The following is a 57,671-nucleotide window of genomic DNA, read 5'->3' on the forward strand; positions in this document are numbered from 1 at the left end:
TTCCGAACCCGGAAGCTAAGACCCACAGCGCCGATGGTACTGCACCCGGGAGGGTGTGGGAGAGTAGGTCACCGCCGGAACATCATTACAGGTCGAGAGCCCCCCAACCACCAGGTTGGGGGGGCACTCCCTTTTAACCACCACCCCCGGCACCCCGGCAGTGAAATTCGACACTCCACCCCGGCACCCCACCGAACACACGGCACCCACCACACCGCCGCCGTCGTGCATCACACAAACCCCGGCACCCGAAGTGGCAGAGCGTTCGGCTGAATGTCGCACGAACTCAGAGAGCACCCAGCGGAGCACTGCAGGAACTGCGAGAGCGTCCGCTGAGGGCGCAATTCCCCCGCAATTCCCCGGAAAACCGGTGATTTTAGTCAAAAAATGGCGGAAACACGCGGAATTTGCGGACCTCGCGGGCCCAAGCTGGTAAGTTTTCGAACAGTGGCTTGCACGCATGCCGCGTTCAGGCTCCAGAAATCGTGACCGTCCAGGAGGACATCAATGGCTAAGAACCGTAGTGAACTTGTTTCAGAGGTAGCAGGCAAGGCCGGCACCAGCCAGGCAGCCGTCAACTCCGTCCTCGATGCACTGTTCGAGGTATTCGAGACTTCCGTCGCCGCCGGCGAGAAGATCACCATCCCGGGCTGGCTCGCAGTTGAGCGCACCGACCGTGCAGCACGCACCGGCCGCAACCCGCAGACCGGCGAGACCATCCAGATCGCGGCAGGCCACAGCGTCAAGCTGACCGCCGGCTCCAAGCTGAAGGCTGCAGTCGCCAAGAAGAAGTAGTCTTCTTCAGCAACAGCAGCAAAGGAGCGGCAACCTCAGGGTTGCCGCTCCTTTGCTTTAAGCCGATTCTGCTTTAATCCGATTCGCCGCGCGGGCACCCGTAGCGGACAATGGATAGGTGCCTTCTGCAGCAAAATCCCGTCCCGCAGCACCCCAGCCAGGCCCCGACAGGGGCGCCCCGGCCAGGGCTGGCGGCGTCGTGGGGATTTCCCGGCCGTGGCAGCTCGCGGGCCTTGCAGCCCTCTTCCTGGGACTGACGGCGGCACTCCTTTTCTCCGGCGCCGCCGCGGCCCGTGAGGTCTCTGACCCGGGGGCACTGGTCCGCTGGGGGCTTCCGGTCAGCAAGGCCATCCACAACGTGGCACTGGCGACGGTGATCGGCGGACTGATCTTCGCCGTCGGCATCCTCCCCAGAACTGCGGGTCCCCGGTCCCGGACCCACCCCGGCGACGCTCCGGAACATCCGGCGTTCGCCCGTGCCCTGGCCATTGCTGCCGCTGCGGGTGCTGCCTGGACGCTGTCGGCGGTGGCCGTGCTGGTCCTCACCTACTCGGACGTTGCGGGCCAGGCCGTCGGCGGGGACGCCGAGTTCACCCGCGCCCTGGTGTACTTCATGACGGACATCGATACCGGCCGGGCATGGTTGAGTGTGACCATCATCGCGGCCGTGGTGACCACGGCGCTGTTCGGTGTCAGATCCCTGGGCGGACTTGCCCTCACGCTGATCCTGGCGCTGGCCGGGCTGGTTCCCGCCGCCCTGATCGGCCACTCCTCAAGCTCGTCGGACCACGAAGGCGCCATCAACTCCCTGGGCCTGCACCTCGTGGGCGTCAGCGCGTGGGTTGGCGGCATCATCGTCCTGGCGCTGCTCTCCGGAATCCTGACCGGCTCGAAGCCCGGGACCGCCGGCGACATCACCGAACCGACGCTGCGGCGGTTCTCTTCGCTGGCTGGCTTTGCGTTTGTGCTCGTCTTTGCCTCCGGCGTCATCAATGCCAGCATCCGCATCACCAACTGGGGTGACCTTCTTGGTTCCCCCTACGGCCAGCTGATCCTCGCGAAATCGGCAGCCACCCTGGTCCTTGGCGGCATCGGTTTGATGCACCGGCAATGGGTCATCCCCCAGCTTGGCCGCAAAGGCTCGGCCATGTCCTCACGCCGTGTGCTGTGGCAGCTGGTGCTTGTGGAACTCCTGGTTATGGGAGCCACCTCCGGCATCGCCGTGGCCTTGAGCCGGTCGGCACCGCCGCAGCCCACCACGTTTGCACCGGACGCGTCGCCGGCCTTCATCCTCACGGGCTACGAGCTGCCGCCTGAACTGACGCCGGAACGCTGGCTGACGGAGTGGCGTTTTGACTGGCTCTGGGTGGCCGTGGTGCTCTTCGGGCTGGTGGCGTACTTCCTGGGCGTCGCCAAGGTGCTTCGACGCGGCGACACGTGGCAGTGGTTCCGCGCCGTGAACTGGGTAATCGGCCTCCTGGTGCTGACCTTCATCACGTCAGGGCCGCCGTCGGTCTATGGCAGGATCCTCTTCTCCGCACACATGGTGGACCACATGGCGCTGACCATGGTGGCCCCCATCTTCCTGGTGCTCGGCGCCCCGGTGACGCTGGCCCTGCGGGCGTTGCCTGCCCGCGGCGACGGCACCCGGGGGGCGCGCGAGTGGCTGCTCGTGTTTATCCACTCCAAGTTCTCCCAACTGGTCACGCACCCAATCTTCGCGGCTGCCAATTTCGCGGGCTCCATCGTGCTGTTCTACTACTCGGACGCGTTCGGCTTTGCCATGCGGGACCACGTGGGCCACGAACTGATGATCCTGCACTTCACGCTTACGGGTTACATCTTCATCCTGACCATGATCGGCACCGACCCGCTGCCCCGCCGCGCACCGTATCCCATGCGCCTGCTCCTGCTGCTGGCGACCATGGGCTTCCACGCGTTCTTCGGCGTCGCGATCATGGGCGGCACCAGCCTGCTGGCGGCCGACTACTTCGGCAACCTTGGCCGGGCCTGGGGGCCGTCCGCCCTCCTGGACCAGCAAATGGGCGGGGCCGTGGCCTGGGGCATCGGCGAAGTGCCCACCCTCCTGGTGGCCATCGGCGTCGCCATCATGTGGTCCCGGTCCGATGCCCGGGAGTCCAAGCGCACCGATCGGGCAGCGGACAGGAATAACGACGCCGATCTCACTGCTTACAACGATATGTTTGCCAAATTGGCTGAACGCGATGCCAGACTGGCTGAACGCAACTCAAAGCTGGAAGGACGCTGATGAGCGAAACCGTACGCACCCAACACCGGGTCCGCGCCTCCGAACTGGTGGGCCGCAACTGGCTCAACACCGGCGGCAAATCGCTGGACCTCGAAGCCCTGCGCGGCAAGATCGTGCTGCTCGACTTCTGGACTTTCTGCTGCATCAACTGCCTGCACGTCCTCGATGAACTGCGTCCGCTCGAGGAACAGTTCTCCGACGTACTGGTCACCGTGGGCGTCCACTCGCCCAAGTTTGAGCACGAAGCAGATCCCGTGGCCCTGGCCGCCGCCGTGGAACGCTACGAGATCCACCACCCCGTCCTGGACGACCCCGAGCTGGAGACCTGGAAGGCGTACACGGCGCGTGCCTGGCCCACCCTGGTGGTCATCGACCCCGAGGGCTACATCGTGGCGCACCTGTCCGGTGAAGGCCACGCCGACGGCCTGGCCGTGCTTATCCCCGAACTGATCGCCGAGCACGAGGCCAAAGGCACGCTGCACCGCGGTTCCGGCCCGTACGTGGCGCCGGAAGCCACCTCGGGCACGCTGCGCTTCCCCGGGAAGGCTCTGTTCCTGCCCGCCGGGCGCGGTTCCGCCGGGCGCGGTTCCGCCGGGCGCGGTTCCGCCGGACCCGGTTCCACCCGGCCCGGTTCAGGCGCCCAAGGTTCAGGCGCGCAGGGAACGTCCGACGGCGGGACTCCCGCCGCCGCTGATACAGCCACCGACGGTTCCTGGCTGGTAACCGACACCGGGCACCACCGCCTCGTGGAACTGGGCAACGACTTCCAGACGGTGCTGCGCACCTACGGCTCCGGGACCCGAGGCCACGCTGACGGCCCGGCCGCCGCCGTGGACTCCGTCGAGCCCACCGCACGGTTCAACGAGCCGCAGGGCCTTGTGCTGCTTCCGGAAGACGTGGCAGCGAAGGCGGGCTACGACGTCGTCATTGCAGACTCGGTCAACCACCGCCTCCGGGGACTCTCGCTCACGGACGGCAAGGCCACAACGATTGTTGGCAACGGCGTGCAGCGCCTCCTGGAAACCGGCCCCGCCCGCGTGGACGAGGACGCGGCTGGTTTCACGGGTCAGCTCAGCGAGCACCCGCTGGAGGTGTCCCTCAGCTCGCCGTGGGACGTCGTCTGGTCCACCAAGCTCAACGCCGTGGTGATCGCCATGGCCGGCACGCACCAGATCTTCAGCTTCGACCCCGTCACCGGCGCCGTGGCAATTATTGCCGGCAACGGTCTTGAGGGTCTCCTGGACGGGCCCGCCCACGAGGCCTGGTTCGCTCAGCCGTCCGGCCTGGCCGAGGACGCCGACGGCAACATCTGGGTGGCGGACTCCGAAACCTCCGCCATCCGCAAGCTGGTCATTGACGCCGGCGGCACGGTCACCGTGGTGACTGCTGTGGGCAAGGGCCTGTTCGACTTCGGCTTCCGCGACGGCCCCGGATCCGAGGCACGCCTCCAGCACCCCCTCGGCGTCACGGTCCTGCCCGACGGCTCCGTTGCCATCGCCGACACCTACAACGGTGCTGTGCGGCGCTACGACCCCGCCACCGGGACCGTATCCACGCTCGCCCGCGGACTCTCGGAACCCTCCGACGTGATTGTGGACCACACGCACGCCGCAGGCTCCGAGCCGCTGCTCGTAGTGGTTGAGGCCAACCAGCACCAGCTGGTCTACGTACCCATCCCCAAGGAAGCCCAGCAGGTGGACGAGGGCGCCTCGCAGACCCACCGGCCCAAGAGCCCCGTAGCCCCCGGACTGCTCGAGCTCACCGTGCGCTTCACCGCGCCCACCGGGCAGAAGCTCGACGACCGCTGGGGCGACCCCACGCAGATGAAGATCTCCTCTACTCCGCCGGAGCTGCTTGTGGCCGGTGGAGGAACCTCTGTGGGCCTGCTGCGGACGCTGGAACTCGCTTCCGACATTCCGGAGGGCATCCTTCACATCACCGCCCGGGCCGCGGCCTGTGACGGCCCGGAGGATGCGGACGGCGAGATCCCGGACCACGCCGCCTGCCACCTGTACCAGCAGGACTGGGGCATCCCCGTGTTGCTGACGGACGACGGCGACACCGAGTTGGTCCTGGACCTGCGCGGAATGGACTGATCACCGCCGCCGCGGTAACCAGGCGCTGAACTGGCCCGGCTTTCGACCCTTGGTGGTTGGGAACCGGGCCAGTTCTGTCACTGCTGGGCGCAAAACTGGGCCAGCGTGCGTGCCCGTCCAGGGCTGTCTTGTCCACATAGCCCGTTTCGGCCCTGTCGGCAGGCTTGGGCGGCCGACATGGTGGACTTATGGACGCAACGGAGATCCTACGGTCGGCCGGAGGAGTGCTGCTCACCCGGGATGTGCTGGCCGCAGGTGCAACGCAAACAAGCATCCGGAGGGCGGTACGGAGCGGGGATGTGGACCGTCTGGAGCGAGGGCTTCTGTCCGTCCCGGGCGCTGATCCGGAGTTGGTGGCCGCAGGACGCGCCCGCGGGCTCCTGACATGCGTGTCGGCGGCCCCAATGTTCGGGCTCTGGCAGCTTCGTCCCCCCGCGCGGCCTCACTATTGGCAAAGCAACGGTAGAAACGCCGCCCGGTGTGTCAGCCATCGTCTTGCGCTGACGCAACCACCCCACCACGGGACTCTTGCAGCACTCCCGGATGTACTGCTGCATGCGCTGCTGTGCCTGCCGGAACTCGAATCCTTGGTCATGGTGGAATGTGCCTACAACCGGGGTGACATCGACCCCGCCTTTCTTCTCCGCCACCTGACCGGCAACCGTTCAGGCAAGGCGCGGCACGTGCTGTCCAAGGTTGACCGGGGCGCCGATTCACTCCTTGAGTCCTTGGCCAGAGTGCTGTTCAGAGACGCAGGCATTTCCACTGAGACCCAGGTCTGGATTGACGGCATTGGGCGGGTGGACTTCCTCTTGGAGGGTTTCCTCATTGTGGAAATTGACGGGCTCGCCTTCCACCTCGGAACGCGGCAATTTAAGAAGGACCGTCGCAGGGACAACTCGGCAACACTTCAGGGACTGCCCGTGCTCAGGTTCTTCTACGATGATGTGGTCCACGCGCCCGAAACGGTCCTAGTGCAGGTCCGGGAGGTGCTGGCGAGGGGTTCGCTGCGATGGCCACAACCGAACCAGCCCAGTTTTCAACGCAACCATGTCCGGAGCGGCTGGTGATGCAACAACCTCCCAGCCAAAAATGGGCCAGTGCGGCCAGCGGACGGAGCCCGCGGGCCGGGGGAGGGAGTTAGTAACTCAGGAGCGGGGTGACCCTGATGGTGTCGCCGGCGACGTCCAGGCGGGTGGTGAAGCTGAAGTCCACCTCTGCGTTGAGCGGGGACCAGGCGCCCGTGAAGGAACTCTGCTGGACGGCCTCCACCTTGGCCTTCCCGTCGAGGGGAGCAACCACCCAGCGGCCGCCAAAGGGCTCGATGGATATCTCCGGGTACTCCGTGATGGTCCACTTGATGGTGCCGTCGTCCACATTGTTGGTGCTGGCGAAGTAGAACGGGCAGTCCGGCTGCAGCTTTTGCTGCTTCACGGCTTCGGCGGCGCAGGTGTCCAGAAATTCCTTGACCTTCGCGCCCACATCCTTCTGCAGCTGGTCGGTGGCCTCGGTCAGCAGGTTCAACGGAGCCGCCGGGACATCACGGGATGTGACCGTGGCACGTGTGGCGGGCGCGGCAAAGTATTCACCGTTAAGGGATGCTTCGTATTCGCCCGGATAGAACACGGCGAACGAATTCCTGCCTTGGGGCATGTTCACCGGCACGCCGTTGAGGTTGGCTTCGCTGGCATTCACCACTGTCACGCCCACCGTGGGCAGCTGCGACGGCACAAACGCCCACGTGTTAAAGAACAGCCATTCGGTGCCGGTCTTCTCCAGCAGGAACTCGGTGCGAAGCCTGCTGCCATCGATCGTGTACTGCACGGGCACCATGACCTGGTTGCCGGAGCGTTCCTCGGCATCGCCGATGCTGACGTTCGCCAGCCGGGAAGAGGCCGTCTGCAGTGCTGTGCCATCGAGCATGGCGGCGTTGCTGGGCGGCACGGTGGCCCGCAACAGACCCAGCGCCTTGCCGCCGTCGCCCTCGTGGAGGGCGTCCAGATACTCCCGGACAGGCTGCTGTGGACTCGCCACCGTATTGTTCACCACGTTGACCCCAACGACGGCCGCGGCCACGGCAAGCATGAGGCCAAGCAGCCACCCTGCTGCCATCCTCACCAACGCCTGACTCATCTGCACTTCACTTACGTTACCTGCAAGCCCGCTGAATACAGGTGTCGCCGCCGCCCCGTGTAGCGGGGCGCGGCGGCTTTCCTGATGCCCGACGGCGGGAAGCCCAGGGCGGGACATCGTCCGGTTTTTGCCTACCGGCGGCGCCGGGACGAGGTGCCGAAGACGCCGCGGAGCAGTTCCCGGCCGAGCTGCGTGCCCATGGAACGGACCATGCTCTTCAGCCCGCCGCCCAGTGCGCCGCCGAGTGCTCCGGTGAGGTCGCCCACCATCCCGCCGCCGGCCGGGGCGGCAGGTTCCGGTGCACGTCGCGACGGCGTATCAGTACCGGCACGATCCGGCGCGGGCGCAGGACGGCTGCTGGGCCGGCCCAGGATCTCCTCCTCGATCCTGCGGGCCTCGGCGTCGACGTCGGCCTGCCCCGAACCTGAGTGAACTGAACCTGGTTGCCCGGAAGCCCCCGGAACCGGCGGCTCACCCGGGGCGGCTCCGCCGGTGGGCGCCGCGCCCTTGCCGGTGAGCTTCTCGTAGGCGGACACGTTGTCCACGGCGGTCCCGTACTTGGGCAGCAACGCGGACCCGCCCACGGTGCTCTTGATGAGCTCCTCAGTGCTGGGGCCCATGACGGATTCCGGGGCGCGCAGGCGGGTGTGGGCAACCGGCGTCGGGGCGCCCTTCTCATTCATGACCGTAATGACGGCCTCGCCGATCCCCGCGGACGTGAGGGTCTCCTCGAGGTCATAATCGCTCATCGGGAACGTGGACACGGTGGCTTTCAGGGCCTTGGCGTCCTCCGGAGTGAAGGCGCGGAGGGCGTGCTGGATGCGGTTGGCCAGCTGGCCCAGGACGTCGGCGGGGACGTCCTTGGGGGTCTGGGTGACGAAGAAGATCCCCACACCCTTGGAACGGATCAGCCGAACCGTGGTGGTGATGGCGTTCAGGAAGGCCTTGGACGCGCCGTTGAACAGCAGGTGGGCCTCATCGAGGAAGAACACCAGCTTGGGCTTGTCCAGGTCGCCGGCTTCGGGGAGGTCCTCGAACAGGTCCGCCAGCAGCCACATCAGGAAGGTCGAGAACAGCATCGGCTTGGTCTGCAGCGTGGGCAGCTCCAGGCAGGTGATAACGCCGCGCCCGTCCGGGGCCGTCCGGAGCAGCTCGGCGGTGTCGAACTCAGGCTCGCCGAAAAACCGTTCCAGGCCCTGCGCTTCGAGGTTCACCAGTTCGCGGAGGATGACGCCGGCGGTGGCCTTGGACAGGCCGCCCAGTTCCTCCAGCTCGTCCTTGCCCTCGTCCGAGGTGAGGAACTGGATGACCGCGCGGAGGTCCTTGAGGTCGATCAGCTCGAGGTTGTTTTTGTCCGCAAAGTGGAAGACCAGCTGCAGGCTGGATTCCTGGGTGTCGTTGAGCTCCATCACGCGCGAGAGCAGGATGGGGCCGAACGACGTGATGGTGGCACGGACGGGAATGCCGTTGCCGTCGCCGCCCAGGGCCAGGAACTCCACCGGGAACGTCTTACCGGCCCACGCCTGGCCGATGCTGTCGGTGCGCGCCTTCAGCTTCTCACTGCCGGCCGCCGCCGTGGCCAGGCCGGACAGGTCACCCTTGATGTCCGCGAGGAACACGGGAACCCCGGCCGCGCACAGCTGCTCGGCCATCATGTGCAGCGTGACGGTCTTGCCGGTGCCGGTGGCGCCGGCCACCAGGCCGTGCCTGTTCATCATGGCCAGCGGCAGCCGGACCTGGGCTTCCTTGTGAAGTTCTCCGTCCACAATGGCGGCACCCAGCTCGATGGTGGCACCTTCCAGGGTGTAGCCCTTCTGGATGGTGGCAAGCTTTTCTGCAGTGGTTTTGTTGGCCATGCCGCTAGCTTAGCGGGGCCGCCGGGAAGTTCTTGGTGAACGCCGGTGGACTGGAAATGCCCGTGCGTACTGCTGAGGACGCCGTTGAAGCGGTCCGCGCGTTATGAGCGCGGACCGCCCGGCGGGTGGCTGCGTCCCTGGTTCCGTAACCTACGCTGCAGCCTCCTTGGAGGGGCCGACGAAGGGAGAGCGCCGTCTAGCGTATTGTGGCGTCCGCTACGGTGGCTTCGGCGGATGCTTCCTGGCGGGCGGAGCCCGACGACGGATGGGCTGCGACGGCCACGGCGTGCTCGGGCAGCACGCCCGTCTGATGGCGGATCTTCAGGCGGTACAGCAGGGCCCCGCCGCCGGCGACCGCTGCCACGAAGAGCACTCCGCCCCACTGCAGGTACCACTCGAACGGCGGCACCGAGTTGTAGATCTCCTGGCGCGGCCACACCAGGTTCACCGTCATGGCACCGCCCCACAGGACCGCGAGGATGTTCACGGGCAGTCCCCACGTGCCCAGGCTGAAGCCGGGCTCGGAGCCGTCGTCGGCAAGCGGCCACTTCTTCAGGAGCCGGTTGCGCAGCAAGGGAACAGTGACCAGCAGGTAGGACAGATAGATCAGGACGATGCTGATGCTGGACATGATGGTGAAGATTGCCGGCTGCATCACGTTGACCAGCAGCGGGATGACGGCCATAACGCCGATCACGATGGCAGCGACGGTGGGAGTCCGCCGGACCGGATCCACCTTGCCGAGCTGCCGGCTGAACGGCAGGTTGTTGTCCCGTGCCATGGCGAACATCATACGGATCGCGGCGGCGTGGACGGCGAGCGTGCAGACCACCACGGCCACCACGATGCAGGCGAGGAATGCCTTGCCGAAGGGCCCCCCAAGGACGGAGAGCACCAGGTACTGCAGCCCGCCGTCGGCCGCCCCGAGCTTGGGGTCGGCCAGGTCCGGAGCGGCGAGGATGCCAAAGAGCAGGATCAGCCCGCCCAGCACGAAGGATGCCGTGATGGCACGCAGGATGGCTTTGGGCGCCGTGCGTTTGGGGTCCTTCGTTTCTTCACCCAGGGAGCTGGCGGTGTCGAAGCCATACATCACGTAGCCGGAGGCCATGGCCCCGATAAGGAACACACCGAAGAAGCCGAGGTCGTGGCCTTCCCCGAAGCCGGCAGTGTCGAAGAAGACCTCAGGCCCCCGCACAACGTGCCACCCCAGCGCCAGGATCAGCAGCACGGCCGCGGTCAGTTCAACGAAGACGCCGATGCTGTTGATCCTCGTCATCAGCTTCACGCCGAAGGCGTTGATGAGGGTGGAGATGGAAATCATGATGCTCGCCAGCAGCACGCCGTTGAGGGCGAAGTCGTAGGTGCCCGTTCCGTCGCCGATGATCTGGAAGCCTGACCAGAGCTGCGGAAGGGTGAGCTGCAGGGCCAGGGCCACGGCGCCGAGCGCCACGATGGACGAGATGAGCAGCAGCCAGCCCGCCAGCCAGGACCAGGTCCCGGAGGTGAGCCGCTTAGCCCAGTTGTAGACCGATCCGGCCACCGGGTAGCGGCCCGCCAGTTCGGCGAAACACAGGGCCACCATCAGCTGGCCTGCGAAGACGAGGGGCCAGGACCACGCGTACGCCGGGCCGGCCATGGAAAAGCCAAAGTAGAACAGTTGAAAAACACCAGTGAGGATGGAGATGTAGCTGACACCTGCCGCGAAGCTGGCAAACTTGCCGATGCTCCGGTCCAGGGTCTGCGTATAACCAAACTCGTCCATGCCGCTTGAATCAATACTCTTGCTGGGTTCCGCCATGTGGACTCCTAAATCAGAAAAGCACGATAGTGATGACCGGCCGGCCGTGGCGCATGGAAGGTCGATGCCCTGCCGCCGGGACCTTGCCGCTTAGGCGAGGGACGCGGTGAGCTCCATTTCTCCTGAGGTCATGGTTTCGCCGGACCGGCTGCCGCGGATGAGGTCCGCGCAGCGCTCGCCGATCATCATGACGGTGATGTTGGGGTTGACGGTGATGTGTTCCGGCATGACCGACGCGTCGGCCACGCGCAAGCCGGTGACGCCTTTGACCCGCAGCTCGGGATCCAGCGGTGACATGTCGTCGTCGGAAGGGCCCATCCGGACGGTGCCCACCGGGTGGTAGACGGTGTTGTGGGTCTTGCGGATGTACTCCCGCAGCTCCTCGTCGGTCTGTGCCTCGATGCCGGGCGAGAGTTCCCTGCCGGTCCATTCCGCCATGGCGGGCTGACCGGCGATCTCACGGGCCTTGCGGATGCCGGCCACCATGACGCGCATGTCGTGGCCGTCGGGGTCCGTGAAGTAGCGCGGATCCACCATCGGCTTGTCCCGGAAGTCGCGGCTGCGCAGCCGGACGGTGCCGCGGGAACGGGCGTGCGTGACGTTCGGGGTGAGGCTGAAGCCGTTCTCCGTGGTGGGGTAGCCGTGCCGCAGGGTGTTCATGTCGAACGGGACGGAACCGTAGTGCATCATCAGGTCCGGGCGGTCCAGGCCATCCTCGGTGGGGGTGAAGATGCCGATCTCCCACCACTGCGTGGACGTCTGCACCATCGGCTGTTTGGCCTCGAACTGCACGACGCCTTCGGGGTGGTCCTGCAGGTGCTCACCCACGCCGGGGGAGTCCACCAGGACCTCGATCCCGTGCTGGGCGAGGTGCGCTGCCGGGCCGATGCCGGAGAGCATCAGCAGCTTGGGCGAATCGATGGCGCCGGTGGACAGGATGACCTCGCGGTGCGCGGAGAGCCGGTGGGTCCGGCCGAAGGCCGAGTCCACCACGTCCACGCCGGTGCAGCGCTTGTCCGCGTCGAACACCAGCTGGCGGGCGCGCAGGCCGGTCAGCAGGGTGAAGTTTTCGCGCTCCATGATGGGGTGGATATAGGAGACGGAGCTGGAGGAGCGGGTGCCGTCCGCCCTGCGGTTGATCTGGAAAAAGTTGGCGCCGTTGACCACGGTGGTCCCGGTGTTGAATTCGGCGCGGGGAATGCCAGCCTGTTCGCAGGCATCGAGGAGCGCGACGCCGGCGGGATCCACCGGGGGCACGTTCATCAGGTGCACGGGGCCTGAGTCCCCGTGGTGGGACGCGTCCGGCCCGGCGTCCTCGTTGGTTTCCAGCCGCTGGTAGAGCGGCCAGGCGGCCTCGGCATTCCAGCCGGTGGCGCCGTACTTGGACTCCCACTCGTCCAGGTCCTCGCGCGGGGCCCAGAAAGCGATGCAGGAGTTGTGGCTGGAGCAGCCGCCCATGACTTTGGCACGGGCATGGCGCATGGAGGAGTTGCCGTTCTCCTGCGGTTCCACCGGGTAGTCCCAGTCGTAGCCGGATTCGAGCAGCTCCATCCAGCGGTCCAGCTGCAGGATCTCGGGGATGTTGCGGTCGTCCGGGCCGGCCTCCACGAGGGCCACGGTCACGTCCGGATCCTCGCTCAGCCGGGCGGCCACAGCGGCTCCGGCGGATCCGCCGCCGATGACGACATAGTCGAACCCGCGCTCGGTGACGTCGTCGATATTGCCGTAATGCATCTAGTTCTCCTTGCCGTGGTCAGCAAACCAGCCGGTGACCTGGGGGCTGGTGTTCTGGTAGATGTGCTTGGCTTCCTGGTACTCCGCGAGGCCGGTGGGGCCCAGCTCGCGGCCGACGCCGGACTGGCCGAAACCGCCCCACTCGGCCTGGGGGAGATAGGGGTGGTAGTCGTTGATCCAGACCGTGCCGTGCCGCAGCCGTGATGCCACACGCTGCGCCTTGCCGGCATCCTGGGTCCAGACCGCGCCGGCCAGGCCGTAGATGGTGTCGTTGGCAGTGGCCACGGCCTCGTCCTCGGTGCGGAACGTCTCCACGGTCACTACCGGGCCGAACGCTTCGTCGATGACCACGGACATTCCCCTTTGGACGCGGTCCAAGACTGTCGGCTGGTAGTAGAAGCCGGCGTCGAACCTTTCCCCAACAGGTGCCGCGCCACCGCACCGCAGCCGCGCCCCCTCCTGGATGCCGCGCTGGACATACGCGTCGACTTTGGCGCGGTGGGCCGCGGAAATGAGAGGCCCGGTTTCTGCAGCCTCGTCGAACGGGCCGCCAAGCTTGATGTCCTGTGCGCGCCGGACCAGCTCGTCCACGAAGCGATCCGCGATGGATTCCTCCACCACCAGCCGCGCCCCGGCGGAGCAGACCTGCCCGGAGTGGACGAAGGCGCCGTTCAGGGCATTGTCGACGGCGGCATCGAAGTCCGCGTCCGCGAACACCACGTTGGGGTTCTTGCCGCCAAGCTCCAGCGCAACCTTCTTGACGGTGCCGGCGGCGGCGGCCGCGATCCGCTTGCCGGTTTCCAGCCCGCCGGTGAAGGAAACGAGGTCGACGGCGGGGTGTTCCGAGAGCGGCGCCCCGGCCTCCGCGCCGGCTCCGGTCACGAGGTTGGCGACGCCGTCCGGCAGGCCGAGGTCCTGCAGCAGCTGCATGGCCAGGATGGCGGTGGACGGGGTCAGTTCGGAGGGCTTAAGCACGAAGGTGCAGCCCGCGGCCAGAGCGGGTGCGATCTTCCACGCAGCCTGGAGCAGGGGGTAGTTCCACGGCGTGATGAGGCCGCAGACGCCCACGGGTTCGTAGACGATTTTGCTGACGACGGCGGGGTTCCCGGCGTCGACCATGCGGCCCGCCTGCTGCCCGGCCAGCCTGCCGAAGTACTCGAAGCAGGCAGCGATGTCGTCCATGTCGATGCGGCTTTCGGCGATCCGCTTGCCGGTGTCCAGCGACTCGGCGCGGGCGAACTTTTCCCGGCGTTGGCGCAGTTCGGAGGCGACCTTGAGCAGGAAAGTGCCGCGCTCGGGTGCCGGTACCGAAGCCCAGACGCCGGAGTCGAAGGCCGCCCGGGCTGCGGCGATGGCACGCTCGGCATCTTGCCGGCCGGCCTCTGACACGGTGGCGGCCAGCTCTCCGTCAGCGGGATTGTGGATGTGGCGCACCGCGCCGGAAGCGGCCGGCTCCCACGAGCCGTTGATGAAGAGGGTGGATGCTGTCACGTCATGAGGCGTTGTGGCGTAAGTCATACGGAGGACAGTAATTGAAGTTGAACGAGTGTTCAATAGTTTCTTGAACACTCGTTCAAGTGTGACGCGTGCTACTGCATCGCCGTGCGGCGTGTGTTTTAGAGTTCCCTGAGTACTGCGTCCCCGCTGGTACTCCTGCGGCTCGGGGCGAAGGCGATCTCCTCCGTGCGGGCGATGCTGCGCTGAATGGAGGCGTTGTCCACGCCCAGCAGCGACGTCAGCCACATGCCGTTCTGTATGACGACGATGTCCGCTGCCCGCTCCCGGCATTCCTCCCATGCGAGCTCGGGTTTGGCGTTGGATACCAGTGCGGCAACGCCGTCGAGGTACCGGTCGAAGGCTGCGGCGTTGATCTCGGCATAGCCTTCATCGGCTTGGGCGAGGGCCCACAGGTGCAGGCGCAGGGACAGGTACCGGGTGGTCAGCAGCTCGGCGCCGGCAACCCGCCGCAGGGCCTCGCGGAGCTGTTCGTCCGGCGTTAGCGATGGGTCCTGGGCCACCAGTTGGAGGTCCTGCTCGTCCACGCGGTGCAGGGCCGCACGGATGAGGCTCGTTTTATCGTCGTAGTAGTAGTTCACCAGGCCCAGTGCGACGCCGGCTTCGCGCGCCACGGCACGCATGCTCACGCCGGAGATGCCGTGGCGCGACAGCAGATCGAGCGCAGCCTCGAGAATGCGCGACTGCCTGTCAACCTGTTCGCCGGAGTTCACGGTCTTTGTCCCCATCTGGCCAGACTATTGCCAAACCCGCTACGAGTGCACTTCCGGGACGGGCGGACGACATCGTCAACCACCTGGTCCCGGAACTCCAGGAACGCGGCATCTACCCCAAGGAGCACTCGATGTTAAGGGACCGGTGCCACCATGAACACATCCACTGGGTCCTGGTGTTCCAGGACAAAACCGTGCCGCTCATACAGCCGCCGAGCGGCACTGCCCTGGAGGACGTTCAGGCGGAAGGGCCGGTGGTCCCGGGACCCGTCCATGGCCTGCCGGAGCACGGCGCCGCCGAGGCCCTTTCCCTGGTGCTCCGGGGCCAGGTAAAAGTGTTCGATCCACTGTGCGTCGGGCTCCGGGCGGACAGCAATCACGCCCGCAGTCTGCCCCGCCACCTCGACGACGAAGGTGTGCTCCGGCTGGAACCCGTTGAGGAAGCGCTCGCGCACGCGAACCGGGTCAAAGCGGCCCAGCCGCTCAAGGTCCGGACGCATCACGACGGCGCGGAGCTCGGCGATCCACGGGCCGTCAGTATCGAGGCTGGGACGGAGCTGATACGAGTTGGGCATTCCACTATTCAATGGGGCGGGTCAGGGCGTCGCAAATTTTCGTGGCGCCGGACATTTGCGGACACGAAAGAATCCTTGATGAGAGTGTTCAGGGCAGCAGGGCAGCAGGGCAGCAACGGCCAGGCCATTGCCCTTCTGTGTTGGCGTCCGGGACCAGCGCGGCAGCTTTCGCGGCCACGGCCACTTTGACGCGGTTCTGCTCCGGGGCCAGGTTGAACGTCTTGCCCGCCGCGCTCGCCGTAGAGCGCGACGACGGTGCTGTCGCCGCCGTCGCGCCCGGGTCCGAGCAGGCGGCAAGCGCCAGAAGTGTGGTGATTGCGACGGCTGCGCCGGCAGCCTGCCTTGCCCTGAATTTCGCCATGAGTACCCCTCAAAAATTGCTGAATTGCCGAACAGAACGGTGTTCTTGGCAGCAACCATTCGGGACCGCTGGTGCGGGATCAAAGGCCGCCGAACCGGGGATGCAGGGCGTAACGGCCGTTAACCGTGCGTCCGCGGCGGTCACAAACGGGGTTGTGGTCCATCCCACCGCGGCCGCCAGAAATAACCCGGGTGCCGCCGTCGTTGTCCAGAGTGTGCCCGCCGCGACCCGGCCGGCCACCCTACGCAACGCATTGAAAGGCCGGCACCGACGTGACGCTTCCCCTCTCCATCCTTGACCTGGCAACTATCGGCAAAGGCCAGACGGCGGCGGAAAGTTTCGCGGGCAGTGTGGCCATGGCACAGCGCGCAGAGGAACTTGGCTACCGACGGATCTGGTACGCCGAGCACCACAACATGTCCGCCATCGCGTCATCGGCCACCAGCGTGCTGATCGCCCACGTGGCCGCCCATACCAAGACCATCAGGCTCGGCGCCGGCGGCGTCATGCTGCCCAACCACTCGCCGCTGACCATCGCCGAGCAGTTCGGCACCCTGGAAACGCTGCACCCGGGCCGGATCGACCTTGGCCTGGGCCGCGCGCCCGGCAGCGACCAGAACACCATGCGCGCGCTGCGCCGGGACCCCCTGTCCGCCGACACTTTCCCCCAGGACGTCCTGGAGCTGCAGGGCTACCTGACCGGTCCCACTCGGATCCAGGGCGTGGAGGCCACACCCGGCAAGGGCACCAACGTCCCGCTGTACATCCTCGGATCGTCGCTGTTCGGCGCCCGCCTTGCAGCCCAACTGGGCCTGCCGTACGCCTTCGCCTCGCACTTCGCCCCCAATGCCCTGCATGATGCCGTGGCGCTCTACCGCAACGAATTCCAGCCGTCGGCGCAGCTCGATGCCCCGCACGTGATCGCCGGCGTCAACGTAGTGGCCGCGGATACGGCGGCCGAGGCGCAAGCGGCATTCCGGGCCACCCTGCGCGCCCGCGTCGGTCTGTTCTTCGGCGGCGGGCGCGAATTCACCGACGACGAAGCGGACATGATCCTGGACTCCCCGCAGGGCCAGCACGTCTCGCAGATGATGACGTACTCGGCCATCGGCACCCCGGACGTGGTGAACGACTACCTCGAGGAGTTCGCCAAGCACTCCGACGCCGACGAGCTCATCGTGGCGCACCAGAACACAGGCACCGAGGCCAGGATCCGCTCCGTGGAGCTGCTGGCGAAGGTTGCCGGGCTGGCCCGGGTCTAGGTCCGGCGCCATCGGCAAACGGGGACATGCCCACCAATGTGGCGGCTGGCCCTTGACATCCCTCAGCTGAACCGGTTTAGTAGAGTCTACTGAACCGGTTCAGTGGCGTGAGTCACGGGACCCGAAACCTGAAGGGTCCCACATCATGGCAGTAACCATCAGTGACGTCGCCCATGCGGCCGGCGTCAGCAAAGGTGCTGTCTCGTATGCGCTGAACAACCAGCCCGGCGTCAGCGACGCCACCCGGGGCCGGATCCTCCAGGTCGCCAAAGAGCTTGGCTGGAAGCCGAGCCTCCGCGCCAAGGGCCTGTCCTCCGCGAAGGCCTACGCGCTGGGCCTGGTGGTGGCCCGCGATCCGAAGCTCCTCGGCACGGATCCGTTCTTCCCGGCATTCATTGCGGGAATCGAAACCACCCTCGCGGAGCATGACTACACGCTGGTCCTGAGCGTTGCCACCGCCCCCGGCGCCGAAGAACGGGCGTACCGCAAACTTGCCGACGGCGGCCGCGTGGACGGCGTGATCCTGACCGACGTGCGGCACAACGATTCCCGGATCGGCCTGTTGCGCGAGCTCAAGCTGCCGGCCGTGACGCTCAACAGGCCGGATTCGGACTCACCCTTCCCCGCGGTGTCCATGGATGACACGGACGGCATCACGGCCGCCGTCGAACATCTTCTTGCCCTGGGCCACATCCGGATCGGCCATGTGGGCGGCGCCCAGGAATACATCCATGGCCGCAGCCGCCGCCGGGCCTGGGAAGCGGCCATGGCCGCCGCAGGCCTGGCAGTGGATCTGTTCGCGGAGGCTGATTTCACGGCGCTCGGCGGAGTGGCCGCCACCGCGGAACTGCTCCGCCGGCCGGACCGCCCCACCGCGATTGTCTATGCGAACGACCTCATGGCGACGTCCGGCCAGTCCTTCGCCCAGTCCCAGGGCCTGAGCGTTCCGGGAGATCTGTCCATCACCGGCTACGACAACGCCGAGTTCACCCAGTACCTCAACCCGCCCCTCACCACGATCGCCACTGACCCCATGCGCTGGGGCAGAGTTGCCGCGCAGGCCCTCCTGGACCAGCTCAACGGCACGCACTCCGGCCACGATACGGAACTGCAGGCACCCTCCCTGCTGGTCCGCGCCTCCACCGGCCCCGCCCCATCCCCAACCACCAAGCCAGCCCCCAAGCAAGCAAAAAAGCACACCAACCCGTCGCAGATCCCCACCGGGACCAGTACCAAGGAGTCGCAATGAAGCGCTTTACCAAAGCCACGCGAATATTGTCAGTGGCCGCCCTCACCGTCATGGGCGCGGGCCTTGCTGCCTGCGGCGGCAGCGGAGGTGGTGGCGACGGCGGTTCCGGCTCCGCCACCACTGCCAAGGGCCCCATCAAGATCTGGTACTCCAACAATGAGTTCGAGGTTAAGTGGGGCAAGGCCATGGTGGAGTCCTGGAACTCCGCCCACCCGGACCAGAAGATCGATGCGCAGGAGATCCCTGCCGGCAAGAGCTCCGAGGAGGTCATCGGCGCAGCCATCACGGCCGGCAACGCGCCCTGCCTGGTCTTCAACACCGCGCCGGTGGCAGTTCCCCAGTTCCAGAAGCAAGGTGGTTTGGTGGCCCTGGATGAGTTCCCGGACGGGCTCCAGTACATCAAGGACCGCACCGGCGACCTGGCCGACCAGTACAAGTCCGCGGACGGCAAGATGTACCAGCTGCCGTGGAAGTCCAACCCCGTAGTCCTCTTCTACAACAAGGACATTTTTGCCAAGGCAGGGCTGGATCCGGAAAACCCGAAGCTGGGGACCCACCAGGAACTGCTGGACACTGCCCGGACCCTGGTGTCCTCAGGTGCGGCCAGCAACGCCATGTGGCCCTCACCGGCCAGTGACTTCTTCCAGTCCTGGTTCGATTTCTACTCCTTCTATGCAGCCAACTCCGACGGCACCCCGCTGGTGAAGGACGGCAAGGCCACGTTCGACAGCGAGGAGGGCAAGCAGGTGGCCACCATGTTCGAGACGCTCTACAAGGAGAACCTGGCCTCCAAGGAGGTCTACCAGGGCGATTCGTTCGCCGAAGGCAAGGCCGCCATGTCCATGGCCGGTCCGTGGGCCATCGCCGCCTACAAGGACAAGGTGAACTGGGGCGCAGTCCCGGTCCCCGCGGCCGCGGCCAAGGCTGATACGTCAACCTTCTCCGACGCCAAGAACGTGGCCATGTACTCCGCCTGCGAGAACCAGGGCACCGCCTGGGAGGTCATGAAGTTCGCCACCAGCCAGGAGCAGGACGGCAAGCTGCTGACCGACACCGGCCAGATGCCCATGCGCAAGGACCTTCCCACGGTCTACGCGGACTACTTCGCCAAGAACCCGGCGTACACCCAGTTCGCCGCTCAGGCTGCGCGGACCGTGGAGGTCCCCAACGTCTCCAACTCGGTTGAAGTCTGGCAGACCTTCCGCACCGCCTATGCGAAGGCCGTCATCTTCGGGAACGAAAGCATCGACACCTCGTTCAAGGCCGCGGCCGACAAGATCAACCAACTGGTAGCCCAGAAGTAGCGGTGACCCCCCCATGTCACTCCGCTCTTCTAGTGGGAACCCCGTCACGGGGAAACCGGCTGGTGGAACGGCGGACCGGCGGCTGGTGCCCAGGAAGCGTAAGAACTTCCTGGGCCCCCAGCCGCTGGGCCTGCTGTTCAGCGCCCCCTACGTCATCTACGTGCTGGCTGTCCTGGCGTTCCCGCTCGGCTACGCCGTCTACATCTCCTTCCACGATTTCTTCTTCACGGCACCGCGGGTCAAGGTGGAGCGGCCGTTTGTAGGGTTCGAAAACTACATCACTGTCCTGTCCGACCCCGCGGTGCAGCGCTCGTTCCTTAACATCGGCGTTTTCATGATCATCAACGTCCCGTTAACGGTGGGCCTGTCCCTGCTGCTGGCCAACGCGCTGAACCGCGTGACCCGGCTCAAGACGTTCTTCCGCCTCAGCTACTACGTCCCGTACGTGACGGCGAGCGTCGCCGTCGTCGGGGTCTGGCTGTTCCTCTTCCAACAAAACGGGCTGCTGAACACGCTGCTGGGGCCGCTGGCGCCGGCCCCGTCCTGGCTGGTGAATTCGTGGCTGGCCATGCCCACCGTGGCCCTGTACGTGACGTGGAAACAGCTGGGATTCTTCATCCTGCTGTACCTCGCGGCGCTGCAGAACATCCCCGACGAGCTGTATGAATCAGCGTCCGTGGACGGCGGCAACAAGTGGGTCCAGTTCTGGAACATCACAGTTCCCGGCGTCCGGCCCGCCAGCGTCCTGGTCACGCTGCTGGCCACCATCACCGGCGCAAACCTCTTCACCGAGCCGTACCTGCTGACCGGCGGCGGCGGCCCGGACGGAGCCTCGGCCTCCCCGGTGTTCATCATGTACCAGCGGGGCCTCCTGCAAGGCAACCCCGATGTCGCGGCCGCACTGGGCGTGGTCCTGGTGATCGGCGTCCTGCTGATCGCGCTGATCCAGAAACGCCTCGTGGGCGGGAAGGAGGACTGAGAATGTCCGTCACCAACGCACAAAACGCCAAGAACGACGACGACGCGAGGCGGCTCCCCGAGCAAGCGGAACCCGTCCTGCGTCCCGACTCGGGCGTCGAGAAACGCCGCAACCTGGGCGTCGGCAGCTTCATCCTGCTGGCTGTGGGCGCGTTCGTGTTCCTCTTCCCGTTCTACTACATGCTCATCGGATCGCTGCAGGCTGCCCCGGACACGTCGATTTTCGGCGCGTTCCCCAATCCGGCCAACATCACCGGGGCCAACTATGTGCAGATCAACGAGTCCATCAACCTGTTCCGCGGCTTGCTCAATTCGGGCATCTTCACCGGCGGCGTCATCTTCTTCACGGTGGTCTTCGGATTGCTGGTGGGCTACGCCCTGGCACAGATGAAGTTCCGCGGCCGCGGCGTGGTGTTCGGCATGATGCTGCTGGTGCAGATGATCCCGTTCCAGCTGCTGCTCATCCCGCTCTACGTCATGATCGTGCGCGACTACGGCCTGGCGGACAGCTTCCTGGGCATGATCCTGCCGTTCGCCATCAACTCCACGGCGGTGTTTGTGTTCCGCCAGTACTTCCTCCAGCTGCCCTCAACCCTGTTTGAGGCGGCCCGGATCGATGGCGCCTCGGAGCTTCGGATCCTGTGGCAGATCGCCATCCCGCTGGTCCGTCCGGCCATCGTCACCGCGGTGCTGCTGACCTTCATCGGACCGTGGAACGAGTTCCTGTGGCCGTTCCTGGTCACCAAGGAACAGTCCCTGCAGCCCCTGGCCGTGTCCCTGGCCAACTTCATCTCCAACATCGCCGGCCAGGCCGGCAACCCGTTCGGTGCCATCCTTGCCGGTGCCTGCGTCCTGGCGGCGCCCGCCGTCGCGCTGTTCATTTTCTTCCAGCGCCAGTTCATTTCCACCAATATCGGTTCCAGCGTAAAGGGCTAATCAATGACTTCCCCCCACACTTCCGCACTCCCCACTGTCCCGTTCACCCTCACCCGCGCCGGCGTCATCATGACCCCCGAGCCCGGCAACGACTTCGAGGCCGAGGGCGTCCTCAACCCCGCCAGCGGCCGCGGCCCGGACGGCGAGCTGTACCTGCTGCCGCGGCTGGTGGCCACGGGCAACGTGTCCCGCGTGGGCCTCGCCAAAGTGGTCATCAACGACGACGGCGTGCCCACCGGCGTGGAACGCGAGGGTGTTGTCCTGGCCCCGGACGAGGGCTGGGAACGTGGCATGAACAATGCCGGCACCGAGGATCCGCGCACCACCTGGGTGCCCGCCCTTGGCAAGCACCTCATGACCTACGTGGCCTACGGCCCGCTGGGTCCCCGCCTCGCCTTCGCCCACTCCGAGGACCTCCGGAACTGGGACCGCCTTGGCCCGTGCTTCTTCGAGTACCAGGCCGATCTCTCCATGGACCTGAACCTGTTCCCGAACAAGGACGCGGTGTTCTTCCCGGAGCCGGTGAACGACCCCGATGGCGTGCCCTCCTACGCCATGCTGCACCGCCCCATGTGGGACCTGGGCTGGATCCGTCCCGGCGAAGGCGAGCACCTGCCCGCCGGCGTCACGGACAACCGCCCCGGCATCTGGATCTCCTACGTTGCCGTGGCCGACGTCGAACGCGACCTGCGCAACCTGGTGCACATGGGCAAGCACCGGCTGGTGGCCCTCAGCGAGTTCCCGTTTGAGGAACTGAAGATCGGCGGCGGCCCGCCCCCCATCCGTGTGGACGAAGGCTGGCTCCTGATCCACCACGGCGTGGCCGGCAAGATGGCCGCCTCCGCCTTCGAGCAGCAGCAGAACGTCAACTACACCGCCGCGGCCATGATCCTGTCCGCGGATGACCCGTCCCAGGTCATCGCGCGCAGCGACAAGCCGTTGCTGGCGCCGGAAACCGAGGACGAGATTTCCGGGATCGTGCCGAACGTGGTGTTCCCCACCGCGATCGAAAAAATCGGCGACCAGCTGTTTGTGTTCTACGGGATGGCCGACTCCAAAATCGGTGTGGCCAAACTGGACAGGGTCTGAGCCCGGTGACGTATTCACGGAAGGCCACGCGTCCGGTGGTGACGGCCGTGGCCGTCTCCATGCTTGCTGTTTCGCTGCAGGCAGGTGCCGCCACGGCGGCACCTGCCGCGCCGCCGTCGTCCGCCAGTGCGCTCACCGCGCCGGCGGGAACTGGCCTGGCGCCTGCCCTGGCTGAGGGTGGCAGCCTGACCAACCTGGACCACTTGGACTTCCTGCTGGACACGGTGCCGTTGGCTACGGTGCCGGGGCACACCACATACCAGCTGGAGCAGGATCCCACGGCCGAAGCGCCCTGGACCTACGCCGACAAGAACGACGACGGCAGCTATGACAGGGTGGGCGGCGGGAACCTGGACCCGGCCACGGGCTACTGGACCCAGGGTGCCTACAACGCGGACGATATCGCCCGCACCGCCGTCGTTTACCTGCGGCACTGGAAGCAGACGGGCGACCTGGCGAGCAAGGAGCACGCGTTCCAGAACCTTCGTGCCCTCACGTACCTGCAGACGGTGGACGGCCCGAACGCCGGCAACGTGGTCCTCTGGCAGCAGACGGACGGCAGCCTCAACCCCAGCGCCATTCCCGTGGAACTGCCGGATCCGTCCGACTCCGCGGAGTCCTACTGGCTGGCCCGGACGGTGTGGGCCCTGGGCGAAGGCTTCGCAGGGTTTGCGGAGTCCGATCCGGAGTTCGCCGCGTTCCTGCAGGACCGGCTGCACCTGTCCCTGGGTGCCCTGAACCGCCAGTCCCTCGCCAAGTACGGCACGTTCGACACCGCCGACGGCGTCCAGGTTCCGGCCTGGCTCATTGCCGGCGGGGCGGATGCCTCGGCCGAGGCAGTGCTGGGCCTGGCCGCGTATGTGGAGGCCGTTCCGTCAGATGCCGTGGCCGCCACGGCCTTGTCCCAGCTGAGTGAGGGCGTGGCCGCGATGTCGTCCGGGTCGCTCACTCAGTGGCCGTTCGGCGCGATCATGCCGTGGAACAAGTCGCAGAGCCTCTGGCATGCCTGGGGCGGCATGGCCCCGGCCGCCGTCGCCACGGCCTCCACCGTCCTGGACCGGCCAGACCTGCTGACGGCAGCCGTCAAGGACACCGCCCAGTTCACGCCGCAGCTGCTCGCCGCCGGCGGGCCGGACAACGCATGGAGCCCCACTCCCGGCGAGGCGCAGATTGCCTACGGCGTTGACTCACGTGTCCAAAGCCTCGTGGCGACGGCGGAAGCCTCTGACGCACCGGGCCTCCTGGACGTGGCCGCCATCGCTGCCGGCTGGTTCTTCGGCGCCAACCCCAACGGCGCCCCCGCCTACAACCCGGCCACCGGCACGGCCATCGACGGGATCGAAACGGACGGCCGGATCAACCCCAACTCCGGCGCCGAATCCACCATCCACGCCCTGCTCACCATGCTGGCCCTCGACGCCGACCCGGCCCTCCGGGCCAAGGCCCTGGGGATCAGCGTGACCGAGGGGACCAACGGACTCAGCGTGGTGGAAGCCGAGGCCGGCACCATCACAGGCAGCGGCACCGTGGTGCGGCCGCCGTCGTCCTGGACCGGCGAAGCGAATATATCCGGCGGGGCATATGTTGACCTGAACGCCGGCGGAAGCCTCTCCATCCCGTTGCCGGCAACGGACCAGCCCAGCAACATCTTCCCCATCGTGAACCAGGCAATTGCGCCCTCGGGCACCACCACATGGACCTCGGCCAAGGGGCCGCTGGGCACCACGGCCAACGGCGGGGCAGGGGCGCAGGGCATTACCGACGCCCCCGGCATCCTCATCCCGGTCGCGCTGAGGCGCTCACTGGCTGCTGGACTGACTTCGGTCACCGGGGGCACCGACGGCCACGCGGCACTGGACGCACTCCTGGTCCAGCCGCTGATCTCCACGGTGCGGGTCTCCGGTTCGGGCGGCCACTCCACGCTGTACGTCAGCGCGGCCAAATCCGTTACCGTGCAGCAGGTCAGCGTGCCGGAAGGGTTTGTGCTGGTCCAGCGCCAATACGACTCCGCCGGCCGGCCGGTCAAGGACTCCAACGGCAGCGCCGGCACCACGTCCGGACGCGTCACGGTGGCCCCGGGTGGCTTCACAATGGTGACGCTGACCGCCGGGTGACCTTGGCGGGCTGACGCTGGTACCAACGGACCAGCGTCAGGCCCTGCACGCTTCTGGAAAGCACGACGGCGCCCTGCCGCGGATCTGCGCGGTGGGGCGCCGTCGTCGGACGTTACACGGTGGCAATAGCCGGGACATTCGGGCGAAACCGCCGGGCGGAAAAATGGGATGCGGCCCCTCCGGCCTTTCCGGGCCAGGCTCTGCTGAAGGAGTGCATGCATGGCTACGCCGTTGAACCAGAGCGTGGCGGATTCCGCCCTGCTGACCAGATCGCTGCCCCTGGGCCTGCTACGGACGTTCATCCAGTCGGACCTGGCAGACGAAGGTTTCACGCCCAAGCTCCTGGCTGAACTGAAGGTCCTCGCCCGTGTCCCCGGGCTGCTGGTGGCCTGCAACTACGGCGGAACACTGTGCGACGCTGAGGGAATCTCCACCGAGACCCTTCCGCTGGGGAGCGCCGCGATCGCGCTCCGCGCCCTGGCCGCCCTGCCCAACACCCATGCCGCCGTCATCTCGGGGCGCTCGCTGCGTGACCTCGCCGCTGTGTCACGGCTGCCCGCGGAGGTGCATCTCATCGGCTCGCACGGCGCGGAGTCGGACATGGCCTTCGCCCATGTCCAGGACCTCGCCACCGAAGCCACGCTCCACAGGGTAGGCACGGCGCTGACTGAGGCCGTGGGTTTCCAGGAGGGCATCTGGATCGAACGGAAGCCGGTGGCCGTGTCCGTGCACACCCGGCCGGCCTCACCGGCGGTGGTGCAGGTGGTGACGGAAACGGCGCGGGAGATCGCCAAAGCCCATGGGCTGTTCTTCATCGTGGACGGCTCCGTCCTGGACCTCTCGGTAACGGAACCGGCCAAGGCGGACGCCCTGGAAAACCTCCGGTCCCGGTTGGGCGCGAGTGCCGCGCTGTACGCCGGGGACGCGCACAGCGACGAACTGGCCATCGCCACGCTCCGCGGCCCGGACCTGGGGTTGCGAGTGGGGCCGGGGGAGACCCGCGCGTCCCACCGGCTGCGGGATCCGGAATCCTTCGCCCGCGTCCTGGCCCTCCTGTTCGAGCTGCGGCGGGCCTGGCTTTTCGGCGAGGACGCCGTGGGGCTTGAGCGCCACACGATGATCGGCAACGGATCCTCCACCGCTTTGGTCACGCCGGATGCCAAGGTCTGCTGGATGAGCCACCCGCTCCCGGATTCGGGATCCCTGTTCGCCCACATCCTGGGCGGGGACGCCGCCGGGCACTTCTCCGTAGAGCCGCTCAAGGCCTCGCAGGTTCTGGGCCAGCGCTACGTGGACAGCACCATGATCGTGGAGACGCGCTGGGCGGACGTCACCGTCACGGACTACCTGGAGCCGGCACCGGAAGGGATCACCAGCCTGGTCCGGGTGCTGTCCGGCACCGGCGGCGCCAAGATCGTCTTCGCGCCCCGGCCGGATTACGCCAACGCGCCGTTCAGCATGGAGGCCCGCGGCGATGAACTCCATGTGGTGGGGACCTCCGATCCCATTTTCCTGTTTGCCCCGGGCGTCAGCTTCACCATCACCTCGGACGGCCTCCACGCCACGGCCACTGCGTCTGTCAACCTCCAGGACGGGCCGGTGGTCCTCAACCTGCGCTGCGGCGACACCGAGCCTGCGTTGGCGGACCCCCGCGGGGAGACGGACCGGCGGGCGGGCGTGGCGCTCCACTCCCGCCGCTGGGTGCAGGAACTGGAGCTGCCCTCGGTGAAGCCATCGCTCGTCCGCCGCTCAGCGCTGGTTCTCCGCGCCCTCGTGCACGAGCCCACGGGCGCCGTGCTGGCCGCGCCCACCACGTCCCTGCCCGAAGGAATCGGCGGCACACGAAACTGGGATTACCGGTACTGCTGGCTGCGGGATGGTTCCATGACGGTGAACGCGCTGGTGGACCTGGGTTCCACGGCGGAGGCGGCCGGGTTCCTCAGCTGGCTGGGCCGGATCCTTGACCATGCACCGGGCCCGGAATGGCTGCATCCGCTGTACTCGGTGACGGGGGCGCCGCTGTCCACGGAGGCCGTCATCGACAGCCTGCCCGGGTATGCGGGGTCCCGGCCGGTGCGGATCGGCAACGCCGCGGACCACCAGGTCCAGCTGGATGTCTTCGGGCCGGTGGCTGAGCTGATCCACGGCGTCAGCTCACGGACCGGTGGCCTCGAGGACGGCCACTGGGACCTGTTGGTGCAGATGGCGGCCGCCGTCCTGGCCCGGTGGCACGAGCCTGACCACGGCATCTGGGAAGCCCGGCGGCCGCCGCGGCACCACGTCTACACCAAGGTGATGTGCTGGGTGACGCTGGACCGCGCACTGCGGACCGCCGACCGGCACGGCAGGACGCCGGATCCGTCGTGGGAACCCACGGCCCGGATCATCCGGGAGGAAGTCCTGCGCGAAGGCTGGGATGATTCGGCCGCGTCCTACACCGTGGCCTACGACAGCCCCGACCTGGATGCAGCCGTCCTCCACATCGGGCTCTCCGGCCTGCTGGATGTCACGGACCAGCGGTTCCTGGACACCGTCACCGCCGTGGAAAGGGAACTGCGGGTGGGCCCCACCGTGTTCCGGTACAGGTACGACGACGGCCTGCCGGGTTTGGAGGGCGGCTTCCACATCTGCACCACCTGGCTGATTGAGGCGTACGTGGCGGTGGGCAGGATCGAGGAGGCCTGGGACCTGTTCGACCAGCTGGTGAACCTCTTCGGCCCCACCGGCCTGCTGCCCGAAGAATACGATCCCAGCACGGAGACGCACCTGGGGAACCACCCGCAGGCGTACTCGCACCTGGGGTTCATCCGCTGCGCCCGGGTCCTGGACCGGCACAAGCCGGAGGCCAAAAGGACGTAGCCCGGCGCGAACCGGACACTTTAGGCCCTGTCGGGAGGGCCCCAACTGCTCGTTCGCGCTGTTGTGTCAGCGGGCCGCTGAGAAGATCTGCGGGGCGGACCGGGTCCCGGTGGCCAGGTCCGCGAGGATCCGTCCCACCACGGGAGTGAACTTGAAGCCGTGCCCGGAGAAGCCGGCGCCGATGACCACCGGACCGATCCGGTCGAGGATGAAGTCCTCGTCCGGCGTGGTGGTGTACGTGCAGCTGATGGCCTCGAATGAATCTGCGTCCACCCCTGGCAGCCAGGTCCGGGCATAATCCTGCAGGGCCGCGAGCTGGACCGGCTCGGGGAGGAAGGACCGCCGGTCCGGATCCACCACGGGACCGACGCCGTGCCAGCCGGCCTTGATGCCTTCGCCCGGAGTCTGCATCCCATAGACGGGCGAGTACCAGTCCTTGTACGCAGGTCCGGGTCCCGGCGTGTGGTTGAAGCCGGGCCACACCGCCCCTTGATCGGCGACGCGAAAGTGTGCCGGCTGCTCCTGGGTCACGGTGAGCCGGGGAATCCTGAGCTTGCCGCTTCCGGCCGCGCCGGACAGCAGCTTCTCCGTCCAGCCGCCGGCCGTCACCACTGCCTGCGCGGCGGTGACCACCTCTGTGTTTCCGGTTCCTTCAGTGCCGCCCGTCTCAAGGGTGAGCCGGACGCCGTCGTCCATGATTTTCAGCTCCACCACCTTGGTGTGGTGCCGGATCTCGGCGCCGCGGGCTGCGGCGAGCCGCTGGAAGACGGGGAGCGCCGCCTCGGGGTTCAGCTGGCCGCCGTCGGGCATGTAAAGGACCTGCTGGTCAAAGCGGATGCCGCGCCACCGCTCGGCGGCCTCCTCCGGCCTCACGGACTCTGCCCGGATGCCTGCCTCGGTGAGCGCCGCCTGTACCAGCGCGAGCCGGGGATCAGGGCCATGGTTGACGATCCCCGTGCGCGTGAGCAGCAGTTCGCCGCTGTCCTGCTCGAGTTCCTCCCAGAGCGCCAGCCCCTCGGCCAGCATGGCCACGTACTCCGGCCGGTGGTAGCCCGGGTTCAGGTTGCGGGTGCTGCCGTGCGACGCGCCGTTGTGGTGGCCGGGGCCGAACTGTTCCAGCAGCGTGACCTGGCGGCCGCGGCGGGCCAAAACCCAGGCCGCCGCGGAGCCCATTGCTCCGCCGCCGATCACAACAGTGTCCAGGATTGTTCCCATGTGGCTCCTCAGGTCAGACTTTCAGTTCAGCAGCAGGGCGACGCCGATCATAGCGGGTACCGCCACCACCGTGGTGATCAGGACGGTGTCCTTGGCCACGGTAAGACCGGTCTGGTAGCGGCTGGCGGCAACAAAAACGTTCTGCGCGGTGGGGAGGGACGCCACCACCACGGCCGCGAACAGGGCCGGGCCGTCGAGCCCCACGGCAAAGCGGGCAAAAACGTAGGCGATGGCCGGCTGGACCACCAGTTTGAAGGCACTGGCCAGGAGGGTGTCCAGGCGTCTGCCGGCGGCGGCCTGCAATGGCCGGCTGCCGTTCAGGCTCATGCCGAAGGCGATCAGCATGGCCGGAATCGCGGCGCCGCCGATGAGGTGGATCGGCTCCAGGAGCAGCGGGGGAACCTCCCAACCGGTCCCCGCCACCAGCAGGCCCAGGCCGGAGCCAACAATCATCGGGTTCCGCAGGATCATCAGGATGAATCCCCAGGGCGTGGTCCGGTGCGAGCTGGTGCTGGCATCCAGGATCATCAGGAAAATCGGGGTGAAGAACGCCAGCTGGAAGATCAGCAGCGGCGCCACATAGCTGGCGTCGCCCAGGACGTAGACCGCGATGGGGATGCCAAGGTTCGCGGAGTTGGCCAGGGAAGCGGCCATCGAGGACATCAGTGCTTCCGGCAACGCGCGCTTCAGGAGGAACTTCACGATGCTGAAGAAGACAAGGGCCGTGCAGACGGCGGACACAGCCGTGACCAGCAACGGTTCCGCGAAGACTTCCCGCAGCTGCGCCTTGCTGAGGGTCTCGAAGAGGAGCGCAGGGCTGGCCACAAAGAAGGTCAGGCCACTGAGGACCTGGCGGGCGTTCTCGCCAAGGATCCGCTGGCGGCCCACAAACCAGCCCACCATGATGATGAACCAGACAACAAAGAAGCCCTGCAGCACGCCTACCACGAAAAGCCTCCGAGGCTGCGGCGGCGGTGTCTGCCCGGACTCACGCTCCGGCTACAGGGCGGCGTTGTTCAGGGCGAACGGCGGGCGCATCAGGCCCGGCGTGTGGCACTCAGCGGGGTCGTTACCGATCTGGACAATCTTGTTGTCCTTATCCACATGGATGACCTTCGGGGTGTAGGCATGGGCCTCTTCCGTGGTCATCTGGGCATAGGTGATGAGGATGACAATGTCGTTCTCGTGCATCAGGTGGGCTGCTGCCCCGTTGATGCCGATGACACCGGAGCCGCGCTCGCCGGCGATGGTGTAGGTCTCCAGGCGCGAACCGTTGGTCACGTCCACGATGGCCACGAGTTCGCCGGGAAGGATATCGGCAGCGTCCAGCAGGTCCAGGTCAACGGTGACCGATCCTACGTAGTGCAGGTCGGCATGCGTGACGGTGGCCCGGTGGATTTTGGACTTGAACATTGTGCGATTCATAACCCGCCCAGTCTAGCGTTGGCGCCCGGATCGCGCTGTGACGCACTGAACATGCCGCCGGAGGCTGTTTGCCTCTTCCTGTTACCCGCCTGCCCGGCAAACGACCAGGCGATCGGGCACCTACCCGGATGCGCCGCCGTCGTCCGTCCTTGCTACCGAGATGGCAGTGGCCGCGAGCGTCTCGCGGGCGGCGAGGATGGCGGGCCGCTGCGCGCTGGCGCGCCGCACCGAGGTGAACACGGTGCGGCGCGGATGCCCCGGCAGATCCAGCAGCCGGGCGGTGGTGCCCCGCCCCGTCCAGACCAGGTCCGGCATCAGCCCCACGGCATTCCCGGACTCAATCAGCCTGATCTGCGCCTGCAGGTCCGCTGTTTCGAAGCGCACATCGGGCTCGAATCCGGCACTCCGGCAGGCCTGCTCCGCCCAATGCCGGGAGGCTGCGCCGCGCGGCTCCATCACCCAGGGCAGCGCGGCAGTATCTTCCAGCGACGTGACGGGCGGCCGGCTGGAATCCGCCGGCGGAACGGCCAGCCGGATCGCGTCAGTGGTCAGCTTGATGCGGTCCAGCTCCGGGTACCGCGGGGCGGCGTGGCCCGGATACTGTTCGGCGATGACCAGGTCAAAATCGCGGGCCCACGTCTCATGAAGGGCCGTTTCGGGTTCGCGCTGGATCATTTCGATGCGGACCTCCGGGTACTCCGCCGTCATCCGCGAGAGTGTGTCCGGCATCAGCGCCAGGGCGGCAGACTGGAACACCGCAATCCGTACCGTGCCCGTGACGGTGGTCAGCGACGCCGCCAGGTCCGCCTCCGCCTGCTCCAGGGTTTCGAGCAGCTGGGCGGTGTGCGCCACCAGGACTTCGGCCTGGGGCGTCAGCTGCACGCGCCGCCCCGTCTTCCGGAGCAGCTCCACTCCCACTTCCTTTTCCAGCAGCGCAAGCTGCTGGGAGACCGACGACGGGCTGTACTGCAGAGCCTCCGCCACCTCCGCCAGGGTGCCTCGGATCTTCAGTTCGCGGAGAAGCCGCAGGCGCCGGACATCGAGCATGGCCACATTCCTTGATGAATCTAATGAATATAGGTTAGAAGTAGTCACTTTATCTAACGCAATTGCGCTTGCATACTGGTGTACCTGAGTTACCCCCGTCACAGCCCCTCGCCGGGGCGCCGCGATGGGGCCGCACCCCACGCAGGAGTTCCCGATGAGTACAAGAGATATGTCCCAGTCGATTATGCGGCGCAAGCCCATCGACGATATCGAAGAAGAAAACAAGCACAGCGGGCTGTTCAAGTCCCTCGGGCTCTGGCAGCTCACCGCCATTGGTGTCGGCGGCATCATCGGCGTCGGAATCTTCTCCCTCGCGGGCCTGGTGGCGGCGGGCAGTGCAGGAAACCCGGGGGTGGGGCCAGCGGTGCTGATCTCGTTCCTTGTTGCTGGTCTCGCATCCGCCGCGGCGGCCCTGTCCTACGCCGAGTTTGCAGGCATGATTCCGCGCGCAGGGTCCGCCTACACCTATGGCTACGTTGCCCTGGGTGAGGTGATTGGATGGTTCATCGGCTGGGACCTGCTGCTCGAATACATTGCCATTGTGGCCGTGGTGGCCATTGGCATTTCGGGGTACTTCGACGCCTTCCTGTCGGGAATCGGCGTTAACATGCCTGTCTGGATGACGTCCACGCCGGATGAGGGCAAGGGCGGCATCGTCAACATTCCCGCCATCGTCGTCTGCCTCCTGGTGACCTGGATCCTGTCCCGCGGCACCAAGGCATTCGGCCGGTTTGAACTCGTAGCCGTGGCCATCAAGGTCATCCTGATCCTCTTTATCATCGGCCTGGGCGTCTTCTACATCGACACCAACAACTACAACCCGTTTATGCCCAGCGGCTTCGGGCCGGTCCTGGCCGGTGCCGCGACCGTCTTCTTCGCGGTGTTCGGGTACGACGCCATGAGTACCGCGGCGGAAGAGGCCACGGACGGCAAGAAGCACATGCCGAAGGCCATCATCCTCTCGCTGATCATCGCCATGCTGCTCTACGTCGCTGCCACCCTCGTCCTGACCGGCATGCAGAACTACAAGGACATCGACCCCACGGCCGGCTTCGCTTCCGCCTTCACCGGCGTGGGTCTGCCCGTCATCGCCACCATCATTTCGGTTTTCGCCGTCCTGTCCATCCTTACGGTGATGCTGACCTTCCTCCTGGGTGTCACACGTGTCTGGTTCTCCATGAGCCGCGATGGCCTGCTGCCAGGCTGGTTCGCCAAGACGGACCGGCACGGAACCCCGCAGCGCGTCACCTGGATTGCCGGCGTCGCCTCCGCCCTGCTGGCCGGCGTGTTCCCCATCAAGGCCGTCGCGGACCTCACGAATATTGGCATCCTGGCCGCGTTCGTCGTCGTCTGCTTCGCCGTGATCGTGTTCCGCTACAAGAAGCCGGACGCCCCGCGCACCTTCCGCCTGCCCCTGATGCCCGTTATTCCGGCCTTCGGCGTGCTGGCGTCCGCCTTCCTCATGTTCCAGCTGCACTGGGAGACCTGGATGCGCTTCGGCGTCTGGCTGGTTATCGGCCTGGCCATCTACTTCTTCTACGGCCGCAAGCACTCCCTGATGAACCCGGACAGCCCGCGGCACGAGGAGATCGTGGAGATGCACCGCCCCCTCACCTGACCCCGGGCCTCCCGGGCGTCCACCCGCCCACTACCCCACCGATTCCGGCCCGCCCCCGGACGCTCTCTCACTTACTGCACGTTTTTACCAAACGCTCTCTCACCTTTCGGCGCGAACGACGAACCCTCTCTCACATTGTGTGGGGGAGGGTTCGTCCGCTACTGGGGGACCGCGAGATGGTTGCCCAAAAACCCGCGTTAAGTGAGAGAGGGTTGCCCCCCGAAAGCGGGGATTTCCTGACCATTCGGACGGGATTTCGAATCATTGAGTTTTCTAACCTGTATTGCTCAGAAAACGTCGCTTTATCTTATGTGACTGCAAGCTCATACTGATGAATGAGACCCCTTCCAGACCAAGGAAAGAACGAGCAAATCATGACTCACACTGCAACGGAAGCCGCCGGACAGACAGACGTCCCGCAGGCCCGTGCCCTCGCGGCGGACACCATTACCCTGGTGCGCCGCTGGCTGACCGAGGCTTCGAAAGTTCCCGTTGATGCGTCGGCCGAGCAGCTTGCCGGTGTGCTGAAGGACCCGAACGGCCTGGACTTCACCGTTGGTTTCGTGGACGGCGTGATCCGCCCCGAAGACCTCCACGTCGCTGCCCGCAACCTCGCCGCCCTGGCGCCCAAGGTCCCGGCGTTCCTGCCCTGGTACATGCGCAGCGCCGTCCGGCTCGGCGGCACCATGGCACCGGTCCTGCCGCAGGTGGTCATCCCGATCGCCCGCCGCGTGCTCCGCGAAATGGTGGGCCACCTGATCGTCGACGCCACCGACGCCAAGCTGGGCCCGGCCATCGCCAAGATCCGCAAGGACGGCATCAAGCTCAACGTGAACCTCCTCGGCGAGGCCGTCCTGGGCGAGCACGAGGCTTCCCGCCGGCTCGCGGGAACCCACACACTCCTGGCCCGACCGGACGTGGACTACGTCTCCATCAAGGTTTCCTCCACCGTGGCCCCGCACTCCGCGTGGGCGTTCGACGAGGCCGTGGAGCACGTCGTGGACAAGCTCACGCCGCTGTTCTCCAAAGCCGCCTCCTTCGCGGGCGCGGCGTCAGGTGCTGGCACGGCGTCAGGTGCTGGCGCGGCGAAGAAGGCCAAGTTCATCAACCTGGACATGGAGGAATACAAGGACCTGGACATGACCATCGCGGTGTTCACCCGGATCCTGGATAAGCCCGAGTTCAAGAACCTGGAGGCCGGCATCGTGCTGCAGGCCTACCTCCCGGACGCCCTTTCCGCCATGATCCGTTTGCAGGACTGGGCCGCCGAACGCCGCGCCGACGGCGGCGCCGCGATCAAGGTCCGCGTGGTCAAGGGCGCCAACCTGCCCATGGAACACGTGGAGTCCTCCCTGCACGACTGGCCGCTGGCCACCTGGCACACGAAGCAGGACTCGGACACCAACTACAAGCGCGTCATCAACTATGCGCTGCACCGGGACCGGATCAACAACGTTCGGATCGGCGTCGCCGGCCACAACCTCTTCGACATCGCCTTCGCCTGGCTGCTCGCGAAGCAGCGCGGAGTGGAGTCCGGCATCGAATTCGAGATGCTGCTGGGCATGGCGCAGGGCCAGGCCGAAGCCGTCAAGAAGGACGTCGGCTCGCTGCTGCTGTACACCCCGGTGGTGCACCCGGCCGAGTTCGATGTCGCCATCGCCTACCTGATCCGCCGCCTCGAAGAGGGCGCCAGCCAGGACAACTTCATGTCCGCCGTGTTTGAGCTCAGTGAAAACGAAGTGCTCTTCGAGCGCGAGAAGCAGCGCTTCCTCGCCTCCCTGGACACGCTCGACGACGAGGTCCCCCCGGCCAACCGGCAGCAGAACCGCAGCCTCCCGCCGCAGCCCCTGCCGCGGGACACGTTCGCGAACACCCCGGACACCGACCCGTCGCTGCCCGCCAACCGCACTTGGGGCCGGGCCATCCTGGACCGTGTCCCGTCCTCCACGCTGGGCAACGCCGCCGTCGACGCCGCCACCATCAGTGACGCGGATACCCTCAACACCGTCATCGCCACGGCCGTCGGGAAGGGCAAGGCCTGGGGCGCCCTGTCCGGCGACGAGCGTGCCGAGATCCTGCACCGCGCCGGCGACGTCCTTGAGGCCCGCCGCGCCGACCTCCTGGAGGTCATGGCCAGCGAAACCGGCAAGACCATCGACCAGGGAGATCCCGAGGTCAGCGAAGCCGTGGACTTCGCGCATTACTACGCAGAGTCTGCCCGGAAGCTGGACAGAGTCGACGGCGCCACCTTCGTCCCGGCCAAACTCACCGTGGTGACCCCGCCGTGGAACTTCCCGGTGGCCATCCCTGCAGGGTCCACCCTCGCGGCACTCGCCGCGGGCTCCGCCGTCGTGATCAAACCCGCGAAGCAGGCCCGCCGCAGCGGTGCCGTGATGATCGAAGCACTCTGGGAAGCCGGCGTCCCGCGCGACGTGCTGACCATGGTCCAGCTCGGCGAGCGAGAACTCGGGCAGCAGCTGATCTCCCACCCCGCCGTGGACCGCGTGATCCTCACCGGCGGCTACGAGACCGCGGAGCTCTTCCGCTCCTTCCGCAAGGACCTGCCGTTGCTGGCCGAAACCAGCGGCAAGAACGCCATCATCGTCACACCCAGCGCTGACCTGGACCTGGCCGCCAAGGACGTGGCGTATTCCGCGTTCGGCCATGCCGGCCAGAAGTGCTCGGCAGCATCACTGGTGATCCTGGTGGGCTCCGTTGCCAAGTCCAAGCGCTTCCACAACCAGCTGGTCGACGCCGTCACCTCGCTGAAGGTGGGTTACCCGGAGGACCCCACCAGCCAGATGGGCCCCATCATCGAGCCCGCCAACGGCAAGCTCCTGAACGCGCTCACCACTCTCGGCGAAGGCGAAAGCTGGGCCGTTGAACCGCGCAAGCTGGACGAGACCGGCCGGCTCTGGAGCCCGGGGGTCCGCCACGGCGTCCGCCGCGGATCCTACTTCCACCTCACCGAATTCTTCGGACCGGTCCTCGGCGTCATGACCGCTGACACGCTCGAGGAGGCCATCGCCATCCAGAACCAGGTCGAGTACGGCCTCACCGCCGGCCTGCACTCGCTGAACCCGGACGAGCTCGGCACCTGGCTGGACTCCATTCAGGCCGGCAATCTCTACGTCAACCGCGGCATCACCGGCGCCATCGTGCAGCGCCAGCCGTTCGGCGGCTGGAAGAAATCCGCCGTCGGCGCGGGCACCAAGGCCGGCGGACCCAACTACCTCGCCGGCCTCGGCGACTGGGTCAGCGCGGACGCCTCAGCCACGCGAGCCGTCACCAACGCGGGCGTGGGCCGCATCCAGAACGCCGTCGCAGGCGAACTGCAGCCGGCCGAGATTGAGACGCTGCAGCGCTCCCTCGGGTCCGATGCCCTGGCCTGGGCCGACGAGTTCGGCACCGCCAAGGACGTTTCCGGCCTGAGCGCGGAACGGAACATCTTCCGCTACCGTGCGCTGCCGGTCACCGTGCGGCTCTCCGAAGGTGCCCCGCTGGCCCACCTCGTGCGGACCGTGGCGGCCGGTGTCCTGTCCGGCTCGGCACTGACCGTGTCCACCGCCGTCGAACTTCCCGCACAGCTGCGCGCCGTGCTCACCGGGCTGGACATCACGGTCACCGTGGAGTCCGACGCCGGCTGGCTGGCTTCGGCGGCACGCCTCGCCGCGGCGGGCAAACTGTCCGGCGCGCGGATCCGCCTGATCGGCGGCGACGCCACCGCCCTGGCGCAGGCCACAGGCGGGCGTCCTGACCTGGCGATCTACGCCCACGCAGTCACCGAAGCCGGACGGGTAGAGCTGCTTCCGTTCCTGCACGAGCAGGCCATCAGCATCACGGCCCACCGCTTCGGCACCCCGAACCACCTCTCCGATGAGCTGATCTAGGGCGGGCCGGAACCCAACAAAACGAAAGGCCCGGTGGCCGCCATCGGGGCGGGTGCCGGGCCTTCGCTATTGAATAGTTGATTGGTGATCAGGTGGCTGCGCTCGGTTAAGCCGGAGCGAGCCGGGAGACCGTACCTAAATTAGCCCAGGTACCAGCCTGGAGGAGTCCACGATGCAGGAACATTGTGGGCAGAAAAATCTTCGCAACGGGTGCAGGTGTAGGCGACTTCGCCCAGTGTCCTGACCGCCCCGTCACGCCGGTAAACCGGAGGAATGTAGGACTCGAGATAGATGAATTCATCCGTGCCACATTTGTCGCATGTGGGCTTGCCGATGTACTCGGCCGCCCGCGAAATGCCGGCGTTATGGCTGGAATGATGACTGGCCAGCGGCCGTACGGTGCTGTGTCGCTGGGTATGTACAGTGTGTAAATGGGTGTTCTCGGCTGTCGTCATTGGCTGCCTATCCCGAGTGCGGCCGCATCATGGGCTGCAGGGCGCACTCGTAGTGTTGAACCGGCCACTGCTTGACCCATGGATATTCCAGCATAGGCGAGGCGGGCTTTTACTTCAATGGTTCGCTTCCAGCCCTGATTCCTGCGGCAAATTCGGTCATACCGACTTCTTGAGCGTCCGCCCGACGATGGTCTGGGTCAGCGCATCGATCACTTCGGCGTTGGCCAGCGGGTTCCGGATCAGGGTGAAATCCACATCGCCCACTGGAGGCAGGTCGAACCGGCGGGTGATGATCTTGAGGTCTTCGGGAACCAGCGACGTCGGCATCACAGCCACGCCGATGCCTGCCCGGAGTGCCGCCAGGACACCACTGATCTGCCGGGTCGTGCACGTGATCCGCCAGGTCCGGCCGCTTGATTCCAGTGCATCGATGGCCAGCTTCCGGCTGAGGCTGGGGGAGGGGTAGGAGATCAGCGGTACGGGATGCCCGGGCTCCAGTGACGTCTGTTCCAGCCCCACCCAGGAAAAGGTGTCGTGCTGGACCACGGTGCCGTCCTTGACGCCAGCCACCCACTTCACAAACACCAGGTCCAGCTGGCCGGCGCTGAGCTTCTTGTAAAGCTGGTCGCTCTGGCCAACGGTGAGCTCCAGGTTGATCTGCGGATAGACCTGGCGGAACTCCCGAAGGATCCGGGGGAGACCGGTGATGGCCAGGTCGTCCGCCGTGCCGAACCGCAGCCGGCCCCGCATGGCCGAGCCGGAGAAGTAACGGGTGGCGGCATCATGGGCCGAAAGGATGGTGCGGGCGAAGCCGGCCATCGCGTCACCGTTGTCCGTGAGCCGGACATCGCGGGTGTCCCTGCTGATGAGAATGCGCTTCGCCGCCGTTTCCAGCTTGCGGACATGCTGGCTGACGGTGGGCTGTGCCAGGCCCAGGCGCTCCGCGGCCTTGGTAAAGCTGAGCGTCTCGGCTACGGCCAGGAACGAACGGAGCTGGGCGGGTTCGTACACAGTGGACTCCTTTGCTGCGGGCTGACTGTCCACCCACGTCAGAGTGAGTGTTATTACGTTTTGTAATGGTAGTTATAGATGCGATAGGGCTACATAATCATCTGGAGCCAGCCTAGCGTGGGAAGCATCCCAGTCCGCCCGCTTCCCTGAGGACATCCCTGTGGCACCCCCACCGCCAACGTCGGCAACCGTCAGCCAGCCCGTCATCGACTCCGCCTCCGCGTCCGCTACCGCCGCCTCCGCCCAGACCCAACCCATCGCCGTCGTCAGTGAACACCTCCCCTGGCGGCACACGTTTATCTCCCTGAAAGTCCCCAACTTCCGCATCTTCGCGATCGGGCACTTTGTCGCCGTGATCGCCCTCTGGATGCAGCGGATCGCCCAGGACTGGCTGGTGCTGGAACTGTCCGGCTCCGTCACCGCCGTGGGCATCACCGTGGCGCTGCAGTTCATGCCGTCGCTGCTGTTGGGGCCGTGGGGCGGCATGATGGCGGACAGGTTTGCCAAGCGCCGGATCCTCATCCTGTGCCAGAGCCTCGCCGCGGTCCTCGCAGCAGCACTCGCTGCGCTTGCCCTGACCGGCGCCATCGAAGTGTGGCACGTGTATCTCATCGCGCTGCTGCTGGGCCTGGTCACCGTGCTGGACCAGCCCGCGCGCCAGGTGTTCGTCAACGAACTGGTTGGCCCCAGATACCTCCGGAACGCCATCAGTGTCAACTCAACGACGTTCCAGCTGGGCGGCCTGATCGGTCCGGCAGTGGCGGGACTGCTGCTCACCGCGGTCGGCGCCGGCTGGGCCTTCGCCGCGAATGCGCTGGCGTGCTGCTCTACCGTGGCCATGCTGCTGCTCCTGCGCAAGGACCAACTGTTTGTCAGCGCCCCCGTGCCCAAGAAGAAGGGCATGCTGCGGGAAGGACTGCAGTACGCGCTCAGCAAGCCCACCATCTACTGGCCGTGGCTGATGGCCGGCTTCATCTCCGTCTTCGCCATGAGCCTGCCGGTCCTCCTCGCCGCGTTCGCGGACCACGTGTTCGACGTCGGGGCGGGCGGCTATGGCCTGCTGAACGCCTTGGTGGCACTGGGTGCGCTGACCGGCGCCGTCGCGTCCACCCGGCGCCGCCAGTTGCGGCTCCGCTCCGTGGTGTTCTGCGCCGGAATGTATGGCCTGATGCTGTGCCTGGCCGCCTTGGCGCCGTCCATGCTCTGGTTCAGCGTGGTGATGGTCCTGTCCGGGTTCTGGTGCCTGATGTTCCTCACCGGCTCCAACCAGCTGGTCCAGATCAGCTCCAACATGGGCATCCGGGGGCGGGTCATGAGCCTGTACATCATGGTGCTGATCGGCGGGCAGGCCATCGGCGGGCCCATGCTCGGGTGGATCGCCGAGCACGTGGACCCGCACGTGGCACTCATGGTGTCCGGCGGGGTGCCGGCGCTCGCCGCGGTGACTGTCGCCGTCGTCCTGGCCCGAAAAGGCGCGCTGGCGCTCCGGGTGGACCTCAAGGACCGCCGCCACCCGCTGCGGATCGTCAGACGGGTGGCCACGGCCTAAAGGGCCCTGCCTAACGGAAACGCGGGGTCACTTAGCGCCCATAAATCCCCCCGGGATGGGCACTAAGTGACCCCGCTTTGGTTGGTGGCGGCTGCCTGAAAGTCGGCGGCCGCTTAAGCCGGCAGGTGCGGGTACTCGGCCCCGCGCTGCTGGAACTCCAGCACGTCCTTGTTGAGGACCACACCTTCGCGGATTTCGATGGCGCGGGAAATGGTTTCATTGCCGTCCCACTCCGCGGGGCCGCCGATGACCGTCTCAAGGAACGGCAGCAGGGCCTGGCTGATCTCCCAGCTGGAGGAATTCCAGAGGTAGGACGGGCTGTGGTCCACCGCGTAATAGTTGATGTGGTCGCCGATGGTAAACATCGGTTCTGCGAACGTGGTGGACCGCGCCCAGCTGAAGCCCATTCCCTCGTCGCACGAAACGTCCACGATCAGGCTGCCCGGGCTGAACGCCGCGAGGTCCTCAGTCCGCAAATACGTCAGCGGATTGTTCGGATCCTGCAGCGTGCAGTTGACCACGATGTCGCTCTCGGCCAGGAACGGCGCCAGCGGAACCCGGCCCCGCTCGGTGATGACCTGGCTGAGGAAGGGGGCCTTGTCGTCGTGATCAAACTGGACGATGTTGACCGAGTGGATCGGGGCGCCAACGGCCGCAACTCCGCGGTTGGTCAGCACCTGGACGTCGTGGATGCCATGCGCGTTCAGCGCGGTCACGGCGCCGCGGGCGGTCGCGCCGAAGCCGATCACCACGGCACTGAGCCGGCGGCCGTAGTCACCCGTGGAGCCGGTGAGCGAGAGCGCATGAAGCACCGAGCAGTAGCCGGCCAGCTCGTTGTTTTTATGGAACACGTGAAGCCCGAAACCGCCGTCGCTCGCCCAGTGGTTCATCGCTTCGAAGGCGATGAGCGTGAGCTTCTTGTCGATGGCCAGCTGGGTGATGGCGCGGTCCTGGACACAGTGCGGCCAGCCCCAGAGGATCTGGCCGTCGCGCAGTTCCGCGAGGTCCTCCGGCTGCGGCTTGGGCAGGAGTACGACGTCGGCCTCCGCCAGCAGCGCTTCCTTGGTGGCCATTTTGCCCACGAGGGTTGAGAGCTGGTCATCCGAGACGCCGAAGCGCTCACCATAGCCCTGCTCCAGGATGATGCGCTGGCGCAGTTCCGGAGCGATCCGCTCGAAATGCAGGGGGTGGATGGGGAGGCGGCGTTCGTCCGGTTTCCGGGTGGATGCCAGCACGCCGAGGGTCAGGTGGCTCTGTTGGCCACTCACTTCTTTTTTGCGGCCTTGGACGTGATGTCCAGGGAGGTGGCCGGCGCACCGGCGGCCCGCTTGTCGGCGCGCTTTTCCTTGATGGACTTGCCGGCTTTTTTGGATGCTGCTTGACGCGGGGACTTGTCAGCCATGATTGCTCCTGTAGCGGAACCGAAGAGGTTCCTGACTTCTGACGATACACGGCTGGGCCTAACAGCCCCCCGGGTGATGGCCGTATGGAGTGGGAGTGGCCGCGCCGCCGCGCCAGCTGCCGTGGTGCGAAAACCGGTGGTGAGAAACATTGGAGCGGCTGACGGGAATCGGACCCGCGTATCAAGCTTGGGAAGCTAGCGCTCTACCATTGAGCTACAGCCGCATCGCCCCGTTTTCAGCGGGGCAGAACTTAGCTTAGCGCAGATGCGATCACGCGCCAGCAACCGTGACCACACACTGGACCCGTGTTCGCCAGGATGGCCGCTACCGGCCGCGTCATCCAGTAACTCTTCAATAACGGCGCCGTCGGTGGCTAGGTCCGGGGCGGGCCGAGTGGCTACTCTGAACCCGTTAGCTGCGGTGTCATGGGGGTGGGGCGGGCTACCACCTGACCGGCCGCTAACTAAGGACTCCCATGGTATTTGCAGAGCACGAGGTGCTTATCCGCTGCGACGCAATGACCGTGTACGCGTTCCTGGTGGACGGAATGAACCTTCCCCTATGGCGCAGGGGCATCCGCAGCATCGGCTTGATGTCCGGGGCCGCCGGAACCAAGGGCGCTGTGTACCGGCAGACAACCACGGGCCGGTCAGGACGGACGATCCCCGCCGACTTTGAAATAACGCAGGCCAGGCCGGGCGCCGAGATCCAATTCCGTGTGATCTCCGGACCTTCGCAGCCCACCGGCGGGTACTACCTCAGCACCGAGCCAGCCGGCACGCGAGTCAGGTTCGCCCTCGAGTACCAGCCCAAAGGCCTCCTGGGCCTGATGAACACCGGCATCCAGCGCACCATCAGGGCCGAAGTGTCCCAGCTCGCACGGCTCAAAGATGTCCTGGAAGTGCGGACGGCCGCCTGAGCGCTACTGCGCCAGCCGCTGGCCCGCCCAGTTTCCGGTGATGTTCGACGGCGACGCCAGGGTTCCGGTGCTCAGGTTCCAGTATTGCACCACGTCATTGGCCCGGCGCAGCGCCACCCCCGTGGAGTTCAGGGCTGTCACGTCGCGCAGCGGACGGATCCCGGTGACATCTGTCCAGCCGGTGGCGACGGTGAGCCGGGCTTCGACGCGTGGCGCCGGAGTGCCGGCTCCGCGGTAAAGCTGCACAGCGCCATCGGACCTAATTGCCAGGAGATCCTGGAAGCCGTCGGCGTCATAATCCACCATGCTCAGCTTCCTGGCCGAGACAGTGCTCGCTATCTGGGTGCGCGTGGACATGTCGGCCAGGCCAACGTTCGGGTAGAGATAGAGCGTGGTGCCCTCCAGGGCGACCAGCTGGGGGAGCCGGTTGTTGGCGCACCAGCCGCCGACGGCCAACGTCAGGGTTTCCCAGCCGCCACTGCCCAGGGTGACCGACGCCTGGAAACCGCCGGTGGCGATGCCTCGGTGCAGGGTCAGGTTGCCGGTGGTCCACTGGGTCAGGAGGTCGTAGGCGCCGTCGCGGTCCCAGTCCGTGGTGAACACTTCCTTGGCCGTCCCGAAACCGGAGCCGATGACCTTGGCAGCACCAAAGGTCCTGTTCCCTGTGGAGGGGCGGTTGATGAGCTGGCCTGCTGCGTTGATGGTCACCAGATCAGCGGCACTGTTGATCGCCGCGTTAGCCAGATTCAGGGTGGGCGGCATGTGTTTGACGGCCGGGTCGCACATGGTCGGCGGCGGAGGGGGGAAGGCACCCCCGCCGGCGGAGCTCCCCCCGGGCGACGTGACAGTGCCGGCGGGCAGTGTGGTGTAGCCGAAGAAGTTCACCACACCCCAGATCGTGTACAGGCTGTTCGTGTACGAGATCCCGGCGCCCATGACGTTGAACCGCGGATCGAGCAGCATGGCGTTGTGGCCGGGAGAGCCCTTCCACCACTCCACCAGCTTCGCCGCGTCGCGGTCCGTGCGGATGGCGATGACCTCACCGCCGCTGTTCGGGTTCAGGGCGCGGGGGTCGGTCCAGAAGCTGGCGCGGTGTTCAATGACATCCCGGGAAGCGATGCTGTCGGACCATTCCTGGGCCATGCCGGCCACCGTGGGGTGGTACTTGACCGGTGCCAGGCTATTGGCCGCCCGGTACTCGTTGATCTTGGTGAAAACCGTGAGGATGGCGGCCGTGTTGCTGTCCGGCACCAGGGCCTCGGTGCCAAGGGATTCGGTGGTGAGGGATTCCGTTGCGGGGGCTGGAGCGGTGGGAGCCGACAGCGTGGGAGCCGCGGTTTTGTTGTGGGCCAGTTCGGATTCGGGGGCCCAGAGGGGCGGCAGCGACGGCGGCTCGGGCGCGACTGGTTCGGGCGTGGTGGTCCCGTGGGCAGCCACCGTGGCCGTCGGCGGCGCCGCTGCGGTCCCTGACGTGCCTTCTCCGGCGGGTGACGCCGGTGTGATCACCGGTTCCACGGCCGGGGCGAGCGGGGAACCGGTGCCGGTCACAAGGTCGGGTGCGCCGTCGTCGTCGTCCGCGGTTCCCGCAGGGCCCAATGTGACCGTGCGCGGTCCAAAGGCACCAGCCTGAACTGGCGCATTCGCCGCCGGGCCGGAATACATGCCGGCGGCCGGGGACACGAGGGCGAGCGCGCACAACATGGCCACAACGGCGGGCGCCGCAAATTTATTCAAAACCAACCCCAGATCAGTTTAGTTGTACCAACCGGGAGACCATCCGGCGGCTGACATACTGAGGCCACATTAGCCCCACTAGGCGACAGCAACAACGAAAAAGTGTGTGCTGTGGACAACGCATAGTAATTTGGGACGGTGCTGATCTCTGACCGCGACATTCGTGCCGAACTAGACACCCAACGGATCGTCCTCGAACCGTACGATCCCGCGATGGTCCAGCCATCCTCGGTGGACGTGCGGATCGACCGGTTCTTCCGACTTTTCGACAACCATAAGTACGCGCATATCGACCCCGCCGAAGAGCAGCCCGAGCTGACGCGGCTTGTGGAGGTGGAGAGCGGTGAGCCGTTCATCCTGCACCCCGGCGAGTTTGTCCTGGGTTCCACCTACGAGGCCGTCACGTTGCCGGACGACATTGCTGCGCGGTTGGAGGGCAAGTCGTCCCTGGGCCGGCTGGGCCTGCTGACGCACTCCACGGCCGGGTTCATTGATCCGGGGTTTTCTGGCCACGTCACGCTGGAGCTGTCCAACATGGCCACGCTGCCCATCAAGCTGTGGCCCGGCATGAAGATCGGCCAGTTGTGCTTTTTCCGGCTGACCTCTGCTGCCGAGTTCCCGTACGGCTCCGGCGAATACGGCAACCGCTACCAGGGCCAGCGCGGGCCGACAGCCAGCCGCAGCCACCTGAACTTCCACCGCACCGAGGTCTGAGCCGCACCTCTCGGCGCGGGGAGCGTGCTTGGCTTACGCCTTCGCGGCCAACCGGACAGGCCGGCCGAACGCCTTGAGCACCGGTTCCACATAACGCGCGGCCAGCGGCCCGAGGACGGCCATGATCAGCACGTAGGCGGTTGCCAGGGCGGCGAGGTCGTCCGGGACCACGCCCGACGCCACGGCCAGGCCGGCGATCACGATGGAGAACTCGCCGCGGGCTATCAGGGCGGCGCCTGCACGGAAGCGGCCCGGGCGTGCAATTCCGGCCCGCTTGGCAGCCCAGATTCCCGTGAGCATCTTGGTCGTGGCAGTGATGGCCGCCAGGATCAGGGCCCAGCCGAGTACCGGCGGGATCGTCGACGGGTCTGTGTTGAGCCCGAAGGCCACAAAGAAGATGGCCGCAAAGAGATCCCGCAGCGGTTCCAGGATCCGGGTGGCGCTGTGGGCGGTAGCTCCCGAGATCGCGATGCCCAACATAAATGCGCCCACTGCGGCCGAAACCTGCAGGGCTGACGCGACGCCGGCCACCAGGAGTGCGGCGCCGAGCAGGTTGAGCAGGAATACTTCGGAGTTTTCGCTGTGCACCGCTTTTGATACACGGTGGCCGTGCCGCAGCGCCACCATTAACACGACGGTGACCACCGCCAGCGAGATTGCTACCGTGGTGAGTCCGCCCAGGAAGCTCACGCCCGCGAGGGTGGCGGTGAGGATGGGCAGGTACACAGCCATGGCCAGGTCCTCGAACACGAGGATGGACAGTACCACGGGGGTCTCGCGGTTACCGATCCGGCCCAGGTCAGTGATGACTTTGGCGGCGATCCCTGAGGACGAAATGTACGTGACACCGCCCATAACCATGGCGCCCACCGTTCCCCAGCCGAGCAGGAGCGCCAGCGCCGCGCCGGGCAGGAAATTCAGCACCAGGTCAAGAACACCGGCCTGCCAGGACCTGCGCAGACCGGTGAAAAGCTCGGCAGCCGTATATTCCAAACCGAGCATAAGCAGCAGCAGGATCACCCCGATTTCGCCCGAGAGATGTGCGAATTCGTGCATACCTTCGAGTTTGACCACACCGCCTGCGCCGAAGGCGAGTCCGCCAACGAGGTAGAGCGGGATGGGTGACATTCCGATCCGTCCGGCCAGCCTGGCCAGGAGGCCAAGGCAGAACACAACGGCCCCCAGTTCAATGAGGGTCAGGGCCAGCGGGTCCATGACGCTCAGCCGTTGCGCAGGATGTCGGCCGCCGAATCGAGGCCTTCTTGCGTTCCAACTGCAACGAGGAGGTCGCCGGAGTGAAGTACGACGTCGGGTCCCGGCGACGGGAGCACTTCGCCTTCACGCATGATCGCCACGATCGAGACTCCGCAGCGGGTGCGGATGCAGGCCTTCCCCATGGGCTGGTTCTGGAACGGGGATTCCGGAGCGATGGAGAACTGTCGGGTCACGATGCCCGGAATCTCCTTGTGCTCTTCACTCAGTTTCATGGCCAGGCGCTGCCCGCCCAGGAGGTTGCCCAGAGCGGCGGCCTCATCCCCGGTCAGGGGAATCGACGCCTGGCAGGTGTCGGGATCGTCCCAGGTGGAAACGATGAGTTCCATCGTGCCCTCCCGTAGCTCCACAACGCCGATGCGGCGGCCGGAAGCCGTCATGAAGTCCTTCCGCCGGCCCATGCCGGGGAGGTCAGTCTCGTCCACGTTCATACCACCAGCCTAGTCTTTGCCGGCCGGTTTCGGGCGGGGGTGCGCAAGGCGGCGCGAGCGTACACTTGCGGCCCCTTTGCGCACACACATACAGCGCGAACTGGCAGCAGATGACGTCAAATCCCGGTTTTGAGGTCATTAGCTGCCCGTTCGCGCGTCGATCGACTGGGGCTTAAGGATCCCTTCGCTCTAGGAGGCCGGAACCACGGCGATGGCGGTCTTGTCCGGGGACTTCACCGGGAGCAGGACCAGCAGGCCGGCGAGCAGCACCACCATGATGCCCAGGATTCCCCAGCGCTGGGCCTCGCCCGGGGCCACCAGGGGAGTGGCAAGCGTGATGCACAGGGTGAACAGCGCGGGAGCCAGGAAGCTGACGGCGCGGCCGGTGGTGGCGTAGAGGCCGAACAGTTCGCCGGACTCGCCGTGGGGTGCCAGCCGGGCCAGGTACGCCCGCGATGAGGACTGGGCAGGCCCCACAAACAGGCACAGGAACAGCCCGAAGACCCAGAAGGTGGTGCTGCCGGCCCACGCCGTGCCAAAGAAGATGTAGTTTTCGTTGCCGAGGACCAGGATCATGGTCCCGGCGGTAAGTAGCCCCACCAAGGAACCCATGATCACGGCCTTGGGCCCCACCCGATCGTCCAGGAACCCACCGATGATGGCGCCCACGGCCGCCACCACGTTCCCGAAGATGGCAAAGAAGATGACCTGTGAGAGTTCGAAGCCAAACGTGCCTGCCGCGATGATCCCGCCGAAGGTGAACACGGCCGCGAGGCCGTCCCGGAACACTGCGCTGGCCAGGAGGAAGTAAATGGTGTGCGGGCTGGTGGCGTAGATTGCCCTGATCCGGCGGATCAGCAGGCCGTAGGAGGCCAGGACGCCCAGGGGTTGGGCCCGCTCCGGCCGCGGCAGTTCCGGGACGGCGAACAGCACCGGCAGGGCAAAGATGAAGAACCACAGGGCGGAGAACACGGCCACGAGCCGGATGTTCAGGCTGTCCTCTGTGGACGCGCCGATCCAGTCGAAGCCCGGCTGCACAAACAGCTGCAGCACAATCAGCAGGGCCACAATGCCGCCCAGGTAGCCCATCCCCCAGCCGAACCCGCTGACCTTGCCGATGTTCTTCGGCGTGGAGATCTGGGCCAGCATGGCGTTGTAGTTGACGCCGGCGAACTCAAAGAACACATTCCCCAGCGCGATCAGGGAAACGCCCAGGAGCAGGAACTCCGGCCGCGGGAACACAAAGAAGCACAGGCCCGTCAGGATGGCGACGGCGGCCGTGTTGACCCCCAGCCACAGTTTGCGGCGCCCGCCGTTGTCCGAGCGCTGCCCGGTCACCGGAGCGAGCAGCGCGATGGCGATCCCCGCAATGGCCAGTGCACCACCAAGAACGGCCGACGCCTGATCCTCGCCGCCGAAGGCATTGGAGGTGAGGTAGACGGTGAACACGAAGGTGGTCATGACCGCGTTGAAGGCCGCAGATCCCCAGTCCCAGGCGGCCCAGGCGAGGACCCGGCCCTTGCCGGCGGCCTGGGTTCCGGACGCGAGTTCCGATGACGGCTGCATGGCCTCGGGAGCACTGGCGGTGTTCATAGGCTGAATCGTATCCGCCCCTGGCGAACATCGCGGTGATGATACGCCGGACACCCGGGAAATTCCAGGGACCCGCGTTCTGGGGCGGGAAAAGTGTCAGTGGTGCCTTGATAAACTGTGGCCACCGAACCTGACGAATGACCGCCTGCCCTAACTTTTTGACAATCGAATCCCTGACGTTGCGGAGATACCAGTGATCACAGTCCTTGCCGTGCATTTTGCGGTTGCTGCCGTGGCGCCGTTTCTCTTCAGGGCCTGGGGCCGCAACGCGTTCTACGCGCTGGCGGCTGTGCCCGCAGCGTCCTTTGTCTGGCTGTTGTTCCAGCACGGCGCCGTGTACTCGGACGCTGGCGCGGTCTCGGAGGTCTTCCCGTGGATTCCCGGGCTGGATCTTGAATTCGCCTTCCGGCTCGACGCCCTTGCCTGGGTGATGTCGCTCCTTGTCCTGGGCATCGGCGCCTTGGTGCTCGTCTATTGCGCCCGGTACTTCAGCCTCAAGGACCAGGATCTCGGCGGCTTCGGCGCCCAGTTCCTCGCCTTCGCGGGAGTGATGTTCGGCCTGGTGATCGCTGACGATCTTCTGCTGATGTTCATCTTCTGGGAACTCACCACCATCCTGTCCTACCTGCTGATCGGCTTCGCCCGCACCAGGCTGGCGGCCCGGCGTTCGGCGCTGCAGGCCCTGATGGTCACCACCGCCGGTGGTCTGGCCATGCTGGTGGGCCTGGTCATGCTTGGCCACAGCGCGGGCACGTACCGGATTTCGGCGATCCTGGCTCAGGCTCCCACGCTGATAAGCGGACCAACCGGTGCAATCGCTGCCGCCGCCGTCGTCCTTATCCTGGTGGGTGCCATCAGCAAGTCGGCGCTGGTTCCCTTCCACTTCTGGCTTCCCGGAGCCATGGCGGCCCCCACCCCGGTGAGCGCGTACCTCCACGCCGCGGCGATGGTGAAGGCCGGGATCTACCTGGTGGCACGGCTTGCCCCGGGATTTTCCGACACCGCCTACTGGCCGTCCATGGTGCTGGGCCTGGGCCTGGCCACCATGCTGGTGGGCGGCTACCGGGCGCTCCGGCAGACCGACATCAAACTCATCCTGGCCTACGGCACCGTCAGCCAGCTGGGGTTCCTGACCATGGTGGTGGGGCTGGGCACTCCCGACGCGGCCCTCGCCGGCCTCGCGATGCTCCTGGCCCACGGACTGTTCAAGGCCACCCTGTTCCTGGTGGTGGGCATCATCGACCATCAGGCCGGGACCCGCGATGTGCGCCAGCTGTCCGGCGTGTTCAGGCAGTCCCGCGCGCTCGGAATGGTGGCCGGTATCGGGGCCGCCTCGATGGCCGGCGTCCCGCTGCTCGCCGGATTTGTGGCCAAGGAATCAGTTCTGGAAGCCTTTGTCCACCACGCTGCCGGCGGCGAGGCCTGGAGCCTGGTGGTGCTCGCCGGCATCGTCCTCGGGTCCATTCTTACGTTCGCCTACAGCGCACGCTTTATGTGGGGAGCGTTCGCGGTGAAGCCCGGGATTGAGCGGACAACGTTCAAGGCGGTCAAGCCTTCCTTCCTGGCTGCCCCGGCCGTCCTCAGCCTCCTCAGCATCGTCTACGGCCTCTGGCCGGCGCCGGTGGACGCCTGGGTCCAGCCCTACGCCGCGCTGTTTGCCTCCACCGCGTCCGACGCCGGCACACCGGCCGAGCAGGCCGGCCACCTTGCGCTGTGGCACGGTTTCACCCCCGCCCTGGGACTGACGGCCCTCACGTTCGCACTGGGCCTGGCGATGTACTTCGGACGGAGCATGGTGGCCCGCGCGCAGTCCCGCGTTCCGGGCTGGATCGACGGCGACCGCATGTACCAGCTCACTATCGGAGCCCTGGACGACACCGCGGTCTGGATCACCGGCCGCACGCAGCGTGGTTCCCTGTACTTCTACCTCGCCGTGATCCTCACCATGGCGTTTGCGCTACCGCTGACCGCCATGGTGCTGGCGGGCAAGCCGCTGCCGGACAACCTGTACTTCATCGATCCCTACTCGCCGCTGCAGCCCGTGGTCGGGGCGGGAATTGTGATCGGCGCGCTGGCCGCGGTCAAGGCCAACAAACGGTTCCTCGCCGTGCTGATGGTGTCCGTCACCGGATACGGGATCGCCCTGATGTTCGCGCTCCAGGGCGCGCCGGACCTGGCCCTCACGCAGATGCTTGTGGAAACCATCATCCTGGTGGCCTTTGTTCTGGCCATGCGCAGCCTGCCCGCAGAACTCCGCGACCGCACCGGCGGCAAGTACCGGGTGGTCCGCGTGATCATCGGGGCGGCGTTCGGCGTCACCATGGTCTTCGCCGCCATCCACGCCATGGGCGCCCGGGTAGCAGTCCCCGTGTCCCTGGAATTCCCGCGCCTTGCCTATGAAGGCGGCGGCGGGCTGAACATCGTCAACGTGACCCTGGTGGACATCCGCGCCTGGGACACGTTCGGTGAAATATCCGTCCTTGCGCTGGCCGCCACAGGTGTTGCCAGCCTCATCTTCGTCCGCGGCCGCGGCGACCGGACCAGGGTCTCTGAAACTGTTGCCGAGGGCAGCGTCGGCCGCCAGGTCGCAGTGGATCCCGGGTCGCGGGAAGCCGCGGCCCTGGCCATCAGCCGCAAATTCGCCGCCTCCGCCCGGGATGCCTGGATTGTGGCGGGGCGCACGCTGGCACCGGAACGGCGTTCCATCATCTTTGAAGTGGTCACCCGGCTGATCTTCCACTCCCTGATCATCTTCTCGCTTTACCTCCTCCTGGCCGGCCACAACCTGCCCGGCGGCGGCTTCGCCGGCGGCCTGACGGCCGGGCTTGCCCTGGCCATCCGCTACCTGGCCGGCGGCAGGTTCGAACTGCGCGAAGCCACTCCCGTCGGCGCCGGAACGCTGCTGGGGATCGGGCTCGCCACTGCGGCGGCGTCCGGTGTGGTGCCGCTGCTGCTGGGCGGCCAAGTATTCCAGTCAGCCATCATCGAACTCTGGCTTCCGGTGTTCGGGGACATCAAGTTCGTTACGTCCACCATCTTCGACATCGGCGTCTACATTGTGGTGATCGGCCTGGTGCTGGACGTCCTGCGCAGCCTGGGCTCCGAGATCGACGAACACTTTGAAGAGCAGAGGACTGCGCCCGCCGAGGACGCGCCAAGTGACGACGCTCCTGCCGCCGCCGGGGTGCAGGCCGACGTGCACGCCGAGGAGCCCGTGGGCGTCCCCGCCGAAACCACCGCGAAGGGCCAAGGATGAGTGTCAACCTGACCCTGCTGACCGTGATGGGTGCCCTGTATGCGTGCGGCATCTACCTGATCCTGGAACGCAGCCTCACCCGCGTGCTGCTGGGGCTGATGCTGCTGGCCAACGCCACCAACCTGCTGATCCTGGCCACCGGCGGCTACGCAGGCCTGGCACCCCTGTACACCAAGGACACCGGCGCGCATGAGTACTCGGACCCGCTTCCGCAGGCCTTGATCCTTACATCGATCGTGATCTCCTTCGCCGTGACGGCCTTTATGCTCGGCATCATCTACCGCACCTGGGTCCTTGCCCGCCAGGACGAGATCCAGGACGACGTCGAGGACCTCCGCGTCGCCGAGACCCCCCGCTTCGACGCCGAGGACGACGCCCCGATCCCGGCCGAAACTTCCGAGTTTCCCCTGACCATGCTGGGCGGTGACGGGAACGCCGTCTCGGACCACCCCACGGCTGCGGACGGCCCGGATGAGGCCAGGGGTTCCGTCACCGCCGGCGCCAAGGAGATTCCTGCCAGGGACGCCGCCGCTGAAGAGCAACCCGGCTCGCAGAACGTAACCCCTGGTCCCGAAGGAGGCGTGAAGTGAACATCGCAAGCTTTGCACCGCTCGCCGTCGTTCTTCCCATCCTCGGTGCCGCCCTGGCCTTCCTGCTGATCCGGCACTCCCGCGCCCAGCGCGCGGTGAGCATCGGCGTGCTGTCCCTGACACTTTTGCTGGAATGCCTGCTGCTGGCCTCCGTGTGGGACGGCGGAACGGCCGCCGTGACCATCGGTGGCTGGCTGCCGCCGTGGGGCATCACCATGGTGGTGGACCAGTTCTCGTCCCTCATGCTCGTGGTGTCGTCGGCTATCAGCCTCGCTGTGTTGGTCTACGCCACCGGGCAGGGCATGGCCGACGGCGACCAGGACGCGCCGGTGTCGATCTTCCACCCCACCTACCTGATCCTGGTGGCCGGGGTGTCCAACGCGTTCCTGTCCGGGGACCTGTTCAACCTGTACGTCGGCTTCGAGATCCTGCTGACGGCAAGCTATGTCCTGATGACACTGGGCGGAACCGGCCCCCGCATCCGCGCCGGCGTCACCTATGTGGTGGTCTCCGTGGTGTCCTCCGTGCTGTTCCTGATCTCCATTGCGATGGTCTACGGTGCCACCGGAACCGTGAACATGGCCGACCTCGCCATCAAGCTCGCGGACCTGGACGAGGGAACCCAGACCCTCCTGCACGTGATGCTGCTGGTGGCATTCGGGATCAAGGCGGCCGTGTTCCCGCTGTCGTTCTGGCTGCCTGACTCCTACCCCACGGCGCCGGCGCCGGTCACCGCCGTGTTCGCCGGCCTGCTGACCAAAGTCGGTGTCTACGCGATGGTGCGCACGGAAACCCTGCTCTTCCCCGGGGACAGCCTGAACACTCCGCTGATGGTGGCGGCGCTGCTGACCATGGTGGTGGGAATCCTGGGCGCCCTGGCCCAGAGCGACATCAAACGTCTGTTGTCCTTCACCCTGGTCAGCCACATCGGCTACATGGTGTTCGGCCTGGCGATGTCCTCGGTGGCCGGGCTGGGCGCCGCCGTGTTCTACGTGGCCCACCACATCACCATCCAGACCAGCCTCTTCCTGGTTACAGGCCTGATCGAGCGCCGCGGCGGCAGCTCCTCCGTGGACCGGCTGGCAGGCCTCGCCAAGCTGTCGCCCATCCTGGCCCTGCTGTTCTTTATCCCGGCCATGAACCTGGCCGGGATCCCGCCGTTCTCCGGTTTCCTCGGGAAAGTGGGGCTCATCCAGGCCGGCATCGACCTGGGCACGCCCCTGGCCTACGCCCTGGTGATCGGCGGCGTGGTTACCAGCCTCCTGACCCTCCTGGCCGTTGCGAGGGTCTGGAACCGCGCCTTCTGGCGCAAGCCCTCGGACGCCGAGCACCCGGACCCCGTCCTGCTGGCCGAGCCGGAGGATTCGGACACCGGCAGCCGGGCAGGCCGCAAGAACGTCACACTGCTGCCCCGCACCATGGTGGGCTCAACCCTGGGCCTGGTGGTCCTGGGCGTGTCACTCACGGTCTTCGCCGGCCCGCTGTTCACAGTCTCGGACCAGGCCGCCCACGAAATGCTGGACAGGTCCGCCTACATCCAGGCCGTGCTGGGCGAGGACACGGAAGTTCCCCCGCTGGCCCTGAAAGACGGTGGGGGCAAATGAGCCGCCGCCGGATTTCCCTCCGCCAGGAACTGCCCCTGCTGGTATGGCTGGTGATTGTCTGGGGCGCCCTGTGGCAGGACTTCAGCCCGGGCAACCTGCTCTTCGGCGCGTTGCTGGCCGTCCTTGTGGCCCGGATGTTCTACCTGCCGCCGGTGGAACTCAGCGGCCGTTTCAACATTCTTCACGCCGTGCCGTTTGCCCTGCGTTTCCTGGGCAGGGTGGCGGCAGCCAGCGTCGAGGTCATGTACCTGGCGGTGGTCCGCGGCCCGCGGGTCATCAGCGCCGTCGTCGCGGTGCCGTTGCGGAGCCACCAGGACCTCATGGTCACCGCCACCGGGCACGTGATTTCGCTGATCCCGGGCTCGCTGGTGGTGGAAGTGGACCGGTCAACGTCCACCCTGTACCTCCACGCGCTCAATGTCAGCAGCCCGGACGAGGTGGAAAGCCTGCGCAAGGAAGTCCGCTCCATCGAAGCGGGCCTGATCAGGATCATGGGCACGCGCGAGGAACTCGAAGCAATCCGGCAGGAGGCCGCAGCATGATGCAGACCGTCCTGGCTGTCACGGCAGTCATTCTTTCGCTGGCAGCGGCAGGAGCCATCATCAGAATCTCCCGTGGACCGTCGCTGCTGGACAGGGTGCTGGCCTCCGACGTCCTGCTCGCGATCCTCGGCGCGGCACTGTGCATCGACATGGCCGTCAACCGGCACCTGAACAACCTGATGCTGCTGGTGGCGCTGTCCGTGGTCGGCTTCATCGGGTCCGTGACCGTTGCCCGCTTCGTGGCCGACCGGCGGGAGCAAGCCAATGAATCCCGAGGCCAGCGTGGTTGATAACGTCATCGATGCCGTGTCGGCGGTGTTCCTGATGGTGGGGGCCCTCATGTCACTCGCCGCCGCCGTGGGCCTGCTCCGCTTTCCGGACCTGCTGAGCCGCATGCACGCTGCCACCAAGCCCCAAGTGCTGGGGCTGTTCCTGCTGCTGGCGGCCATCGGCCTGCAGATGCGCACCTGGTGGGTGTGGCCGGTGCTGCTGGTCGCCTGGATCTTCCAGCTGCTGACGGTGCCGGTTTCCGCCCATATGGTGGGCCGCGCCGGTTACCGGACCAAACACCTTCACCGTGAGCTGCTCAGCTCCGATGAACTCGACGCCGTGGTTCAGAAGGCGGCCCAGTCGGCCCGGGATGAGTCGGCCCGGGAAGAGTCGTCAAGGGATGAAGCGTCCGACGGCGGCCGGCGGGACTGAAGCGTCACGCGCAGCCCCCGGCGTCCCGTGTGAGTTTTTGTCCAGATCATCGGGTATCTCGGCCGGCTTGAGCCGATTATCTGGACAAAAACTCAGGGGATGGTGGTGCGGTCAGACTATGTCCTGGGACTTGGCGAAACGGGTGATGGCCCGCTGCGTGCCGCGGTTGGCGAGCACCTGGATGATGGTGCTGACCGAGGCCGAAATGAGCGCAAACGTCAGGGCCGAGCGCAGGGTGGTGGGAGTGTCTTCGTCCTTGCCGGTGGGGGGCTTCCGGCCGGTGGACTTTTCCCACACCGTATTGACCACCTTGGTGCCGACGAACCCGGCGCCGATGCTGATTGCAGTGCCGAGCAGCTTGATGAACAGGTTCATTCGTTGAACTCCTTGTGAGCGGATCCGGGACTTCCTTTAGCCTAACCCGGCTGCATGGACTCCAGAATCTCCCGCAGGGCTTCCACCACCAGATCGTGGTCCTGCTGCTGGGGCAGGCCCGAGACCGTCACCGTGGCCACCGCACCCACACCGGCGACGTAGACCGGGAAGCAGCCGCCGTGCGGGGCATAGGTGGACTCGTCGAACCAGCCGTGGTCCTCGATCCGGCCGCCATGCAGCCTGCCGCGCAGGCCCACCAGCAGCGACGGGATCTCATACCTGGCGGCGGTGCGCTGCTTGGCCCGGATCCAGTGCTCGTTGTCCGGGGTGGCGCCGTCCAGGGCCACGTGGAACAGGACCTGGTCACCCTTGGTGATGTCGATCGCGATGGGCAGCTTCCGACTCTTGCCCAGCTCCACCAGGAGCAGCCCGAGGTTGAGGGAGTCGTCCTTGCTGAAATGCGGAAACTGCAGCTCGTTGATCTCGGCTTCGACCCGGGCAATCAGGGCCTCAAGCAGCCCCGCCGGCTGGGGCACTGTCGAATCAGGATTGAACGCAGTCACAGTCGGGTTGTTGGCAGTCATGGCCCACAATCTACCCCGCCCGCGGTGTAAACTGGAGCACGCCCATCAGGGCAGATTTATTACGACAGGGGAGCGCCGCCGTCGGACATCACTGGCATTGCCAGGGAACCGCAGGTGGGCGCTGAGAGTGCGGACAGCCGCAGACCCTCGAACCTGATCCGGTTAGTACCGGCGCAAGGGAGTCGAGTTCTCGAAGTGTCCGGAAACGGCGGCAGCGCCGCACTCCGGGGCACTTTCCCCTCCTGTTCCTCAGGAGGACCAAAATGACAACTGCAGCAATCAAAAAGACCGGCAATACCTGGCGTGTTGTGGACATCGTGGTGGCGGCGCTCATCGCCATCACCGGCGGCGTGATCTTCTGGGCCTGGTCCCAGGGCGCCGGCATCGTCTCCGCCCCCATGAACGCCGTTTACCCCCCGCTGACCGGCCTGATCGCCGGCGGCTGGATGATCCCGGCAGTGCTGGGCATGCTCATCATCCGCAAACCCGGTGCGGCGATCTTCTGCGAAACTGTGGCCGCCACCGGCGAACTCATCATGGGCTCGCAGTACGGCGCCACGGTGCTGATCTCCGGACTCCTCCAGGGCCTGGGCGCCGAGCTGGTGTTCTTCCTGCTGGTGTACGGCAACTTCCGGTTCAAGTCCTTCCTGCACCAGAAGTACAACCTCATCGCCGCGCTGTTGGCCGGTGCCGGCGCGGGCCTGTTCTGCGGCCTCAATGACTCGTTCCTGCCGTGGGGCTGGAACATCGCCTACGAGCCCGGCGACAAGCTCGCGTACATCGTGTTCTGCACCATCTCCGGCGCGGTGATTGCGGGCGCGCTGTCCTGGATCGCCACCCGCGGCCTGGCCCGGACCGGTGTGCTGAGCTCGTTCGCATCCCGGAAGGCAGCGTCGGAGCCCGTCTTCAACTGATGACCGCTTCCGACGCCGGCGCTTCCGGAGTGCGCCCCGCCGCGGTGTCCGCCCGTGGCTGGGGCTGGCGGCATGCGGGACGTTCCGCGCCCGCGGTCCAGGGGCTCGACCTCGACATCGCTCCCGGCGAGCGGGTGCTGCTGCTGGGCCCATCGGGCGCAGGCAAGTCAACACTGCTGCACGCGCTCGCAGGGGTGCTGGGGGATGAAGGGGACGACGCCGACGAAACCGGTTCGCTGCTGATCGACGGTGTGGTGCCGCGCGGGCAGCGCGGCCGCTCGGGCCTGATGCAGCAGGATCCGGAAACGCAAGTGGTGCTTTCGCGCCTGGGCGACGACGTCGCCTTCGGGGCCGAGAACCTCGCCGTGCCGCGGGACGAGATCTGGCGGCGCGTCCATGAAGCGCTCGACGACGTCGGGCTGCGGAGTGCCGGCCCTGGTCCCGGCGGGCTCCCGCTGGACCACCCGACGTCGGCCCTGTCCGGCGGGCAGAAGCAGCGCCTGGCGCTGGCCGGGATCCTCGCGATGCGGCCCGGGCTGATCCTGCTGGATGAGCCCACAGCGAACCTTGATCCCGCCGGCGTGCTGGAAGTCCGGGACGCCGTGGGCCGCTGCCTGGACAAAACCGGCGCCACCCTGGTTGTGGTGGAACACCGCGTGTCCGTCTGGAAGGACCTGGTGGACCGGATTGTGGTGCTGCAGCCGGGCTCGGCAGCGGGCTCCACAGGAGGTTCCGCCGCATCGTCCGCAGTCCTGCTGGACGGGCCGCCGGACCAGGTGCTCGCGGAGGCGCGGGACATGCTGATCGGCGCGGGCGTCTGGGTGCCGGGGTACGTGCCGGCAACCCGCCGCCGCGTGTCCGCAGGCTCCGGTGACCTGCTGCTGGCCGCCGAGGACCTGGCCGTCTCCCGCGAGCGTCCGCGGCGCCGCGGCTTCCGGACCATCCCGCCGGTACCGGTGCAGCACGGCATCGCGGCCCAGGTCCGTTCCGGCCACGCACTCACCGTCACAGGACCCAACGGCGCCGGAAAGTCAACGTTCGCACTGACCCTCGCCGGTCTGCTGGCGCCGGTGGCGGGGAAGGTGTCCGCCGCCGTCGAGCTTTCCGAAGGCGCCGGGATTGACCCCTTCAAATGGAAAGCCAACCAGCTGATTTCCCGCATCGGAACCGTCTTCCAGGAACCCGAGCACCA

Annotated in this window: 46 protein-coding genes, 1 tRNA gene, 1 rRNA gene and 1 riboswitch (1 of these 49 running past the window's edge); of the genes, 26 read left to right on the top strand and 22 right to left on the bottom strand. The window is 66.5% G+C overall.

Translation table 11 applies throughout. The features are described from left to right. The 5 genes from rrf to NFC73_RS21095 all read left to right on the top strand — a co-directional run. Nucleotides 1-80: ribosomal RNA gene (gene rrf, locus NFC73_RS21085) — 5S ribosomal RNA — on the top strand; the annotation flags it as partial. Between the two features lie 427 nt (nt 81-507). Further along, nucleotides 508-795, top strand: a complete 288-nt coding sequence (locus NFC73_RS12655) for an HU family DNA-binding protein (protein WP_056341443.1) — start codon at nt 508-510, stop codon at nt 793-795. A 118-nt stretch (nt 796-913) separates the two neighbouring features. Next, on the top strand, nt 914-3,064 hold the full coding sequence (locus NFC73_RS12660; protein ID WP_254750717.1) for a bifunctional copper resistance protein CopD/cytochrome c oxidase assembly protein: 2,151 nt from the start codon (nt 914-916) through the stop codon (nt 3,062-3,064). Further along, on the top strand, nt 3,064-5,160 hold the full coding sequence (locus NFC73_RS12665; protein WP_254750719.1) for an NHL domain-containing thioredoxin family protein: 2,097 nt from the start codon (nt 3,064-3,066) through the stop codon (nt 5,158-5,160). The genes NFC73_RS12660 and NFC73_RS12665 overlap by 1 nt, the downstream gene beginning before the upstream one ends. A gap of 188 nt (nt 5,161-5,348) precedes the next feature. Next, the gene (locus NFC73_RS21095) at nt 5,349-6,230 is read left to right on the top strand and encodes a type IV toxin-antitoxin system AbiEi family antitoxin domain-containing protein (RefSeq protein WP_504967615.1); all 882 of its coding nucleotides are present in this window, start codon (nt 5,349-5,351) and stop codon (nt 6,228-6,230) included. A gap of 70 nt (nt 6,231-6,300) precedes the next feature. Here NFC73_RS21095 and NFC73_RS12680 read toward each other — a convergent pair whose 3' ends face one another. The 8 genes from NFC73_RS12680 to NFC73_RS12715 all read right to left on the bottom strand — a co-directional run bounded on the left by NFC73_RS12680 (nt 6,301) and on the right by NFC73_RS12715 (nt 15,845). Beyond that, nucleotides 6,301-7,293 carry a hypothetical protein gene (locus NFC73_RS12680; protein ID WP_254750966.1) on the bottom strand — a complete coding sequence of 331 codons (993 nt, stop codon included), beginning with the start codon at nt 7,291-7,293 and terminating at the stop codon, nt 6,301-6,303. Between the two features lie 131 nt (nt 7,294-7,424). Next, nucleotides 7,425-9,149 (bottom strand): helicase HerA-like domain-containing protein, encoded by a 1,725-nt coding sequence (locus NFC73_RS12685; RefSeq protein WP_254750721.1) that lies wholly within the window; start codon nt 9,147-9,149, stop codon nt 7,425-7,427. 196 nt (nt 9,150-9,345) lie between these two features. Beyond that, nucleotides 9,346-10,947, bottom strand: a complete 1,602-nt coding sequence (locus tag NFC73_RS12690; RefSeq protein ID WP_254750723.1) for an APC family permease — start codon at nt 10,945-10,947, stop codon at nt 9,346-9,348. A gap of 90 nt (nt 10,948-11,037) precedes the next feature. Next, a complete protein-coding gene (locus NFC73_RS12695) occupies nt 11,038-12,681 on the bottom strand; it encodes a GMC family oxidoreductase (RefSeq protein ID WP_254750725.1) in 1,644 nt (547 codons plus the stop codon). Further along, complete coding sequence (locus NFC73_RS12700) at nt 12,682-14,199, bottom strand: aldehyde dehydrogenase family protein (protein WP_254750727.1); 1,518 nt, start codon at nt 14,197-14,199, stop codon at nt 12,682-12,684. 98 nt (nt 14,200-14,297) lie between these two features. Beyond that, complete coding sequence (locus NFC73_RS12705; RefSeq protein WP_254750729.1) at nt 14,298-14,924, bottom strand: TetR/AcrR family transcriptional regulator; 627 nt, start codon at nt 14,922-14,924, stop codon at nt 14,298-14,300. 119 nt (nt 14,925-15,043) lie between these two features. Then, a complete protein-coding gene (locus NFC73_RS12710) occupies nt 15,044-15,484 on the bottom strand; it encodes a GNAT family N-acetyltransferase (RefSeq protein ID WP_254750732.1) in 441 nt (146 codons plus the stop codon). A gap of 88 nt (nt 15,485-15,572) precedes the next feature. Next, nucleotides 15,573-15,845 (bottom strand): hypothetical protein, encoded by a 273-nt coding sequence (locus NFC73_RS12715; protein WP_305884512.1) that lies wholly within the window; start codon nt 15,843-15,845, stop codon nt 15,573-15,575. A gap of 272 nt (nt 15,846-16,117) precedes the next feature. Between NFC73_RS12715 and NFC73_RS12720 the strand changes: the two genes are divergently transcribed. The 8 genes from NFC73_RS12720 (at nt 16,118) to NFC73_RS12755 (ending at nt 27,636) form a co-directional block, all read left to right on the top strand. Beyond that, entirely contained in the window at nt 16,118-17,107 is a 990-nt protein-coding gene (locus NFC73_RS12720; protein WP_254750734.1) for an LLM class flavin-dependent oxidoreductase, read from the top strand. A gap of 145 nt (nt 17,108-17,252) precedes the next feature. Beyond that, nucleotides 17,253-18,356, top strand: coding sequence for a LacI family DNA-binding transcriptional regulator (locus tag NFC73_RS12725; RefSeq protein WP_254750736.1), 1,104 nt, complete (start codon nt 17,253-17,255; stop codon nt 18,354-18,356). Then, complete coding sequence (locus NFC73_RS12730) at nt 18,353-19,660, top strand: extracellular solute-binding protein (protein ID WP_254750738.1); 1,308 nt, start codon at nt 18,353-18,355, stop codon at nt 19,658-19,660. Before NFC73_RS12725 ends, NFC73_RS12730 begins: the two co-directional genes overlap by 4 nt. A gap of 13 nt (nt 19,661-19,673) precedes the next feature. Continuing rightward, nucleotides 19,674-20,639: a carbohydrate ABC transporter permease gene (locus tag NFC73_RS12735; protein ID WP_254750740.1), complete on the top strand. Its 966-nt coding sequence runs from the start codon at nt 19,674-19,676 to the stop codon at nt 20,637-20,639. A 2-nt stretch (nt 20,640-20,641) separates the two neighbouring features. Then, complete coding sequence (locus NFC73_RS12740; protein ID WP_372494650.1) at nt 20,642-21,574, top strand: carbohydrate ABC transporter permease; 933 nt, start codon at nt 20,642-20,644, stop codon at nt 21,572-21,574. Between the two features lie 3 nt (nt 21,575-21,577). Beyond that, on the top strand, nt 21,578-22,663 hold the full coding sequence (locus NFC73_RS12745) for a glycoside hydrolase family 130 protein (protein ID WP_254750742.1): 1,086 nt from the start codon (nt 21,578-21,580) through the stop codon (nt 22,661-22,663). A gap of 5 nt (nt 22,664-22,668) precedes the next feature. Then, nucleotides 22,669-24,777 carry a hypothetical protein gene (locus tag NFC73_RS12750; RefSeq protein WP_254750744.1) on the top strand — a complete coding sequence of 703 codons (2,109 nt, stop codon included), beginning with the start codon at nt 22,669-22,671 and terminating at the stop codon, nt 24,775-24,777. Nucleotides 24,778-24,996: 219 nt separating this feature from the next. Next, complete coding sequence (locus NFC73_RS12755; protein WP_254750746.1) at nt 24,997-27,636, top strand: trehalase-like domain-containing protein; 2,640 nt, start codon at nt 24,997-24,999, stop codon at nt 27,634-27,636. Between the two features lie 66 nt (nt 27,637-27,702). On the opposite strand, the gene NFC73_RS12760 is transcribed toward NFC73_RS12755, so the two are convergent. The 4 genes from NFC73_RS12760 to NFC73_RS12775 all read right to left on the bottom strand — a co-directional run bounded on the left by NFC73_RS12760 (nt 27,703) and on the right by NFC73_RS12775 (nt 31,323). Next, complete coding sequence (locus tag NFC73_RS12760; RefSeq protein WP_254750748.1) at nt 27,703-28,851, bottom strand: FAD-dependent oxidoreductase; 1,149 nt, start codon at nt 28,849-28,851, stop codon at nt 27,703-27,705. Nucleotides 28,852-28,872: 21 nt separating this feature from the next. Further along, nucleotides 28,873-29,799, bottom strand: coding sequence for an AEC family transporter (locus NFC73_RS12765; protein WP_254750750.1), 927 nt, complete (start codon nt 29,797-29,799; stop codon nt 28,873-28,875). A 51-nt stretch (nt 29,800-29,850) separates the two neighbouring features. Continuing rightward, entirely contained in the window at nt 29,851-30,276 is a 426-nt protein-coding gene (gene panD / locus NFC73_RS12770; RefSeq protein ID WP_254750752.1) for an aspartate 1-decarboxylase, read from the bottom strand. Nucleotides 30,277-30,396: 120 nt separating this feature from the next. After that, nucleotides 30,397-31,323, bottom strand: a complete 927-nt coding sequence (locus tag NFC73_RS12775; RefSeq protein ID WP_254750754.1) for a LysR substrate-binding domain-containing protein — start codon at nt 31,321-31,323, stop codon at nt 30,397-30,399. A 154-nt stretch (nt 31,324-31,477) separates the two neighbouring features. Here NFC73_RS12775 and NFC73_RS12780 point away from each other — a divergent pair, with 154 nt between their 5' ends. Further along, nucleotides 31,478-32,941: an amino acid permease gene (locus tag NFC73_RS12780; protein ID WP_254750756.1), complete on the top strand. Its 1,464-nt coding sequence runs from the start codon at nt 31,478-31,480 to the stop codon at nt 32,939-32,941. 374 nt (nt 32,942-33,315) lie between these two features. Beyond that, nucleotides 33,316-36,831: a proline dehydrogenase family protein gene (locus NFC73_RS12785; RefSeq protein WP_254750758.1), complete on the top strand. Its 3,516-nt coding sequence runs from the start codon at nt 33,316-33,318 to the stop codon at nt 36,829-36,831. A 611-nt stretch (nt 36,832-37,442) separates the two neighbouring features. On the opposite strand, the gene NFC73_RS12790 is transcribed toward NFC73_RS12785, so the two are convergent. Further along, a complete protein-coding gene (locus NFC73_RS12790) occupies nt 37,443-38,297 on the bottom strand; it encodes a LysR family transcriptional regulator (RefSeq protein WP_254750760.1) in 855 nt (284 codons plus the stop codon). A gap of 160 nt (nt 38,298-38,457) precedes the next feature. Between NFC73_RS12790 and NFC73_RS12795 the strand changes: the two genes are divergently transcribed. Continuing rightward, entirely contained in the window at nt 38,458-39,846 is a 1,389-nt protein-coding gene (locus NFC73_RS12795; protein ID WP_254750762.1) for an MFS transporter, read from the top strand. 113 nt (nt 39,847-39,959) lie between these two features. Here the strand turns inward: NFC73_RS12795 and NFC73_RS12800 are convergent, their stop codons facing one another. From NFC73_RS12800 to NFC73_RS12810, 3 genes are all read right to left on the bottom strand, one after another. Then, the gene (locus NFC73_RS12800) at nt 39,960-41,114 is read right to left on the bottom strand and encodes a N(5)-(carboxyethyl)ornithine synthase (protein ID WP_254750764.1); all 1,155 of its coding nucleotides are present in this window, start codon (nt 41,112-41,114) and stop codon (nt 39,960-39,962) included. Beyond that, nucleotides 41,111-41,248, bottom strand: coding sequence for a hypothetical protein (locus NFC73_RS12805; protein ID WP_167349828.1), 138 nt, complete (start codon nt 41,246-41,248; stop codon nt 41,111-41,113). The genes NFC73_RS12800 and NFC73_RS12805 overlap by 4 nt, the downstream gene beginning before the upstream one ends. Before the next feature lie 150 nt (nt 41,249-41,398). Continuing rightward, nucleotides 41,399-41,472: transfer RNA gene (locus tag NFC73_RS12810), tRNA-Gly, on the bottom strand. Between the two features lie 252 nt (nt 41,473-41,724). On the opposite strand from NFC73_RS12810, the gene NFC73_RS12815 reads away from it, so the two are divergent. Beyond that, entirely contained in the window at nt 41,725-42,168 is a 444-nt protein-coding gene (locus tag NFC73_RS12815; protein WP_254750766.1) for an SRPBCC family protein, read from the top strand. A gap of 3 nt (nt 42,169-42,171) precedes the next feature. On the opposite strand, the gene NFC73_RS12820 is transcribed toward NFC73_RS12815, so the two are convergent. Next, a complete protein-coding gene (locus NFC73_RS12820; RefSeq protein WP_308292682.1) occupies nt 42,172-43,902 on the bottom strand; it encodes a CAP domain-containing protein in 1,731 nt (576 codons plus the stop codon). 138 nt (nt 43,903-44,040) lie between these two features. Between NFC73_RS12820 and dcd the strand changes: the two genes are divergently transcribed. Then, nucleotides 44,041-44,616 (top strand): dCTP deaminase, encoded by a 576-nt coding sequence (dcd, locus tag NFC73_RS12825; RefSeq protein ID WP_104063269.1) that lies wholly within the window; start codon nt 44,041-44,043, stop codon nt 44,614-44,616. 33 nt (nt 44,617-44,649) lie between these two features. On the opposite strand, the gene NFC73_RS12830 is transcribed toward dcd, so the two are convergent. From NFC73_RS12830 to NFC73_RS12840, 3 genes are all read right to left on the bottom strand, one after another. Further along, nucleotides 44,650-45,831, bottom strand: a complete 1,182-nt coding sequence (locus NFC73_RS12830) for a cation:proton antiporter (protein ID WP_254750768.1) — start codon at nt 45,829-45,831, stop codon at nt 44,650-44,652. A gap of 5 nt (nt 45,832-45,836) precedes the next feature. Next, a complete protein-coding gene (locus NFC73_RS12835) occupies nt 45,837-46,319 on the bottom strand; it encodes a cation:proton antiporter regulatory subunit (RefSeq protein ID WP_254750770.1) in 483 nt (160 codons plus the stop codon). Nucleotides 46,320-46,508: 189 nt separating this feature from the next. Then, the gene (locus NFC73_RS12840) at nt 46,509-47,912 is read right to left on the bottom strand and encodes an MFS transporter (RefSeq protein WP_254750772.1); all 1,404 of its coding nucleotides are present in this window, start codon (nt 47,910-47,912) and stop codon (nt 46,509-46,511) included. 193 nt (nt 47,913-48,105) lie between these two features. Between NFC73_RS12840 and NFC73_RS12845 the strand changes: the two genes are divergently transcribed. From NFC73_RS12845 to mnhG, 6 genes are read left to right on the top strand one after another with little or no spacing between them, the layout of a single operon-like run. Next, nucleotides 48,106-51,168 (top strand): Na+/H+ antiporter subunit A, encoded by a 3,063-nt coding sequence (locus NFC73_RS12845; RefSeq protein WP_254750774.1) that lies wholly within the window; start codon nt 48,106-48,108, stop codon nt 51,166-51,168. Beyond that, nucleotides 51,165-51,758: a Na(+)/H(+) antiporter subunit C gene (locus tag NFC73_RS12850; RefSeq protein ID WP_254750776.1), complete on the top strand. Its 594-nt coding sequence runs from the start codon at nt 51,165-51,167 to the stop codon at nt 51,756-51,758. The genes NFC73_RS12845 and NFC73_RS12850 overlap by 4 nt, the downstream gene beginning before the upstream one ends. After that, nucleotides 51,755-53,362: a Na+/H+ antiporter subunit D gene (locus tag NFC73_RS12855; protein ID WP_254750778.1), complete on the top strand. Its 1,608-nt coding sequence runs from the start codon at nt 51,755-51,757 to the stop codon at nt 53,360-53,362. Before NFC73_RS12850 ends, NFC73_RS12855 begins: the two co-directional genes overlap by 4 nt. Continuing rightward, nucleotides 53,359-53,904 (top strand): Na+/H+ antiporter subunit E, encoded by a 546-nt coding sequence (locus NFC73_RS12860; RefSeq protein ID WP_254750780.1) that lies wholly within the window; start codon nt 53,359-53,361, stop codon nt 53,902-53,904. Before NFC73_RS12855 ends, NFC73_RS12860 begins: the two co-directional genes overlap by 4 nt. Beyond that, nucleotides 53,901-54,194, top strand: coding sequence for an MrpF/PhaF family protein (locus NFC73_RS12865; protein ID WP_254750782.1), 294 nt, complete (start codon nt 53,901-53,903; stop codon nt 54,192-54,194). Before NFC73_RS12860 ends, NFC73_RS12865 begins: the two co-directional genes overlap by 4 nt. Next, nucleotides 54,169-54,606 carry a monovalent cation/H(+) antiporter subunit G gene (mnhG, locus tag NFC73_RS12870; RefSeq protein ID WP_254750784.1) on the top strand — a complete coding sequence of 146 codons (438 nt, stop codon included), beginning with the start codon at nt 54,169-54,171 and terminating at the stop codon, nt 54,604-54,606. The genes NFC73_RS12865 and mnhG overlap by 26 nt, the downstream gene beginning before the upstream one ends. A 111-nt stretch (nt 54,607-54,717) precedes the next feature. On the opposite strand, the gene NFC73_RS12875 is transcribed toward mnhG, so the two are convergent. Beyond that, the gene (locus NFC73_RS12875) at nt 54,718-54,981 is read right to left on the bottom strand and encodes a DUF4235 domain-containing protein (protein WP_104063261.1); all 264 of its coding nucleotides are present in this window, start codon (nt 54,979-54,981) and stop codon (nt 54,718-54,720) included. 41 nt (nt 54,982-55,022) lie between these two features. Further along, nucleotides 55,023-55,565, bottom strand: a complete 543-nt coding sequence (locus NFC73_RS12880; RefSeq protein WP_254750786.1) for a heme-degrading domain-containing protein — start codon at nt 55,563-55,565, stop codon at nt 55,023-55,025. A 56-nt stretch (nt 55,566-55,621) separates the two neighbouring features. Next, nucleotides 55,622-55,763: riboswitch (TPP riboswitch) on the top strand. Between the two features lie 65 nt (nt 55,764-55,828). Between NFC73_RS12880 and NFC73_RS12885 the strand changes: the two genes are divergently transcribed. Next, nucleotides 55,829-56,479 carry an ECF transporter S component gene (locus tag NFC73_RS12885; protein ID WP_254750787.1) on the top strand — a complete coding sequence of 217 codons (651 nt, stop codon included), beginning with the start codon at nt 55,829-55,831 and terminating at the stop codon, nt 56,477-56,479. After that, nucleotides 56,479-57,671, top strand: the 5' portion of a protein-coding gene (locus NFC73_RS12890) for an ABC transporter ATP-binding protein (protein ID WP_254750788.1). Its footprint extends 397 nt past the window's final position; the window shows 1,193 of its 1,590 coding nt (coding positions 1-1,193); its start codon is at nt 56,479-56,481; its stop codon lies beyond the right edge, outside the window. Before NFC73_RS12885 ends, NFC73_RS12890 begins: the two co-directional genes overlap by 1 nt.

The organism is Pseudarthrobacter humi (assembly GCF_024294965.1).
Classification (GTDB): Bacteria; Actinomycetota; Actinomycetes; order Actinomycetales; family Micrococcaceae; genus Arthrobacter; species Arthrobacter humi.

Excerpts from the sequence above, each read along its gene's own strand:
- NFC73_RS12655 (WP_056341443.1), top strand. The coding sequence starts at position 508 with ATGGCTAAGAACCGTAGTGAACTTGTTTCAGAGGTAGCAGGCAAGGCC.
- NFC73_RS12875 (WP_104063261.1), bottom strand. The coding sequence starts at position 54,981 with ATGAACCTGTTCATCAAGCTGCTCGGCACTGCAATCAGCATCGGCGCC.
- NFC73_RS12830 (WP_254750768.1), bottom strand. The coding sequence starts at position 45,831 with ATGGACCCGCTGGCCCTGACCCTCATTGAACTGGGGGCCGTTGTGTTC.
- NFC73_RS12665 (WP_254750719.1), top strand. The coding sequence starts at position 3,064 with ATGAGCGAAACCGTACGCACCCAACACCGGGTCCGCGCCTCCGAACTG.
- NFC73_RS21095 (WP_504967615.1), top strand. The coding sequence starts at position 5,349 with ATGGACGCAACGGAGATCCTACGGTCGGCCGGAGGAGTGCTGCTCACC.
- NFC73_RS12680 (WP_254750966.1), bottom strand. The coding sequence starts at position 7,293 with ATGAGTCAGGCGTTGGTGAGGATGGCAGCAGGGTGGCTGCTTGGCCTC.
- NFC73_RS12850 (WP_254750776.1), top strand. The coding sequence starts at position 51,165 with ATGAGTGTCAACCTGACCCTGCTGACCGTGATGGGTGCCCTGTATGCG.
- NFC73_RS12840 (WP_254750772.1), bottom strand. The coding sequence starts at position 47,912 with ATGAACACCGCCAGTGCTCCCGAGGCCATGCAGCCGTCATCGGAACTC.
- NFC73_RS12745 (WP_254750742.1), top strand. The coding sequence starts at position 21,578 with ATGACTTCCCCCCACACTTCCGCACTCCCCACTGTCCCGTTCACCCTC.
- NFC73_RS12725 (WP_254750736.1), top strand. The coding sequence starts at position 17,253 with ATGGCAGTAACCATCAGTGACGTCGCCCATGCGGCCGGCGTCAGCAAA.
- NFC73_RS12690 (WP_254750723.1), bottom strand. The coding sequence starts at position 10,947 with ATGGCGGAACCCAGCAAGAGTATTGATTCAAGCGGCATGGACGAGTTT.
- NFC73_RS12735 (WP_254750740.1), top strand. The coding sequence starts at position 19,674 with ATGTCACTCCGCTCTTCTAGTGGGAACCCCGTCACGGGGAAACCGGCT.
- NFC73_RS12760 (WP_254750748.1), bottom strand. The coding sequence starts at position 28,851 with ATGGGAACAATCCTGGACACTGTTGTGATCGGCGGCGGAGCAATGGGC.
- NFC73_RS12715 (WP_305884512.1), bottom strand. The coding sequence starts at position 15,845 with ATGGCGAAATTCAGGGCAAGGCAGGCTGCCGGCGCAGCCGTCGCAATC.
- NFC73_RS12785 (WP_254750758.1), top strand. The coding sequence starts at position 33,316 with ATGACTCACACTGCAACGGAAGCCGCCGGACAGACAGACGTCCCGCAG.
- NFC73_RS12880 (WP_254750786.1), bottom strand. The coding sequence starts at position 55,565 with ATGACTGCCAACAACCCGACTGTGACTGCGTTCAATCCTGATTCGACA.
- NFC73_RS12835 (WP_254750770.1), bottom strand. The coding sequence starts at position 46,319 with ATGAACGTGGACGAGACTGACCTCCCCGGCATGGGCCGGCGGAAGGAC.
- NFC73_RS12710 (WP_254750732.1), bottom strand. The coding sequence starts at position 15,484 with ATGCCCAACTCGTATCAGCTCCGTCCCAGCCTCGATACTGACGGCCCG.
- NFC73_RS12695 (WP_254750725.1), bottom strand. The coding sequence starts at position 12,681 with ATGCATTACGGCAATATCGACGACGTCACCGAGCGCGGGTTCGACTAT.
- NFC73_RS12755 (WP_254750746.1), top strand. The coding sequence starts at position 24,997 with ATGGCTACGCCGTTGAACCAGAGCGTGGCGGATTCCGCCCTGCTGACC.
- NFC73_RS12705 (WP_254750729.1), bottom strand. The coding sequence starts at position 14,924 with ATGGGGACAAAGACCGTGAACTCCGGCGAACAGGTTGACAGGCAGTCG.
- NFC73_RS12775 (WP_254750754.1), bottom strand. The coding sequence starts at position 31,323 with ATGCTCGATGTCCGGCGCCTGCGGCTTCTCCGCGAACTGAAGATCCGA.
- NFC73_RS12885 (WP_254750787.1), top strand. The coding sequence starts at position 55,829 with ATGACAACTGCAGCAATCAAAAAGACCGGCAATACCTGGCGTGTTGTG.
- NFC73_RS12865 (WP_254750782.1), top strand. The coding sequence starts at position 53,901 with ATGATGCAGACCGTCCTGGCTGTCACGGCAGTCATTCTTTCGCTGGCA.
- NFC73_RS12740 (WP_372494650.1), top strand. The coding sequence starts at position 20,642 with ATGTCCGTCACCAACGCACAAAACGCCAAGAACGACGACGACGCGAGG.
- NFC73_RS12780 (WP_254750756.1), top strand. The coding sequence starts at position 31,478 with ATGAGTACAAGAGATATGTCCCAGTCGATTATGCGGCGCAAGCCCATC.
- mnhG (WP_254750784.1), top strand. The coding sequence starts at position 54,169 with ATGAATCCCGAGGCCAGCGTGGTTGATAACGTCATCGATGCCGTGTCG.
- NFC73_RS12815 (WP_254750766.1), top strand. The coding sequence starts at position 41,725 with ATGGTATTTGCAGAGCACGAGGTGCTTATCCGCTGCGACGCAATGACC.
- NFC73_RS12805 (WP_167349828.1), bottom strand. The coding sequence starts at position 41,248 with ATGGCTGACAAGTCCCCGCGTCAAGCAGCATCCAAAAAAGCCGGCAAG.
- NFC73_RS12860 (WP_254750780.1), top strand. The coding sequence starts at position 53,359 with ATGAGCCGCCGCCGGATTTCCCTCCGCCAGGAACTGCCCCTGCTGGTA.
- panD (WP_254750752.1), bottom strand. The coding sequence starts at position 30,276 with ATGAATCGCACAATGTTCAAGTCCAAAATCCACCGGGCCACCGTCACG.
- NFC73_RS12685 (WP_254750721.1), bottom strand. The coding sequence starts at position 9,149 with ATGGCCAACAAAACCACTGCAGAAAAGCTTGCCACCATCCAGAAGGGC.
- NFC73_RS12700 (WP_254750727.1), bottom strand. The coding sequence starts at position 14,199 with ATGACTTACGCCACAACGCCTCATGACGTGACAGCATCCACCCTCTTC.
- NFC73_RS12730 (WP_254750738.1), top strand. The coding sequence starts at position 18,353 with ATGAAGCGCTTTACCAAAGCCACGCGAATATTGTCAGTGGCCGCCCTC.